This window comes from Stenotrophomonas sp. CCNWLW57, assembly GCF_037203925.1.
GTDB lineage: Bacteria > Pseudomonadota > Gammaproteobacteria > Xanthomonadales > Xanthomonadaceae > Stenotrophomonas > Stenotrophomonas rhizophila_A.
The window spans coordinates 120,881-164,527 of sequence record NZ_JBBCBJ010000004.1 but is presented as its reverse complement, the minus strand read 5'-3'; the positions used below and the strand labels follow the sequence as shown (position 1 = coordinate 164,527).

Below are 43,647 nucleotides of genomic sequence, written 5' to 3'. Positions count from 1 at the left end.
CCAATGGCCCCGTAAAAATTCGTAGCCCCGGCCGTTGGCCGGAAACCGCGCGCAGCGCGGCCCAAGCATCCGAAGCCGGAAACACACCGCCCCCGTATTCCGTCCAACGTTCACACGATCCGAAGCCCACGGTCGATTGATCCCAATCCCAATGGCCCCGTAAAAATTCGTAGCCCCGGCCGTTGGCCGGAAACCGCGCGCAGCGCGGCCCAAGCATCCGAAGCCCGAAACACACCGCCCCCGTATTCCGTCCGACGTTCAGACGATCCGAAGCCGCCGCCCCTCACCCCAACAACGTCTCCAGCACCGCCATGCGCACCGCCACGCCGTTGGCGACCTGGCGCAGCACCCACGACTGCGGGCCGTCGGCCACGTCGTCGGTGACTTCCACGCCACGGTTGATCGGGCCCGGGTGCAGCACGGCCGCGTCCTGGCCGGCGCGCTTCAGGCGCGCGGCGTTCAACCCGTATTCGGCGTGGTACTGCTCGATCGAAGGGACCAGGCCTTCTTCCATGCGCTCGCGCTGCAGGCGCAGCATCATCAGCGCATCCACGCCTTCCAGCATCTGGTCGAAATCCTGGCCGACGATGCAGCCCTTCAGCGTGTCATCGTCCGGCAGCAGCGACTGCGGGCCACACACGCGGATCTCGCCCACGCCCAGCGTGCGCAGGGCATGCAGGTCGGTGCGAGCCACGCGTGAGTGCTTCACGTCGCCGACGATCACCACCTTCATCTTCGAGAAATCACCGCCCTTGGCCTGGCGCAGGGTCAGCATGTCCAGCAGGCCCTGGGTCGGGTGCGCGCTGCGGCCGTCGCCGGCATTGATCAGCGCGGTGCCCTCGCCCGCCGCGGCGGCCAGCTCGGCCACGGCGCCGTCATCCGGGTGGCGCACCACGAAGCCGCGCACGCCCATTGCTTCCAGGTTCTTCAGCGTATCGCAGGCGGTTTCGCCCTTGCGCGTGGACGAGGTGGAGGCGTCGAAGTTCAGCACGTCCGCGCCCAGCCGCTGCGCGGCCAGCTGGAACGAGCTGCGGGTGCGGGTGGAGGGTTCGAAGAACAGCGTGCACACCGCCGAACCGCCCAGCACGTGGCGCTTGTTGCCGACCCGGCCGACCGCCGCATCGCGGATCTGGCCGGCGCGGTCGAGCAGCTGCAGCAGGGTTTCGCGGGGCAGACCTTCCAGGGTCAGCAGGTGGCGCAGGCGTCCGTCGGAATCGAGTTGCGAGGCGGTCATGGGCAGGGTCTGGGGGTCAGGAAACGGGGGTGGCATCGTCCGGCGAGGACAGCCAGCGTTCGATGATCACCGCGGCGGCCACCGCATCCAGCGTGGCCGCATCGCGGCGCCGCTTGCGGCCTTCGGCACGCTCGACGGCGAACCGGCGGGCCGCTTCGACCGAGCTGGAGCGCTCGTCGATCAGCACCACCGGCAGCTTGAAACGTTCCCGCAGCTGGCGGGCAAAGCCCTGCGCGCGCTTGCGGTTGGGCTGGTCCTGGCCATCCAGGGTGAGCGGATCGCCCACCACCAGGCCATCGGGCCGCCATTCCTTGATCAGGCGTTCGACCGCGGTCCAGTCCGGACCGTTGCCGTGCACGTCCACCACGGCGATGGCGCGGGCATGGGTGCCGAAGGAACTGCCGATCGCCACCCCGATCCGGCGCGAGCCGACATCGAAGCCGAGCACGGTGCCGTCGCGGCGGATGGTGGCCGGCTCAGACATTGCCGCTGTAGTCCGTCAACCGGAACAGGTCCACCCCGATCCGTGCGGCGGCGCCCTGCCAGCGCTGCTCCAGCGGCGTGGCGAACAGCAGTTCGGCATCGGCGGGGACGGTCAGCCAGCTGTTGTCGGCGATCTCGCCTTCCAGCTGGCCCTCGGTCCAGCCGGCACAGCCCAGCGTGACCAGCACATTGCGCGGGCCTTCGCCGCGGGCCATGGCTTCGAGGATGTCGCGCGAGGTGGTCAGGTACACGCCCTCGCCCACCTGCAGGCTCGATTCCCACGCACGTGCATCGTCATGGATGACGAAGCCACGCTCGGGATGCACCGGGCCGCCATTGAGCACCACCTGGTCGCGCAGGACGAGGTCGTCGGTCTGGATCTCCATCTGCGCCAGCACATCGCCCAGCGTGTACTCGGACGGCTGGTTGACCAGCACGCCCATGGCACCGTTCTCGTCGTGCTGGCAGATCAGGCTTACGGTGCGCGCGAAGGTCGGATCGGTCAGCGACGGCAGCGCAACCAGCAGGTGATCGGCAAGGGAGGTAGGCAACGTGGACATGGGGCCATTCTACCCGCTGCATCCTCACACGGGCGTGAGCCTCGGCTACGATGCGTGCAGTCATGGACGTGTGTACGCAACGGAGAGCACGATGAACCCGCAGCCACCCCTTTCCCCTGCCTCGCGCGCCGCCATCGTGCTGATCGCGCTGTTGCAGGGCCTGATGCTGTACGCGGTGCAGGAAGCGGCCGACCACGGGCCGTTCCAGGCATTCGCCACGCGCCTGTGCTGGTACACCTGGGTGCTGAGCGTCCCCACCGCCGTTGCGCTGACCCTGGTGGACCTGCGCGACCGCCGCCTGTGGCTGCACGCGGCGCTGGCCTCGGCCCTGGTGCTGGCTATGGCCGGATGGATCGGCTGGAACCTGGGCGGAACGCCCGACGACCTGCGCCAGGCACCGCTGCTGCTGCCGTTCTCCGTGTGCGTGGCCGTCGCGGTGTTCGTCGCGCTGCCGTGGTGGCAGTTCCGGCTGCAGCACGGACACTGGCGCGCCACCTACGCAGCCCTGTTCGAGCGCGCCTGGCAGAACGGGCTGACCCTTGCGCTGGCACTGGGCTTCACCGGGCTGACCTGGATGCTGCTGTGGCTGTGGGCGGCGCTGTTCGACCTGGTGGACATCCACCTCTTCCGCGACCTGTTCCGCGAAAAAGCCTTCATCGCGCTGGCCACTGGCATGCTGTTCGGGTTCGGCGTGCTGATCGGGCGCACCCAGGACCGGGCCATCCAGGTCATCCGCCAGGTGCTGTTTGCCGTGGCGCGCGGCCTGCTGCCGCTGCTGGCGTTCATCGCGGTGATCTTCGTGGTCTGCCTGCCCTTCACCGGGCTGGAGCCGCTGTGGCGCACGCGCTCGGCAGCCACGGTACTGCTGACCCTGGTGCTGCTGCTGATCGTCTTCAGCAACGCGGTGTACCAGCATGAAAGCGAGCTGGCGCCCTACCCGGCGTGGCTGCGCCGATTGGTCGAGGCCAGCCTGGTCACGCTGCCGGTGTATGCGGCGCTGGCGCTGTATGCAATGGGCCTGCGCATCAGCCAGTACGGGGTCACCCTGGAGCGCTTCTGGGCGCTGCTCGCGGCGCTGCTGGTGTGCGGTTACGCGGTGGGTTACGCGCTGGCCGCAGTACGTAGGCGCGGGCGCTGGCTGCAGCGGATCGAACCGGTCAACCGCTGGATGTGCTGGGTGGTGCTGGGTGCGGCGGTGCTGGCCAATACGCCGGTGCTGGACCCGATCCGGATCAGCCTGGCCAGCCAGATGGCCCGGCTGCAGGCAACCGCGCCGGCAATCAAGGGCGAAGACGCCACCGATCTGCGCTTCGGCTATGGCCGGCGCGGCGCCGAGGTGCTGAAGGAGCTGCAGCAGGACCCGCGCTTCCGCGACGATCCGCGTGCAAGCACCCTGATCGCCAATGTCCTGAGCGTGGACGCGCGGCAAGTCCGTTATGGGAACTACAGCGACGCCATCAAAGACCTCAAGGTGCTGCAGCAGCAGCTGAAGCTGGCCAAGAGCAGCCCGGCGCCAGACCCGGACTGGTGGCAGGCGTTGCTGGCCAGGACCGTGAACGTCAGCAGCTGCCTGGAAATGGACGAGGTCTGCGTGGCACTGCGCCGCGACCTGGATGGCGATGGCGTGGACGAGATGCTGTTGTGCCACGAGCCCTCGTGGGGTGGCGTGGTATGCCGCCTGCACGCGCGCGATGGCAAGGACTGGACCGATGCCGGCAAGATCGAGTTCCCGATGCCCTCCGAATACCGCGGCGACCCGGCGTACGACCCCCTGCTGCGGGGTAACCTGACGATCCATCCAGCACGCTGGCCGCAACTGTCGCTCGGCGATGGGCCTAGACTGGGCATCGAACAACCTCCCGTTGAAGACGAGACCCCATGAGCGGCTACTGCCTCATCGCACCGGACCATCCGGTGCACGGTCATTACCATGACCACGAATATGGCTTCCCGCAGCGCGACGAACGCGAGCTGTTCGAGCGCCTGCTGCTGGAAATCAACCAGGCCGGGCTGAGCTGGGAGACGATCCTGAAGAAGCGCGAAGGGTTCCGCGCGGCGTACAGCCAGTTCGATGTGGATACCGTGGCCGGCTATGGCGAGCGCGACGTGGAACGCCTGCTCAACGATGCGGGCATCATCCGCAACCGGCTCAAGGTGCATGCGGCCATCCACAACGCCCAGGTGATCCAGCAGCTGCGGGCCAGCCACGGCAGCTTCGCGGCATGGCTGGATGCGCACCACCCGCGCGACAAGGCCGAGTGGGTGAAGCTGTTCAAGAAGACGTTCCGCTTCACCGGCGGCGAGATCACCGGTGAATTCCTGATGAGCCTGGGCTACCTGCCCGGCGCGCACAGCCCGGATTGCCCGGTGTACAAACGCCTGCAGAAACTCAAGAAAACCGGGTAAACCCTCAGACGCCCATGTACCGGCCGGGCCGATGGTTGAACATCAGCACCAGGCTCAGCACCACCGCGCCGATCGCCGAATACATCACCTTGTCCGGCGAGAGCACGAAGAACGCCACGCCCATCAGCAGCGTGTCGAACGACATCTGCACCTTGCCCGCGCTCCAGCCACGGGTGCGCTGCAGGTATACCGCCAGGATGCCGATGCCGCCCAGGCTGGCGCGGTGGCGGATGTAGAACAGGATGCCCAGCCCGGCCAGCGCGCCGCCCACCAGCGCCGAATAGAGCGAGCTCATGTGGGCGAAATCGGCCCAGCGCGGCAGCAGGTCGGTCAGCACGCCGCAGGCGGTGACCGCCGCGAAGGTCTTCAGGGTGAATTCCCAGCCCATGCGCCGCACCGCGACCCAGTAGAACGGCAGGTTGACCAGCACGAACACCAGGCCGAAATTCCAGCCGAACGCGTAGTGGGCCAGAAACGCCAGGCCGGCCATGCCGCCGATCATCAGCCCGCCCTTGGCGAAGATCGCCAGGCCCAGCGAGGCCACCAGGGTGGCCAGGATCATGCCCTGCACGTCCTCGGCCACCGAATGGCGCAGGGCGTTGGCATCGGCCACGGTGCCGGCGCTGTCCGGCGGCGGGGTCAGCGGGCCGGCGGTGACAAGATGGCCGTCAGCGTCGTCGCACGGCGCGGGGCCATGGGATTCAAGGGACATGGGGGTGGGGCCAGACACGTGGGGAGCGGTATTAGACACGATCCGCGTGACAGTTGCAGGTGAAATCGATTCATCCCGCAACGAATGGCCGCTTCACCCGGTCCGGTCCTTCAAATGGTGGGCCACCAAGGCGTTGGCGTGGCCATGGCCCAGGCCATGCTGGCTCTTCAGGAAGGTGACCAGGGCCATGTGCCTGAGCCCGCCCTGCGTGGCCAGAAGGGCAAGCCAGTGTCCCACTGGCTGCCCGTAGGTCTTTTCGATGGACGGGAAGTACGACGCGGGACCTTTGACCGGGGCGGTGTCGCTCATGACCTGTTCCTTGCAGAGGGGTTCATCCACTACGACGCTGGCCAGGGCATGAAATCGACATCCGTCAGCGGGTGACCTGCTTCTGCCGTTCCGCGTTGTAGCGGTCGCCCACGATGGCGATGCCGTCCAGCGCCGCCGCGATCTGCTGCAGGTCGGCCTCGTGCAGAACCAGCTCGACAGCGGCCAGGTTCTCCTCCAGCCGGTGCAGCTTGGTGGTGCCGGGAATCGGCACGATCCACGGCTTGCGCGCCAGCAGCCAGGCCAGCGCTACCTGCGCCGGGGTGGCCTGGCGGGCGGCGGCAATGGCGCCGATGGCCTCGACCAGCGCCTGGTTGGCGCGGCGCGCCTCCACCGCAAAGCGCGGCAGCGAGCTGCGGAAATCGGTGGGCGCAAACTCGGTATCGGCGGTGATCGCCCCGGTCAGGAAGCCGCGCCCCAGCGGGCTGAACGGCACGAAGCCGATGCCCAGCTCTTCAAGCACCGGCAGCACGCTCTGCTCCGGCTCGCGCCACCACAGGGAGTACTCGCTCTGCAGCGCCGCCACCGGCTGCACCGCATGCGCGCGGCGGATGCTGGTTTCGCCGGCTTCGGACAGCCCGAAGTGCTTCACCTTGCCCTCCGCGATCAGGTCCTTGACCGTGCCGGCGACATCTTCGATGGGCACGTTCGGGTCCACCCGGTGCTGGTAGAACAGGTCGATGCGGTCGGTCCTGAGCCGCTGCAGGCTGGCCTCGCAGACGGCGCGGATGTTCTCCGGGCGGCTGTCCAGCCCCAGGTCGGCATTGGCCTCCTTGAACCCGAACTTGGTCGCAATGACCACCTGGTCGCGGTACGGCGCCAGCGCCTGGCCCAGCAGTTCCTCGTTGCGGAACGGCCCGTAGACCTCGGCGGTGTCGAAGAAGGTCACCCCGCGCTCCACCGCTGCGTGCAGCAGCGCAACGCCATCGCTCACCTGCGGCGCGGTGCCATAGGCATGGCTCAGGCCCATGCAGCCCAGCCCGAGCGCGGAAACGCGCAGGCCGCTGTTGCCAAGGATTCGTGTCTGCATGGGGTGCTCCTTCGAGTGGGGACCCCAACGATACGCCCGCTCACGCCGGCGATTGCACTGCCGGAACCACTGGTGGTCATGAGCGAAGCTCATCAATGGCGCCTGCGGGTGCAGGCGCCATCTACCTGCCTCAGCGTTCGGCCACGGTCCCGATCACCGCCAGTAGGAGCAGCAGGCCACCGGCGATGATCACCAGGATGTGCCAGACGTTGAGCCGGTCCATGCGCTCCATGTCGACCCGTTCATCCTGATGGTAACGGCGCAGCAGGCTGTTGACCGGCAGCAGCGGTACGAACGTGAACAGCGCCAGCAGCCAACCGGCGTTGGGCAGCCGGCTGGCGAAGTTGAGCAGGAAGTAGGTCACCGCCAACAGTCCTGGCGCGAAGGCCAGTTCGCGACGCCGGCTGCTGGCCGCGTCACTCAGCTCGCGGAAGCAGAAGAACGACCAGATCGGTGAGAACAGCGCGCGCGCCCAGGGCCACTGGTCGCCGCCGGTCTCGCGCTTGATCGCCTGCCAGTTACGCCAGAACCAGTACATCGGGTACAGCCCGAGCGTAGTGGGTGAAAGCAGCACCATTTTCAGCGTGGAAGGCGAGTAGTACTCGGCCGCATCGGAAATCGCCCGTGCCTGGGACTGGGATTCCGGCAGCGTGCCGGGCAAAGCAGGTGGCATCGGAATGGTCGCCGGTGCGCGGTATGGATCATGCAATTCCATGTGCATTCTCATCATTGGCAGTGTCACCGGCGCGGTGCCGGCCCCTTGAAACACCACTTGCAACAAAGGCGCGCCGGCATTGCACCGTACGCGCCCGGTTTCCCCGCCCGCAGCTTCAGCGGACTTCGGAAATCTCCACGCCGTCCAGGCCCTGCGACAGCGTGCGTGCGTCACCGCCCTGCGAGAGCTTGATGCGCAGGCGCACCTCGTTCTGCGAATCGGCGTAGCGCAGCGCGTCTTCGTAGCTGATCTCGCCGGCCTGGTAGAGCTCGAACAGGCTCTGGTCGAAGGTGCGCATGCCCAGCTGCACCGATTCCTTCATCACTTCCTTGAGCTTGTGGATCTCGCCGTCGCGGATGTAATCCTGCACCAGCGGCGTGCCCAGCATGATTTCCATCGCCACCTTGCGCGACTTGCCATCCGGCGAGGGCACCAGCTGCTGGGCAACCACGCCCTTGAGGTTCAGCGACAGATCCATCAGCAGCTGGCTGCGGCGGTCTTCCGGGAAGAAGTTGATGATGCGGTCCATCGCCTGGTTGGCGTTGTTGGCATGCAGGGTACACAGCACCAGGTGGCCGGTTTCGGCGAACGCGATGGCATGGTCCATGCCTTCGCGGGTACGCACTTCGCCGATCATGATCACGTCCGGCGCCTGGCGCAGGGTGTTCTTCAGCGCCGCTTCCCAGCTGTCGGTATCGATGCCCACTTCGCGCTGGGTGATGATGCAGCCTTCGTGCTTGTGCACGAATTCGATCGGGTCTTCGATGGTGATGATGTGCCCGGTGGAATTCAGGTTGCGGTAACCGATCATCGCAGCCAGCGAGGTGGACTTGCCGGTACCGGTCGCACCCACGAACAGGATGATGCCGCGCTTGGTCATCGCCAGCGTCTTGATGATCGGCGGCAGGCTCAGCTCTTCCACGGTGGGAATTCGGGTTTCAATGCGGCGCAGGACCATGCCGACCTGGTTGCGCTGGTAGAAGCAGCTCACGCGGAACCGGCCCACGCCGGACAGGCCGATGGCGAAGTTGCACTCGTGGGTTTTTTCGAACTCTTCGCGCTGCGCCGGCGTCATCACGTTCAGCACCAGGTCGCGGCTCTGCTGCGGCGTGAGCGGGGTCTGGGTGATGGGCGAGATCTTGCCGTTGACCTTGATCGCAGGCGGCATGCCCGCGGTGATGAAAAGGTCCGACGCCTTCTGGTGCGCCATCAGCTTGAGGAACGAGGTGAAGTCGATGGTGGTGCTGGTGGTATTCATGGCGATGTGCTCCGGAAACCTTGCCGAACGCCGGGCATGGCCCGGCGCTGCCGAATCTGTCGCGCCGGGAAGGCCCGGCGCCACCATCATTCGAAGATGCGCTTGTCCTTGGCGTATTCCTTGGCCTGGTTGCGCGTGATCAGGCTGCGCTTGACCAGGTCCTGCAGGTGCTGGTCGAGCGTCATCATGCCCATTTGCTGGCCGGTCTGGATCGCCGAGTACATCTGCGCCACCTTGTCTTCGCGGATCAGGTTGCGGATGGCAGGGGTGCCCACCATGATTTCCCACGCGGCGGTGCGCCCGCCGCCCACCTTCTTGAGCAGTGCCTGCGAAATCACCGCGCGCAGCGATTCGGACAGCATCGAGCGCACCATCGGCTTTTCGCCGGCGGGGAACACGTCGATGATGCGGTCGATGGTCTTGGCCGCCGAGCTGGTGTGCAGCGTGCCGAACACCAGGTGGCCGGTTTCGGCGGCGGTCAGCGCCAGCCGGATGGTTTCCAGGTCGCGGAGTTCGCCGACCAGGATGATGTCCGGGTCTTCACGCAGTGCCGAACGCAGTGCTTCGTTGAAGCCGTGCGTATCGCGGTGCACTTCGCGCTGGTTGATCAGGCACTTCTGCGAGGTGTGCACGAATTCGATCGGATCCTCGACGGTGAGGATGTGGCCGTATTCGTTCTTGTTGATGTAGTCGATCATCGCCGCCAGCGTGGTCGACTTGCCCGAACCGGTCGGGCCGGTCACCAGGATCAGGCCCTGCGGCTGGTCGATCAGCTCGCGGAAGATCGGCGGCGTGTTCAGGTCTTCCAGGGTCAGCACTTCGGACGGAATGGTACGGAAGACCGCACCGGCGCCACGGTTCTGGTTGAACGCGTTGACGCGGAAGCGCGCCAGGCTGGGAATCTCGAACGAGAAGTCGACTTCGAGGAATTCCTCGTAATCGCGGCGCTGCTTGTCCGACATGATGTCGTAAACGAGCGCGTGGACCTGCTTGTGGTCCAAGGCCGGAATGTTGATGCGACGGACATCGCCGTCCACGCGGATCATCGGCGGCAGGCCTGCCGACAGATGAAGGTCCGACGCTTTGTTCTTAACGGAAAACGCCAACAGCTCGGCGATATCCATACGCTGCTACTCCCCATAGACTGCTGCGACTGGAAGGATCTTTCCCCGGTCGGCAGTATAGCCTCCCTGATCCACCGCGAAATCTCTTTGTGTCCTGCCCCGTGAGCGCCCACCCGTGACCGCCCTGCCCCTGCCCACCCTGCTGCTGAACCTGCACAACGCGGCCACGGCCGCCGGGCGGCCACCGCCGCGCCTGCTGGCGGTGTCCAAGACCCAGCCGGCCGAGGCCGTGGCGGCGCTGGCGGCGCAGGGCCAGCGCGCGTTCGGCGAGAACTACGTGCAGGAAGCAGTGGCAAAGATCGATGCGCTGGCGGCCCTGGGGCTGGAGTGGCACCTGATCGGCCACCTGCAGTCCAACAAGGCCGACCTGGCCGCGCAGCGCTTCGACTGGGTGCAGAGCGTGGACCGGGCCAAGCTGGTCACCGCCCTGGCCGCGCACCGCCCGGCCGCGTTGCCGCCGTTGAACGTGCTGGTGCAGGTCAATATCGACGATGAAGGCAGCAAGCACGGCTGCACGCCCGACGCCGTGCCGGCGCTGGCCGCCGCCATCGCCGCCGAACCACGCCTTTGCCTGCGCGGGCTGATGGCCATCCCTGCGCCGTGGCCGGACCCACACCGCCGCGCCCAGGCCTTTGAACGCATGCACGCGCTGTTTGCCGATCTGGCCACCCGCTACCCGCAGGCCGATACCCTCTCGATGGGCATGAGCGGCGACTACCCCGACGCCATTGCCCACGGCGCGACCATGGTCCGCGTCGGCACCGCCTTGTTCGGCGCACGGCATTGAGGGGCCCACCCACCCGTAGCGCGGGCCCCTGCCCCGCGGCCCAGATCACCTACAAGGATGCCCAATGAGCACTTCGATCACCTTCATCGGCGGCGGCAACATGGCGCGCAGCCTGATCGCCGGCCTGGTCCGCCAGGGCACTGCCCCGGGCAACATCCACGTGGCCGAACCGGTGGCCGGGCTGCGCAGCCAGCTCACCACCGACTTCGGCGTGAAGACCTACGCCAGCGCCAGCGAAGCGGCCGCGCAGGGCGCGGTATGGGTGCTGGCGGTGAAGCCGCAGGTGCTGCGCGATGTCTGTGCGTCACTGGCGGAGATCGCCCAGGCCCAGGCCCCGCTGGTGGTGTCCATCGCCGCCGGCATCACCAGTGCGCAGCTGCTGCGCTGGCTGGGCGGTACCGGCGCGGTGGTACGCGCCATGCCCAATACCCCGGCGCTGCTGGGTGCAGGCGTGACCGGTCTGTTTGCCACCGCAGAGGTCAGCGCCGAACAGCGTGGCCAGGCCGACACCGTGCTGGCCAGCGCCGGGCGCACGGTGTGGATCGAGGATGAAGCACGCATGGATGCGGTCACCGCCGTCTCCGGCAGTGGCCCGGCCTATGTGTTCCTGTTGGCCGAGGCGATGGAAGCGGCCGGCATCGCGCAGGGCCTGCCGGCCGACGCCGCGCGCACGCTGGTGGTGCAGACCCTGCTGGGCGCCAGCCGCATGCTGGACGAATCCGGCGAAGCCCCGGCCGAGCTGCGTCGGCGCGTCACCTCGCCGAACGGCACCACGCAGGCCGCGATCGAGAGCTTCCAGGGCGCCGACTTCGAGGCCATCGTGGCGCGCGCGATCGACGCGGCGACGCGACGGGGACAGGCGTTGTCGGCGGCCAACGACTGATCCGGGTCAGCCCCAGCGCTGCGCGCCATCCCCCTGCTCGCCCAACGCGTCCCCGGGATTGGCCAACCGGCAGCGCTTCAGTGAAAGACACCCACAGCCGATGCAGTCGGTGAGCTGGTCGCGCAGCAGCAGCAGTTCCTCGATGCGTTGATCCAGCTCGCCGCGCCACAGCGCTGACATCTTCGCCCACTCGGCGCGGGTCGGCGTCTTGTTTTCCGGCAGCGCCGCAAACGCATTGGCCACCGCTTCCAACGGCATGCCCACCCGCTGTGCGACGCGGATCACCGCCAGCCGACGCAGTACGTCGCGGCTGAAGCGACGCTGGTTGCCGGCCGTGCGCAGGCTGCGGATCAGCCCCTTGCGCTCATAGAAGTGCAGCGCCGATACCGCCACGCCGCTGCGACGTGCCACGTCGCCTACACTCAGCTCCTGCGCGATCACTGCTTGACCTCAACCATGGTTAAGGTGTCATCGTGCGGCACCTCGCGGTGTGCCGCAAGCACCGCGCTTCTTCGTTGTCTGGAATCCGCATGTCTTCCGATGTCGCTGCACTGCCCGCCGACGGCTCCACGTCGATCCTCTCGCCGCGCTACCGCGCCACCACCATCGGCATGGTCGCGCTGGTGTCGCTGCACGCGTTCGAAGCGCTGGCCGTGGCTGCGGCCATGCCTACCGTGGCGCATGAGCTGGATGGCCTGCGCCTGTACGCGCTGGCGTTCGGCGGCACGCTGGCCACCAGCGTGATCGGCATGACACTGGCGGGCCGCTGGAGCGACCGGCTTGGCCCGGCCCGGCCGTTGTGGCTGGGCCTGTGCTGCTTCATCGCCGGCCTGCTGGTGGCCGGGCTGGCCCAGCACATGCCGGTGCTTGTGATCGGCCGGCTGCTGCAGGGGCTGGGCGCCGGTGCCATTTCCGTTTCGCTGTACGTGCTGGTCGGGCGCACGTTTCCCGAATCGCTGCGGCCACGCGTCTTTGCCGCGTTTTCGGCAGGTTGGGTGGTGCCCTCGCTGATCGGGCCGGCCATCAGCGGCCTGATCGTGCAGCACGCCGGCTGGCGCTGGGTGTTCCTGGGTGTGCCGTTGCTGGCCATCCCGGCCGCGCTGCTGCTGCGGCCCGCCCTGCGCGCGGTGCCGCCGCTGGCTGCCGCGCCGCGTTCGGAGGGCAGCGTGGTGCGCTGGGCGATCGGTGCGTCGGTCGGCGCGCTGCTGCTGTACGTGGGCGGCCAGCAGGTAGGCTGGCCGGCCCTGGCCGTGCTGCTGCCGGCGGTGGCGCTGTTGGCGCTGTGCAGCTGGAAGCTGCTGCCGCGCGGCACCCTGCGCCTGCGCCGTGGCCTGCCCAGCGTGATCGCCCTGCGCGGTATTGCGGCGTCGGCGTTCTTTGGCTGCGAAGCGTTCCTGCCGCTGCTGCTGCAGCGTGAGCGTGGCCTGAGCCCCCTGCTGGCCGGGGTGGCGTTGAGCCTGGGCGCGTTGGGCTGGTTCAGCGGGTCGTGGTTCCAGGGCCATGGCGGCCAGGGGCTGTCGCGTCGCCAGCTGCTCACCGCCGGCGCGCTGCTGATGTGTACCGGCATCATCGGCACCGCGCTGGCGATCCAGCCCGGGGTACCGTTGGCCCTGGCGCTGGCCGGGTGGACCTTGACCGGACTCGGCATGGGGCTGATCTACCCGAGCCTGTCGGTGCTGACGTTGTCGTTGTCGCCGCCGGCGCAGCAGGGCGCGAACACCTCTGCGCTGCAGTTGAGCGAGGCGCTGGGCGTGGCCACCACGCTGGCCGTTTCCGGCTCGCTGTTCGCGCTGATGCTCTCGGTGGATGTCACCCTGGGCTATCTGCAGACGTTCGCGATCATGTTGCTGCTGGCCGCTGCGAGCGTGCTGGTGGCGCGGCGGGTTTGACCGCTACGGCGCCACCTCTTCCAGGTCTTCGCGCAGGATCCGCCGGATCTCCAGCACCGCCTGGGGGGTTTCCTGCACGCTGTGGCCGGAGATGATCACCTTCTCCGACACCGCGCCCGGCAGGTGCGCGCTCCAGTAGGGCACCAGGCCGTCGTCGGACTGCTCCAGCGGCACCTCGGCTTTGCGCTGGGCGATGATCGAGTGGTACTTCAGGCCCGGCATGATCGGCAGTGCGGCGGCCGCCTTCACGAACGGATCGGTGGCCTTGAGGTTGTCGATGCTGTTGGGAATCTGCAGTTTGGTGGCCTGGGCCGACTGCACTTCGGATTGCTGCAGGGCCTGGAACACATCCTCGAACTTGCCGAGGATGGTGATCGGCAGTCGCACCAGGCGCCCGATGAAGCGTCCGACCCGGTTGCCCGCGATATCGGTGCCCTGGTGGGGTGCGGCGATGAAGATGGCGCGCTCCACGTTCGGTTCGGCATCAAAGTGCAGCAGCGGGCCCAGTTTGGCCTGGACGCGCTTGAGCCGTTCACCCTTCAGGTCGTAGTTGGCCAGCAGCTGGTTCCACAACGTGTCGCCGGAACTGGTGACCAGCAAACGGGCCAGCACGCCACCCATGCTGTGGCCGATGAACACCATGTCCTTCGACGCACGCGAGGTGCCCTTCGGGTCGAAATGCCGGAGCGTGTTGTCGAACGCCTGGTCGATCTCGAATCGGTTCAGTGCAATCGGCGCATTGGTCGGGTAGTACACCTGCCACACCTGGAAGTGTCTGCGCAGCTCGGGATCGCCCAGGATTTCGTTGGCCACGTTCACCCAGGCCTCCGGGCTGCTGCCCAGCCCATGCAGCATGAAGATGATGCGGCGGTTCGGATCCCACGGCTGCATCAGGTACATGTGCGGTTCGGCAATGCCTTCGCTCAAGCCGAACAGCGTGCGCAGCGACTGGGTGGCAAAGCCGGACTGGGCCAGCCACATGCCGTAGGCGGCGGTGAAGTTGCCGGCCAGCGGCACCTTCTCGCCATGCAGGTCCACGCTTTCGGTGGATTCAGGCGAATACACATCGAACAGCACCTGGGTGGTGTCCAGCACCTGCTGCAGCGTGTCGCCCTTGAAGCGCAGCAACGCAGTGGCATTGATCGCCGACATTTCGCTGTACTGCGGAATCTCGGCCTTCTCACCGTCCGCCGGCGCGATCAGCTTGGGCGGGTCCATCACCACCACCAGCTCGGCACCAAAGCCGTCGCGGCGATAGGTACTGCGCAGGCCGGCGAAACTCACCGAGGATGCCGACACCATCGTGGTGGGAATGCTGGCCAGGCGCAGCTCGTCGAAGTCCGAGGTCAGCGTCCAGCGCTCGCCCGCCACCGCGGCGTTGTAGTCCTCCCCTTCCAGCGCGCTTTCGCGGCTGCGCTTGAACACCACCGTGGCGGTCTGTTCGGCGGCGTAGTTGTAGTAGTCGCGCACCTGGGTCTGGCGGTCTTCGAACGCGCGGTCCGACGGCGTGCGCCCGCTGAAGAACAGGTAGGCATACGCGTACCGCGCTGCTTCCAGCCACGCATCCAGCGCCGCATCGGACATCGGGGTCTTGTCGCGATCCTTTGGCTTGGGCGTGAGTGCCAGCGCGTTCTTCACCCACAGCTCGGACAGCGTTGACAGCCGCTGTTCCTCGGGCAGGTCGCGGGTGTCCTTCAGGGTCTTTTCGCAGGCGGCAACATCCTTCTCGCACAGCGCCACGTCCAGACCGATCACGCTCAGCGTTTCCTGCGAGGCCATGCTGAACTTGCCTGAGGTGAGCACATCGCCGCGCTTGTTGGCCAGGTAATCGGTGGGCGAGACCTGCTTCATGGTGACCATGGCGCAGCCGCTGGACAGCAGCAGCGACAGCAGCACCGCCAGCAGGGGCGCACCACGGCGAAGGAGCCGGCTCATGGCTTCACCTCCGGGTCGATGCCCGGCACGCCGACGCGGATCAGCTGCGAGAAGCGCGGATCATCGCCAGCGGCACGCGCGCGATCGGTGATACGCCCGCGCGCCTTCAGCGTGGCGAAGTCCACGCCGGGCGTGAGCACGCCCAGGTCACGCGCGTATTCGGCGAAATAGCCGGAGGCGAGCAGCCGGTAATCCAGCGGCAACCCCGGCGCGATCTGCTTGGCCAGTTCGTACACGATGGTGGTGCAGTTGCTGGTCAGCGTGTTGTAGAACGCCGGTGCGGCATCCAGTTTGCGCGCTTCGCCCAGGTAGGACACGAACAGGCCCTTGAGCTGGTCGCGGGTCATGCCCTTCAGGCGATACAGGTACACATCCTCGCCGCGCACGTTGCTGCGCACCCGCACGATGTCGGTTTCCTCGGCCGCCACCAGGGTCATCTCGAATTTGCGGAAGAACCCGCCCAGCGCCGAGAACGATTCGCCGCGCTCTTTACGGATCTCCAGCGAGAACACCAGCTGGCGGCCATCGGCGAAGCCGAACGACACCAGCGTGTGCGCGATCATCGGCCCCATCCAGTACGACAGCACCAGGTCGGCCGAACGCAGCTGGTCCAGGTCGTACTCGCGGCGCTCCCAGCGCACGTCGTGGTCGTCATCGGTGCGCCAGGTGAAGTTGCGCACGTTGTCGAGCACCACCCGGGAGCCGTCGAACTCCACCACCTTCAGCCGCTGCGCGACGTCATCGGCCCAGACCCGGTCCTGGCGCGGGCTGAGCAGCAGCCACCACACGCCGCAGAGCACCAGCGCGGCCACGAACAGCGGGCCCGGCCAGCGCCCGGCACGGGCCCGGCCAACGGCCACGGCGGTGGCAAGCGCAAAGGCGCCCCACCCCGCCAACAGCACACCCTTCAGCCAACCCGGCCCGGAAAGCTGGTACGCCAGCAGCCCGGCCACCCACAGCGCTGCGACCAGCATCAATACGGCCAGCCCCCATCGTCCTGCTGTCTTCACACATCGTTCCGTCGCTTGGTCGGGGCGCTAGTTAGCCATAACCGCGGTGTGGGGGACATGTTCCCCCTGTTCAGGTTCGCTCAGCGACGCGGGGCGCCCACCTTCTGCCACGGCGCCATGCCCTTGCGGGCGCGCGGCAGCGCACGGCGCAGCGGCAGCCGGCGTGGCATCGGAATACCCACCCCCGGCGCGGTGGTATCGTCACGGCGCAGGTCCTCGGCGCGCTCGCCCACCAACAGGGCCGCCATCTCCTCCAGGCCGTTGCGCATCGCCCGGGCGGCCGTCTGCAGGGTATTCATGGCGTGTCTCCAATGACGAAATGGGGACGGACTACGTTAAGACCGGCACCGCGTAGGGCTCGTGCAGGGGATGTGGCAAACGGATGAAAACCGCGCCCCATAGGCTTGTATCTGAGATTCATTTGCGTTCGCATCCTCACCTCCCGATAATCCGGGCCCTTGGTACCCGGGATCCCTGTCATGCCTGCCCTGTCGCGCCGTTCACCCTTGCTGATGCTGGTTCCCACCCTGCTGGCGTCGGCCATGGCCCATGCCCAGGACGGCAGCGCCGCCCGTACCCTGGACGCGGTCAGCGTGGTCGCCGACCGCGCGAGTACCGCCACCAAGACCGATACCCCGCTCACCCAGACCCCGCAGGCGATCAGCGTGGTGACCCGCGAGCTGTTCACCGACCGTGGCGCCCGCAACCTGCAGGAAACCCTGCGTTACAGCGCCGGCGTGACCGCCGATGCCTACGGCCTGGATACCCGCAGCGACGGCAGTACCGTGCGCGGCCTGGACCCGGTGCAATACCTGGATGGCCTGCGCCGCAGCTACGGCTTCAATCCGCTGGCACGCACCGAGGTGTACGGCCTGGAGCGGGTGGAAGTGCTGCGCGGCCCCTCGTCGGTGCTGTACGGCGCCGGCGCCACCGGCGGCATCATCAATGCCATCACCAAGCGCCCGACCTTCGGCGACCTCGGCGGCGAAGTGGCCCTGCAGCTGGGCAACTTCGACCGCAGACAGTTCCAGGGCGACGTGGCCGGCACCCTGAACGACGCCGGCACCCTGGCCGGTCGCTTCGTCGGCCTGGTGCGCGAATCCGGCATGCAGACCGACACCATCGACGACGACCGCGTGTACCTGGCGCCGTCGATCAGCTGGCAGGGCGAGCGCAGCACCCTGACCGTGCTGGCCAGCTACCAGCACGACAAGACCGCCTCGAGCCAGCAGTTCCTGCCCGTGGTGGCGACCCTCAACGCACCGGCCGGTTCGCCGCGTCTGGATCCGTCGACGTTCCTGGGCGACCGCGATTTCGACAAACTCGATTCGCGCGTGTACAGCGTCACCGCCCTGTTCGACCACAGCTTCAGCGACAGCATCAGCCTGCGCTCGGCCGTGCGCTACCTGGACGGCAAGACCGAATTCCGCGAACTGTACCCGGACACCTACTCCAATCCGCTGGACCCGTTCATCGATGCCGACAAGCGCGTGCTCAACCGCAACGCCTACGGCGTGCGCCCGGACGTACGTTCGCTGACCAGCGACAACGCGGTGCAGTTCGACTTCGCCACCGGCGCCTTCCAGCACCTGCTGCTGGCTGGCGTGGACTACAGCGATTACCGCGAGAAGTCCTGGAACCTGGATGCCACCCCGACCCCGATCGACATCTACAACCCGATCTCCACCGGCGTGACCATCAACGGCTGGGACCGCCTGCCCGACCAGCAGACCACCCAGCTGGGCGTGTACCTGCAGGACCAGATCCGCTGGGCCAACCGCGTCTCGCTGGTGCTGGGCGCACGCCGCGACCACGCGCGCAGCAAGACCGAAGGCCTGCCCAGCCAGACCGACAACGCCACCACCTACCGCGCCGGCCTGATCGGCGAGATCGGCGCGGGCGTGTCGCCATACATCAGCTACAGCGAGTCGTTCCTGCCGGTGACCGGCCAGGATCTTTACGGCCGTGCGTTCAAGCCGATGCAGGGCGACCAGTGGGAAGGCGGCATCAAGTGGCAGCCGGCGTCGAACATGCTGGTCACCCTGGCGGCCTATCGCATCACCGAGACCAACCGCCAGACCAACGATCCGGACAACGTGTTGAACGTGATCCAGACCGGCGAGATCGAATCGAAGGGCGTGGAAGTCGAGGGCCAGTTCCAGTTCGCGCACGACATCACCCTCACCGCGGCGTACTCGCGCAACAAGGCCGAAGTGACCAAGAGCAACTTCGCCATGGAAGTGAACCAGCGCCTCAACGACACCCCGCAGGAGCTGGCTTCGGTATGGCTGGGCAAGGCCTTCACCCTGGTCGACGACGCGCGCCTGCGCCTGGGCATCGGTGGCCGCTACGTGGGCAACACCCAGTCGCTGGGCTACGGTGGTTTCATCCGCACGCCCAGCTACACGCTGGTGGACGCGCTGGCCGAAGTGCAGGTGACCGACTGGACGATGGCGCTGAACATCACCAACCTGGGCGACAAGAAGTACTTCGCCCCGTGCCGTAATTTCGGTGACTGCTTCACCGGCAACCCGCGCACGGTGACCGGAACGATTTCGTACCGGTTCTGACGGTGTGCCGGGCGTGGCCCGGCACTACCGTGTCCGTACCCTCTCCAGCCGCCGCCAGAGAATTCAATGCAACGTTCCGCCATCAAAGCCTGGTTCCTGGTCCACAAGTGGACCAGCCTGGTCTGCACCTTGTTCCTGCTGCTGTTGTGCGTGACCGGCCTGCCGCTGGTGTTCGGCGAGGAAATCGCCCACCTCAGCGAACCGCACGTGGACAACCCGCAGCCGCAGGCCGCGCATCGCAACCTGGATGAACAGGTGCGCACCGCCGTGGCGCAGTACCCGGGCAACGTGCCGCTGTTCGTGGGTTGGGACTGGGACGGCCACACGGTGTACGTCAACACCGGCACCGAGCCGGCCACGCCGCCGCCGCAGATGAAGACCGCACTGCTCGATGCCAGCAGCGGTGAGGTGCTGCCCGCGCCGCAGTTCAACGAAGGGGTGATGTACTTCCTGTACCGGCTGCACACCGACCTGTTCCTCGGCCTGCCCGGCATGCTGTTCATGGGCGCGATGGGCCTGCTGTTCGCCGTGGCGATCATCTCCGGCCTGGTGCTGTACGGCCCCTTCATGCGCCGCCAGCGTTTCGGCACCCTGCGCACCGGGCGCAGCCGCCGGCTGGCCTGGCTGGACCTGCACAACGTGATCGGCGTGGTCACCCTGGGCTGGGCGCTGGTGGTGGGCATCACCGGCGCCATCAACACGATTGCGAAGCCACTGGAAACCGCCTGGCAGAGCCAGCAGCTGGGGGAGTTCGCCGCGCGTTACGCCGGCCAGCCGCGCCCGACCACGCTGGCCTCGCTGCAGGCCGCGGTGGACACCGCACGCGCTGCCGAGCCCGGCATGCGCCCGGCGTTCGTCAGCTTCCCCGGCACCGGCTACAGCGGCGACCACCACTATGGCGTGTTCATGCAGGGCAACACCCCGCTCACCGAACGCCTGTACCGCCCGGTGCTGATCGATGCGGGCACCGGCGAACTCACGGCCCAGCCGCAGCTGCCCACCTACATGAGCGTGCTGCTGCTCAGCCAGCCGCTGCACTTCGGCGACTACGGCAAGCTGCCGTTGAAGATCCTGTGGGCGCTGCTGGACCTGCTCACCATCGCGGTACTGGTCAGCGGCCTGTACCTGTGGTTCAAGCGCGGCAGCACCGAAGCGCGGGTAACCGAGATCGAGCGCGCTGAAAAAACCGGGGGTGCGGCATGAGCCGGACGCCTGCGCCCAATGGCAGCCCGTTCACGGCGCCAGCGTGGATTGCCGCGGCAAGCCTGCTGGGGCTGGTCAGCGCGCTGGTTGGCGATGGCGTGTTCGACGTCGTGTCGTGGGTGGTCTTCGCCGCATTGATCGGCCTGGTAGTGCGCGCCTGGGTGAAACGCACCCGGTGACGGGGTGATCCGGGCTCGCGGTGCCGACCAACGGTCGGCACTACCGGTCGGCATTGCCCGGTCGGCCCCCGGCCCCGTGGCGGGCGAAGTTGAGTGCCGCCGGCGATGCTTCATCTGCGCGCAGGCACAGCTGCAGCTCGAACGTGGCCTCGCCCCCCGCCAACGGGTGATAGGCGACTTCCGCACTGCGGAACCCGGCCATGCTGGCGGGTACCACCGAGATGCCCGCCTCCACCGCGACCAGTGACAGCACCGCGTGCATGCCGTGCGCTTCCTGCACCACCCGCGGTGTGAATCCTGCGGCCGCGCACAGGCGCACGACCTGCGAATGGAAGCCCCTGCCCTCGCGCGCCGGCCACAGCACGAACGGTTCGTCGGCCAACATCCCGACAGTGAGATGCGCCCGCTCTGCTAGCGGGTGCGCGCGCGGCAGCGCGATGGCCAGGCGGTCGCTGTCGAATGCCTGCAGCCGCATGTCGTCGGCCTCGAACACCGGTGGAATCACCACGCCCACGTCGATCCGCTGTTCGCGCAGCATCTGGATCTGGCGTGCGGAGGTGGCTTCGATCAACTCCAGCCGAACGTCCGGGCTGCTCTGGCGGAAGCTGCGGATCACCCCGGGCAGGCGCCCGTACAGCGCGCTGCCCACATAGCCCAGCCGCACGGTACCGGTGCGCCCTTCAGCTGCATCGCGAGTGGCGACCAGCGCATGGTCGGCCTGCTGCAGCAGCAGGCGTGCCTCGGCCAGCAGCACTGCCCCGGCGGCGGTGAGCCCAAGCGTACGGTTGCCGCGCTGGATCAGCTCGCTGCCGATCTCGTCTTCCAGCTTGCGGATGGCCGCTGTCAGCGGTGGCTGCGACATGTGCAGGCGCGCGGCCGCGCGGTGGAAGTGCAGTTCTTCAGCAACAGCAACGAACTGGCGAAGCAGGCGGAGATCAACCATGGGCATGCATGCGCTGGACGGAAACCCCGCCAGTATGCCGTGCCGCTGACTACCTGCGTGGTTCCACCGTGGGCTGCGCAATGCGCGACCATTGCGCGGCGATGTCTTCGATGCTGTCGGCGGACGTGGCGCGCAGGTCGCGCGGGTAGGCCACATCGTCGGCCTCCACGCTGCGGGTTGCGTGGAACTGACCGTTGCTGGCACGCAGGATCCAGCCGCCATCGCGGCAGGCCGTTGATGCCAGGAAGGCAACGCCCGGCGCCACGGCATCCGGGTGCAGCTCATCGGGCTCGCCCTCCACGCCCCACATGCGGGTCTTGGCCACCGGCGAGATGGCATTGACCACGATGTTGTGCGGTGCGCCTTCAGCGGCCAGCACGTTGACGATACCCACCGCTGCCATCTTCGCGGCCGCATACGCGGCCAAGCCCTTCTGCACGTACTGCGGATACAGCGCGCGGTCGGAGGTGGTCAGCACGATGCGGCCATGGTGGCGTGCCTGCATCGACGGCCACGCCGCCTCGGCCAGCCACAGCGGCGCCTTGGCCGCAATGGTCATCATGTGGTCGAAGCGGTCTTCCTCCAGCGCATCGATCTGCTGGTACTCCACCCACCCCGCATTGTGGATGATGAAGTCGATCCGGCCATGGCGGGCGACGATGTCGGCGATCAGCGCGCGGCAGCCGTCGCGCTGGTCGATCGCCGCGTGCGCGGCATGCACTTGCAGCCCTGTACCGCGCAGCAGCGCCACCGTCGCATCGATCCGCGCCGGGTCCTGCCCGCTTCCATCCAGCCCGGCGCCCACGTCATGCATGACAACCCGCGCACCGCGCGAGGCCAGCAGCCTGCTGTAGGCCAGGCCCAGTCCACTGGCTGCACCGGTAACCAGCCCAACCTGCCCTTCAAATGTAACTTCGTCGTGCGTCTGCATCCGCACAGGATCGTGCTGACAGCACACCCAGCGCCAATACCACCTGCAGCAGTCCACGATACAAACTGCGTATCGCCCTTTAGCGAATCACCGCAACGGCTCCACCACGACGGCAGTGCCATAGCACAGCACCTCGGTCAGCCCGGTCATGATGTCGGTCGCGTCGTAGCGCATGCCGATGATCGCGTTGGCCCCCAGCATCCGTGCATGCTTGGCCATATCGCGATAGGTCTCCTCGCGCGCCTGCTCGCACAGCTCGGTATAGATGGTGATGTTGCCGCCGAACAAGGTCTGGATACCGCCCAGGAAGTTGCCGACGATGGAGCGCGAGCGCACCGTAATGCCCCGTACCACCCCCAGGTTGCGCGCGACCCGGAAGCCGGGCAGCTCGAATGCGGTGGTCACCATCGAATCATCAAGACGCGGCCCGGTCGACGGGCGTGCGGCGCTGTTGTAAGGATCTGCCATGGTTGCCTCGTTGCCCGGGGATCTGCCCGGATGGTGGGAAGGTCAATGCGCCTGTGGTCGTCGCGGCCTGAGTATCCAGAGTAAGCATGTCTGAACCAATACCGCCAACCAAAGTGCGCAATACACCGCCACTGTAAGAAGCCGCCGCGATCAAGCACCTCGCAACTGTATGGCGCTGTGTTCTCACGCCCGCACCCTTTAACGACCCGTGGTCGCCGGCTTCTCCACCCGCGCGTCGGTGTCGAGTTTCTGGAAACCGGCTGCCAGCAGCCCGGGCATCATTTCCGCCAGCCAGTCGATGAACACCCGCAGGCGGTGGGTCACGTGCCGGTTATGCGGATACACCACGTGGAACGGATACAGCGCCGGCCGCCAGGCCCGCAGCACTTCCACCAGCGCACCGCTGGCCAGTGCAGGCGCGGCGGCATAGCTGAAGGTCTGGACCAGCCCCAAGCCCGCAATCGCCGCGGCCAGGTGGGCGTTGCTTTCATTGATGCCAAGACGGTGCCCGCCCTTGATCTCCACACTTCCCGCATCACCCCGGAAGCGGAACGGCACGGCGCGCCCGGTGGAGCTGAGCACGTAGCTCACCAGCCGGTGCCCGTTGCGAAGTTCTTCGGGGTAGGCGGGCACGCCATGCGCTTTCAGGTAGCCCGGGCTGGCGCAGGTGATCAAGGTGGCATCGCCAACATGGCGCGCAACCAGCGATGAATCGTCCAATGGCCCGCCGCGGATCACGCAGTCGGCGTTCTCACCAATCAGGTTCACCGGCCGGTCGGAGACGCCCAGCTCGATGCGGATATCCGGGTACCGCGCCATGAACGCCGGCAGCGCGGGCACCAGCACGTCGCGTGCGGTCGACCCGCCAACGTCCACGCGCAACAGTCCCCGCGGCGTGCCTCGCGCGGCACTGAACGACGCATCGATATCCTCCAGGTCACGCAGCAGACGACCTGCCTTCTCGTAGTAGTCCTGGCCCTCGGCCGTGACCGATACCCGCCGCGTGGTCCGCTGCAGCAGGCGTACGCCCAGATGCGCTTCCAGCTCGCGCACCAGCTTGCTGAGCGTAGCGGTGGGCATGTCCAGGGACTCGGCGGCGCGGATGAAGCTGCCCGCTTCGACGACCCGGGCAAAGGCACGGATGGCGGAAAGTTGGTTCATGCGCCCATTATGCACCCACATGCATAGTGATTATCATTAATCCATCTTTATCCACCAATCGGCCAAGCCTATCGTTCTCCCAACAGCGGCGGGAATCCTCCCGCTCGTCCAACGGAGAACATCATGAGCACCCCCCTCCTTACCGGTAAGATCGCCCTCGTCACCGGCGGCACCTCGGGCATCGGCCTGGCCAGCGCCCGCCACCTCGCGTCGCTGGGCGCCACTGTCTTCATCACCGGCCGGCGCCAGGCCGAACTGGACGCGGCCGTCGCCGCGATCGGTCCGGCCGCCACCGGGATTCGCGCTGATGCGGCGCTTCCCACCGACCTGGACACGGTCTACGCCCGGATCGCCACGCAGGCTGGCAGACTGGATATCCTGCACGCCAACGCCGGTGGCGGCGACATGCTGCCGCTGGGCGCGATTACCGAAGAGCACTTCGACCGCATCTTCGCCACCAATGTCCGTGGCGTCCTGTTCACCGTGCAGAAGGCGCTGCCACTGCTGGTCGATGGGGCATCGATCATCCTCACCGGCTCTACCGTGTCCATCCAGGGCACGGCCAACTTCAGCGTGTACAGCGCCAGCAAGGCAGCAGTGCGCAACTTCGCCCGTTCCTGGGCGCTGGACCTGAAGGAGCGCGGCATCCGGGTCAACGTAGTCAGCCCGGGGCCGATCCGCACCCCCGGCCTCGGCGATCTGGTGCCCGACGACGCCCGTCAGGGTCTGTTCGACCACCTGGCAGCGCAGGTGCCCCTGGGACGACTGGGCGAACCGCAGGAAGTGGCCAACGCCGTGGCATTCCTGGCCTCTGACCAGGCGAGCTTCGTCAACGGCATCGAGCTGTTCGTGGACGGCGGCATGGCGCAGGTCTGATCCTGTGCGGCTGCAAGCTCGGCATCGCGCGCGGTCGGGTCAGCGCTCGCGCAGCGATTCAGTGGTGTGTTGCTGCAACGGGCTGAGCAGGTAATCCCGGCACCCCGGGCACGGATTCGAAACGAAGCGGTTGGCCGCTGCCTATCGCCTCGGCCAGTGCGCGTTGGCCAGCGCCTCGGTGGCTCTACTCCGGTGTCCCACGTTCGACCACTTCCATTGCATCGGCGAATTTCGCCATCAGCCGCACCAGGTCCGATACCTCCTGCGGCTCCCATGATTCGAAGATGACCCTGCCCATCCGCTCGCGCGCGGCGTCCAAGCGGTCAGTCATCTCCTTGCCTTTGGGCGCAATGGTGGCCTCGCGGATCCGGCGGTCCTGCGGATTGCCCTGGCGGGTGATCAGTTCCATGGTTGCCAGCTTGGCCACCTGCCGGCTGATGGTCGTGTAGTCGCGACCCAACCGGTCAGCCAATTCGACCACCCCGATCGGCCCGACCCGCTCGATCACCACCAGCAGCCGGAACAGAGCCTGGTCCAGCTTCACCCCCGCTTCCTGCAGGAGTCGCTCGTCGTTGCGCGGGCGGTTCATCACGCTGACAAGGCTGACCATGGACAGGTGCAGCGACTTCAGCTCGGTCGAAATATGTGTATCTTGCACTCTCTTTTTCGCAGGCATAGCATCCCCTCCAGATACGTGCATATTACACATACTTGGAGAGAACGATGGGTAACGCCCCTGATGTTGTGATCTGTGGCGCCGGTGCCGCTGGTTTGACCCTGGCCATTGAACTGGCCCGGCGTGGCGTGTCCTTCAGGCTGCTGGAGCAGCGCGACCAGCCGTTCCATGGCTCGCGCGGCAAGGGCATCCAGCCCCGCAGCCAGGAGGTGTTCGAGGACATGGGGATCCTCAACCGGTTGTTCGCTACCGGCGGGCCGTACCCCCTTTCGCGTACCCACAATGCCGATGGCAGCAGCACCGACGGCGCGGTGCTGGAAGCTGCGCTGGCTACCCCCGCCGAGCCTTATCGCCAGCCGCTCATGGTGCCGCAGTTCCTTACCGAAGCCGTGATGCGTGAGCGCTTGGCCGAACTGGGCCATGCCGTGCAATTCAGCCACACGTTGCTCGGCGTCGATCAGGATGGCGAAGGTGTCCACGTCCGCATCGCCACGCCCAGCGGCGAGCAGACGATCAGAACCCGTTACCTGATCGGCGCCGACGGCGGCCGCAGCTTCGTGCGCCAGTCATTGGCGATTCCTTTCCCGGGCCAGACCCTGGGCGTTCGCGCCGTCGTCGCCGATATCGTGCTGCAGGGTCTGTCCCGCGATGCGTGGCACAACTTCAACGAGCACGACATGGCACGCCGCATCTCGCTGTGCCCGCTCATGGGCACGGACATGTTCCAGTTGCAGGCACCGGTGCCGCTGGAGGTCGAGGTGGACCTGTCCGTTGAGGGCTTGGCCGCGATGGTGCACGCGCGGACAGGGCGCGATGACATCACGGTCGAAGGCGTCTCGTGGGCTTCCGCGTACCAGATGAACGCACGCCTGGCAGATCGGTATCGCGTGGGCCGGGTGTACCTGGTGGGCGATGCGGCGCATACCCATCCCCCTACCGGCGGCCAGGGACTGAACACCAGCGCGCAGGATGCATACAACCTGGGCTGGAAGCTGGCGTCCGTATTGGAAGGCGCGCCGGAGGTACTGCTCGATACTTACGAAGAAGAACGCAGGCCCGTTGCGGCGGCAATGCTCGGTCTTGCTACCAGGCTTCTCGAGCACGCCCAGCGCGGCGACAACCGGCGTGGTCGTGAGGTGCAGCAGCTCGACCTGGGGTATCGGGCGTCTTCGATTACGCTGCCGGCCGAATCGCGCGAGGGGCGCATCGAGCCCGGCGACCGCGCGCCTGATGCACCGCTGCAGGGCGCGGGCGGGCAACCCATCCGATTGTTCGAGGTACTCCGCGGTATCCATTGGACGCTGCTGGGCCATGCGGCCGACCGAATCGCTGCGCCGCCGCGCGCCGGCCTGCACGTACACCTCATTGGGCCGAAGGGCGACCTGCGCGACGGCGATGGGCATTTCCAGCGCGCGTACGGACTTGGGCCGGACGAGTGGGTGCTGGTGCGCCCCGACGGCTATGTTGCCGCTGTTGCGGACGGCGGGCGACTTGCCGATCTGGTGTCACATCACGCGGCCTGTTCGCCCTGATTACTTCGCCGCCGGTGCCGTGGAGGCCGCTCTGGGCTTGGAGTACCAGAGCGCATTGACGATGATCCAGCGCTCTCCGAAACGGCCCATGTGGAAGTAGTCCACGAACCAGGGCGTCTCCAGCCGCACCGAGGCCGCGTTGCCGGTAACGTCCAGCACGCGGCAGGTACGGTCCCACTCCGCCTTGGGCGTCTTCAGCGCGCCCTGGCGGGTCAGGCCCACCAGCTCTTCCTTGCTCATGCGGCGCAGGCCAAGCCGCTCGTCCGGGGTTTCGCCGAGCACCATCCGCTTGGCCAGGTCTGGATGCAATGACCGCGCTACCCGCTGGGGATCGGCTTCCAGCTGGCCATCCACATAGTCAAAGCAGGTCGCCTCGATAGCGGCTACGGTGGCGGCATCAGGTGCCGCCGGGGTATTTGCGGTGGCGGCAGCGGCAAACAGCAGGGCAAGTGCGGACATGGAATCCCCAAGAGAGTGACAAGGTAGTCAACAGGTGACGCATCCAACGATTGGATCGATGCCGCTACGGCGCGCCAGGTCGGACCACCTTGCAGTGATAACACCCGCAGGTTGTGCCGTCGACGTTGTACCAGGAATGCGCGCCACCATGTGCCTCGCAATCCCTGCCTTTACCCGCGAAACCCAGGTTGATCTAGAACCAGGGCAGGTGCTGCCTGATGGCAGTCCTCCAACGGTAGGGCGAAGGCCTAGCAGCCAGGACCAGTCGCCGGAATACTTCCAACATGACGAGGGGCAACAGCCAGCTTGCCCACAGCAGGCACGAGATGAGCGTTCCGCTTGGCGCCAGGCCTGAAGCAATGGCTACCGGCAACATCAAACGGAACAGGACGGGCGCCAGGGTCACCGCATAGTTGCGGATCATCCACGTCCTGTGCCGCTCCACTCGGCCACGGTGGATCGCGATCATGGCCAACAGCGCCGTGGTCAACCACGCCAGGGCGGTACCGGCAAAACCAATCTTGATGGAAAGCGGTGCCGGGGTGGTGGCGATCAATCCGGCCGCCGCTGCGCTGGCCGTGAGGACTCCACCGAAGTAGAGATACCCAACCCGCCGATGCAGTGCGGGACGCTCCCACCACCAGCGTGCCAACAGCTGGATCGGCCCGGTCACGATGGCCACCACGCCGCCAGCCAGGTGCAGCCACAGCCAGCCATGGCGATCCACGAAGCGGCCGTACGCGGGGCTGTCCAGAAGCCCGTACTTTGCATACGCCGCCATCAGGAATTCGGCCGATACCACCACGATGATCAGCCAGGTGACGACCACGAATGCGGCTTTCAACACTGTGTCCCGGCGCGATGGCATCAGCGTCTCTTCCGGTTGAGCTACTGTCGAGCCGCCAATCTAGCCAACTCCGACAACCCGTTCAATCCATGCAAGGCGATGGGCATCGGCGGTGTCCCTTCGCACCGCTGCCAGCCCGTCGGCCCGGCCAAAGGCATGCAGCAGCAGCGGTCCAAGGTCGACCAGGGGCGATTTCGCCAGCCCCATCTCGTGCAGCAGGGCGAACGAACGCCCCTCGAACTCGCCGAGCAGCTCGGAGCCGTAGCGCGCCGCGTGGCTGATACCGGACAGATACAGGGCCTTGAACACTTCCTGCTCCGGCCACTGCAGTGCCATCCGCAGCGGCCATTCGATCAGGTTGCGCTCGCCCCACAGATCCTGCTTCCGCGTGACCTCGTTGGCGACCAGGGACAGCGTCAGTGACTGCGCCAGCGCGCCCAGATACGGCTGCATCTGTTCCGCCGTGGGCCGCGTGTAGATCGCATCGTGCGGCGCGCTCTGTACGCCGCCCAGGCGTGCAAGCACCCTGCCTTCCAGCTCCAGTATCGCGGCCTCCAACCCTGCCCTGTCCGACGACACCGCTTCGCGCCCGATCAATGCCACGCGGGCGGTATCCCAGATGCCTAGATCGACCGTCCAGCAGTTCCCTGCCTCACCAATGGAACCGAGTACCAGCAGATCCGTACTGGACGCGAACCCCGCCGCGGTTTCGCGTTCGCCGGCCTCGTCCTGCGCACCGAACAGCACCGGCCCGCCACCCCTGACCACTGCGGCCAGGCAGTGGGCGTGCAGGGATGTCCACTCGTAGGCGCTTTCCGCCAGGTACAGCGGAATGGCGCGACTCAGGCGCCCCAGTTCATCTTCCCGTTGTTGTTCCGCGCGCTCTTCGCCGCTCATGACCTTGCCCAGCATCAGGAACGTCACCTTGCGCGCACTGTCGGGCTTGTTCGCAAACAGCCACTGCGGCTCGCGCAGGCCGTAACGCCAGATCGGAAGTTCGAACGGCATGTTCGCGATCTGCAGTTCTTCCGTGTCGATCGGCCGCGATGATGCACCCGCTTCCCGGCGCGCCTCGTACTGGCTGGCCATTGCATCCAGATGCTGCTTGAACGGCGGAATGTTGAGCGCGTACAGGCGATGCAGCAGCGCCTCGCCCTCGTCCAGGCGATCAAGATGGAGATAGGCCTGGACCAGGTTCATCCCGACCTGCGGCCCATGCGTTTCCGGGTCGTAGGACGGACCGATGAGGTCCACCAGTTCGACGATCCTGCCGGCATTGCCGAGGTCACCTGAAATGACCAGCAACACATCGGTGCTGTGCGCTGCCTGGGCGAGAACGCTGCGGAACTGGTCCAGCGCTGCCGGGACATCCTGCTTCGCAAGGCTTTCCCGCCCCAGATAGAGGCTGGCGCGCCAGCTGCCCGGCAGGGCCGCTGCCTGTTCCAGTGCTGCCCGGTAGGCGGGCTCACCACCGCGCTCGCGCTGCCGTGCAAGCCACCAGCCCAGGCCGTTGTCCTGGTTCGGGTCCAGTTGCAGCGCCTTCCACAACGTTGCATCGGCCTGATGCTCGTCGCCACGGCCTGCCTGCACCTTCGCGAGGTTGGCAAGGAGCGTTGCGGTCTCACCGATCCTGCCGATTGCATCGCGCAGCACCTGCCCGGCCTGCTCGAAGCGTTCCTGCTGCATCAGCACGATCGCGCGGATGACGTGCGCCCGTTCCACGATGGGGTCGATCTCCAGCATCCGCTGGGACGCAGGATCAACCTCGGCGGCGAACCAGTCGTCCAGCGCATTGAGGATGAGTTGGTAAAGCTCGTTGGGCTGGTCCCACATCGCCTTGATCTGGGGCAACAGCATGTTGTCGCGCCAGTCGGCCCGGGTGACCTGCAGTTCCCGGCCGTGGGCGTCGTACACGGTGATGAGCTGGGCTTGCGCTGCCTCCGCCGGAGGCGCTGCAGGCTGGGACACGGCTAGCGGTGGTTTGGCGCTGGCGGGCTTGCCGGTCAGGCTCTGCATCAAACGCTTGAACATCGTTCCTCCATGGGCTGGGCGCAGGCCATTCTGCACCAATCCTGCGGCGGCTGAACCGTTAAGCATCTCCCCTGGTCGCGCGGTGTGCGGCTCTGGATGGATCCCAACACGGCACGATTCGTGTGACCATTACTGGCCTGAAGACCTGCTTGAACCCCATGCGCCAACTGTCCGATCCCGCCCTGCTCCGCGATATCGCCGAGATCGGCCGCATCGCGGCCGTGCCACGCATCCTGGAAACGGTGGCCCACATCACCGGCTGCCGGTTCACGGCCATTGCCCGGGTGACCGATACCACCTGGACGGCGTGCGCCACCCACGACACCCTGGGCTTCGGCCTGGTGGCGGGCGGCCAGCTGGTGCTGGAGACCACCATCTGCGATGAGATCCGGCAGTCGCCCAAGCCGGTGGTGTTCGCCCATGCGAGCCTGCACCCGGTCTACTCCACCCACCACACCCCGCGCATCTATGGGCTGGAGAGCTACGCCTCGGTACCGATCCATCGTCCGGATGGCAGCTTCTTCGGCACCCTGTGTGCGATCGATTCGGCGCCGGCCACGTTCGATGAGCTGCATATCCAGCGCTCGATGGAACTGTTGGCCGAGCTGGTCGGCAACTACCTCGATACCGAAGAACGCCTTGAACAGGCGGCAGTGGCGCTTTCCGATGCGCAGCAGGTGGCTGAGCTGCGCGACCAGTTCATCGCAGTACTGGGCCACGACCTTCGCAATCCGCTGCAGTCGATCAGCATCGTGACCGAAACACTCGAAGCTGCGCCGCATACGGATTACCAGCAGCGCATGTTCGACCACATCACGGCCAGCGTGAATCGCATGGAGGGGTTGGTAAGCGATGTGCTCGACTTCGCGCGTGGCCGCCTGGGTGGCGGCATTCCCGTGGCATTGCGCAGCGCCGACGGCTTGGCGGCCGACCTGCAGCACGTGGTGGACGAGGTGGCGAACGCTACCGGGCGTTCGGATATCGCGGTGCGGATGGAGATCAATGGAGCGGTGGTGTGCGATTCCAACCGCCTGGGCCAATTGCTGGCCAACCTGCTGACCAATGCCGTGCAGCATGGCGATGCCGCTGCGCCGATCGCGCTGGAGGTACAGGCCGTTTCAAGCGGACTGGTATTGACCGTGCGCAACGGCGGGCATATTCCCGCCGAGCGACTGGCGACCATTTTCAGGCCGTTCTCGCGCGAGAAGGCGGAGCTGCCGCGGCCCGGCCTGGGGCTGGGGCTCTACATCGCCGCGGAGATTGCGCGGTCGCATGGGGGCACCCTGGTGGTGGCCTCGGATGAGGCCACCGGTACAGCGTTTACGTTCCGGATGCCGGGTGGCAGCGCCTGATCAGGATTTGATGAAGGCCAGCAGGTCCGGATTGATCACGTCGGCGTGCGTGGTCAGCATGCCGTGCGGGTAGCCCTTGTAGACCTTCAGGGTGCCGTTCTTCACCAGCTTCACCGACAGCAGCGCTGCGTCCGCGATCGGCACCACCTGGTCGTCATCGCCGTGCATGACCAGCGTGGGCACGGTGATCGCCTTCAGGTCTTCGGTCTGGTCGGTTTCGGAGAAGGCCTTGATGCCTTCGTAGTGGGCCTTGGCGCTGCCCATCATGCCCTGGCGCCACCAGTTCTGGATCACGCCCTGCGAGATGGTCGCGCCGGGGCGGTTGAAGCCATAGAACGGGCCGGTCGGGAAGTCCACGAACAGCTGCGCACGGTTGGCCGCAACACCGGCACGGATGCCGTCGAACACTTCGATCGGCAGGCCACCGGGGTTGGCCGCCGTCTTCAGCATCAGCGGCGGCACTGCGCTGACCAGCACCGCCTTGGCAACGCGCCCCTGCGGCTGGCCATGCCTGGCCACGTAGCGCGCCACTTCGCCACCCCCGGTGGAATGGCCGATATGCACGGCATTGCGCAGGTCCAGGTGCTCGAATACGGCGGAGGCATCGGCTGCGTAGTGGTCCATGTCATGACCGTCGCTGACCTGTGCCGAGCGGCCGTGGCCACGGCGGTCATGGGCGATCACGCGGTAGCCCTTCTGCAGGAAGTACAGCATCTGGGTGTCCCAGTCGTCCGACGACAGCGGCCAACCGTGGTGGAAGACGATGGGCTGCGCATCGCGCGGGCCCCAGTCCTTGTAGAAGATGCGGACGCCGTCTTTGGTGGTGACGAAATTCTCGGACATGAAAGTGTTCTCCGGAGCGGGGGAAGGGGTGCGCGCCATCGCAAAACCCGGCAGCGCCATGACGGCCAGCGCCGAGGCACCGGCCTGGAGCGCCTGGCGGCGGGTGAGCATCAGCGTTTCCAACACGTTGGGGGGCATCGGTGAATCCTGCGCAGGGGCGGCACCTCACATGGAGCCAGATACCGGCAGGTTCACGCTTGTACGCCGTTGCTCTTCATGCCGATGCCGGGACTACCGGCGCCGGGGCTCCCACGCGAAGGACGCCGGTACCTGCAGGTCGATCTCCGTTCCGCGCCCGGAGCGTCCGCTCAGGATCGTCAAGGTGCCACCGGCGCGCGCAGCGCGCTCGCGCATGCCTTCCAGGCCCCAGTGCCCTGTCATGGCCTCTGCCCCCTGGGGTAACCCGATCCCGTCGTCGCTGATGCGCAGGTGGAAACCCTGACGCCCATAGCTGACCAGGATCTGCACCTGCGCGGCGCGCGAATGACGGAATGCATTGAGCAGGGCTTCGCGGCCGATCATGTACGCCTCTTCGGCCGCGCAGGTCTGCATGGCGCGCGGCGTGCCTTCCACCACCAGGCGGACGGCCGGGGTCTCAAGGCCATGCGCCTCCTCCGCCACGCCCATCAGCGCAGCGCCAAGATCGCGCGCGCGTTCCACATCGCCACGCAGGCCGCGCACGCGCTCACGGCCGTCGGCCGCCACCTGCTCGGCCATGGTCATCGCCGCTTCCAGCTCCGCGCGGACCGGATCGGTGGGCGGCAGCTTGCGGCTGGACGCATGCAACCGCAGGATCAGTCCCTGCGTGCTCTGCAGCAGGGTGTCGTGCAGCTCGCGTGCGATCCGCTCGCGCTCGCGGTGACGCTCATCCAGGCGTGTACGGATGCGTGCCGCCAGCTGCCGCAGCCGGCCCAGGTACAGCAGCCACAGCAGGGCCGCACCCGCGATCACGCACAGCACGCGGAACCAGGCGGTTTCCCAGTAATGCGGTGCGACGTTGACCACCAGGCGGGCGCCCTGCTCGTTCCAGACCCCATCGTTGTTGCTGGCCGCTACCCGGAACACATACTGCCCCGAGGCAGGCGCGTTGTAGAACGCCGAGCGCGCGGTCGAGGCCTCGAACCATTGCGGATCGAAGCCCTCCAGCTGATAACGGAAACTGACCCGCTCGGGAATTGAAAGACTAAGCGCTGTGAAGCGGATGCGCAGGTTCTTCGTTCCTGCCGGCAGCTCGACGGCGCCTGCATTGATCGGTACGTCGGCCCCATCCACCGCCACCGACAGGATCTCCACCGGCGGTGCTACTGGGTTGCGCACGATCTGCGCCGGATCCATCGACACCAGGCCGCTGGTCGTGGAAAACCACAGCCGCCCATCCTGGGTCCGCGCAGCGGTGGGCAGTGGCCGGAACTGGGCGGCGATGCCGGGCAACGCATCCAGCGCGTCGAAGCGCTCGTAACGCGGGGTGCCCTGCGCGTTGAACAGGCCGGCGATGTCGCCGTCGCGCACGTGCACCACGCCACGTGCACCGTTGAACCACAGGCCGCCTGCAGCATCGGCCACGATGCCGCTGATGCCACGCAGGTCTTCGCGCACCGCCGGCAGCACGTTGTGCAACCGGCCTTCGGCCACCCGCGCCAAGCCGCGCTCGCCGCCCATCCACATGCCCTGCGCGTCCTCGAACAACGCCGTGACGTTGCCCACGTCCAGCGGTTCGCCCGTCCATGGCGTGGAGAACACCCCGTGGTCGAGCACTGCCACCGCGTTACGGGCAAAGCCCAGCCACAGCCGCCCGCTGGCATCGGTCTGCATCACCAGCGGCGAACCACCCGTGGGCAATCCAGGCCTGTCCTGGAAGTGTGCCCACTGCCCGTCTTTGAACCGGTACACACCCGGCGTGTTCAAGGACACCCACAGCGCGCCGTCCGGGGTGGTCGCGATGGCCTGCACACCCGAGCGCGCCGCCACCGGCAGCCCGGATACCTTCGAGAAGCGCTCGCCGTCACGGCGCCACACCCCGTCCGGCCCGGCCAACCACGTGGTGCCGGCGGCATCGCGGTGCATGGCGGTGATTCCCGCCGGCAGCGCCAGCGTCTGGCGTGTGGCCATGTCCACGCGCTGCAACGGGTGGTTGCGGGTGCCCACCAGCAGCGCGTTGCCGTCCGCGACCATGGCAAACTCCTGCGCACCTTCGGGCATCGGCACCTGCACCAGGTTGGCATGGCGGAAGCGATCCAGCCCGCGACTGCCGCCCACCCACACATTGCCCTCGCGATCCTCCAGCAACGGCTGCGCGTAATCGGAGCTGAGCCCGTCCACCCGGCGGAAGCGTTCCACCTCCGCCCGGTTGCGTTGCGGTGAGCGGCGAACCAGCCCGGTCCCCAGCGTGGTCGCCCAGAGCACACCGTCGCGGTCGAACAGCAGCCCGGCCGATTCCACGGCATCGCCCTGGCCGGACAGCGGGCGCACACCGCCGTCCGCTTCGGCCACCCAGATGGCTCCGTCCGGCGCCTGGGCAATCTGGCTTACCCGGCCCACGCGCGCCGGCACCCGTTCGAATGCGCTTGCCCCGCGCCTCAACACCACCATGCCGGCCTCGGTGGCGATCCACAGCGTGCCCTCGCGATCGGTGAACAACGTCCGCGCCTGTCGTCCCGGGTAGCCCATCGCCTGCGTGGGCCGCACCCAGCGCTGGCCCTGCAGGAAGAGCGGGCCGGTAAAGGTGGCGGCCCACAAGCGGCCCCCGCCGTCTTCGGCGAAACGGAATACGGTGCTGGTCGGCAGTCCCGCCGCCGAACCGTAGTGGCGCACGCCCGTGCGCTCGACCCGGCTCACCCCGCCATAGCGGAAGCCCACCCACAACCCGCCATCGTGGGCGGCGTACAGGGTCGACACACTGGTCGCGGGAAACGCGTCATCGCCGGGCGGCACGAAGCGCGTGAAGCGCACGCCATCGAAACGGTATAGGCCGATTTCGGTGCCCAGCCAGAGATAGCCATCCGCCGTCTGCGCCAGCGCGGTCACCTGCCCCGGTGCGCCCTGGTTGACCGTCCACGCGGTGTGGTGGAACTGCCCCACTGCCCGCGCCGGGTCCAACGCCGCGGCATGGCCGCCCAGCAGCAGCAGGCACGCGCAGGCGATGGCACGGAATGTGATCGTCATGGTCAGCCCCTGCGCGTCGGGACCATCATACAAAAACGACTACCCGCAAGGCGTTCCGTCGCACGGCTGGCACCCCGACGGGACGACAGCGCGCACGTAGGCGGTAGGCGTGCACCCCAGGCTGCGGCGGAACCAGCGTACGAAGTGGCTCTGGTCGTAGAAACCCAGCGCACTGGCAACCTGGCAGACGCGCTGCCCCTCGGTACGCAGCAGGTGCCGGGCGCGCTCGATGCGCCGCATGCGCAGGTATTCCATCGGGCTCAGCCCGGTCTGCTCGCGGAACGTACGGGCAAAGTGGAAACGGCTCATGCACGCCGCCCCGGCAATGGCGCTGAGCTGCAGGGGTTCGGACAGGTTGGCCTCGATGTAGTCGACCGCCCGCCCCACCGCGCGCGAAGGTGCGCCCGGCACGGGTTCCACGGCGATTGCCGGAAGGTTGGCATGCATTGGCTCGGACCTCGCGAAATCCACCCGTGCATGCTGTGCCTGCAGCGCGCCCCGCCCAAGCCCCGATTGGCTGGGCGCACGACTACTCTTTCGGGTGAGTGCCCGCGTGGTCGTCGCTGCCGCGCCGCGACGCCGGCCGCTCCAGCACCCGTCGACCGAACAGCACCGCATCCACCGAATACGCGCCCGGACCCAGCAACAGCAGCGCCAGCAGCAGAGCCGCCAACGGCCAGCCGTCCAGCGCGGCATCCACCCCGGCCAGGACCAGCGCCACTCCTATCCCCAACGGAAGTAGTCCGCCGAACGCGATCAGGGCGGCGGCGAGCCACGCCCACGCGATCAGGTCGGGCGGGGGCAGCGCCCCGCGCAGGCCCCACGGGCCTACCAGCATCAACGACAGCACCAGGCGAAACAACAGCAGGCCCACGCCGGGCGTGCGGTCGGGAAAGGTTGCGTACAACAGCTGCACCGGGGCGCCTCCAGCGTCGATCTGGCTGACCCCATTGGGGACCCATCGGCGCCGGCGCGCATGCCTCGAAAGAGTAATACGCCCCTCCCCCGCGGGTTGTCTGACGCAGATTCCGGGGAATGATCACACGGTCATTTGTTATCGTGACCGCCTTCAGCCCATCTTTCCTGGACTCTCATGCCCCGCAAGCCGTCTGCCTCCCTCTCCCCGCACGCAGTGCTGCGGGCAGCTACCAAGGAGGCGTATGAGCGCGTCACCCTGCTGCTGACCACCAGCTTCGACGATTTCAGCCCGGAACAGCAGCGCCGGCTGCGCGCCCTGCTGGGCAGCGAGGGTGCGGCCAGCCCGGCCAAGCGGGCCAAACCCGCCAAGGCAGAACGCAAGGAACTGCCGCCGCGTTACTGGCTGCCGCATACCCAGGAAACCTGGTCCGGTCGCGGGCGCGTGCCGAACACCTTCCTCGCCTGGGAGGGCACCGTGGCCCATACCGAGTGGAAGAAGCACCACCCCGATGAGCGCTTCCCGGCCTATCCGGGCTGAACGCGAAGATGAGCGGTGACATGAAGATGCGCAGGGCCGTGGGAACGCACGGCACCCTGCATCGCATCGAGGGCCTGCAGAAGCGACACGATACGCAGCAGTCCCTGCCCACCCTGCTTTGCGACAGCGAAGGGTGCGGCGCCCCGGTCAGGTTTGTAGCGGCGGACCCTTCCTATTTCGCTCTCGCCAAAGGTGCCGAGCACCAGCCGGGCTGCCGGTACAACGCCCCCGGCCGCTTGCAGGCCATTCTGGCCGCCGGTTCGGATCCTGATTTCCTGCCTGCGCTGGACGACGGCCGGCACGAGCTGCGCCTGCTGTTGCTGCAGCACGCCCTGAAACGTGGCGGGATCGAGCAGCAGACCCTCGACGGCTATCTGGGCACCCTTGCCGACCTGCTGGTGCTGCGCGTGATGTGTGAAAGCGACGACCTCGTGGCCTCGGAGGTCACCCTGCGCCTGGGCAAGAAACGCGTGGACTGGGAGAATTTCTTCTACGACCAGGAACGCTACGACCAGGCCTGGGAGCGGATTGGCACCGGGACTACCGACCTGCCCATGGCGCTGGTCGGCACGGTAAGGTCGCACCGCTCGCCGCAGCCGGGTTCGCTGTTCCTCAACTGCGCGCCGAAGTACCAGCACACCGGCGTGGCCGATCGCCGTGATTTCTACGAAGTCAGCGTCGGGCATGCCGACGCCGCCTGGCTGAAATCCTTCCCGGTGGGCGCGGAGATCGTGATGTTCGGGCTGTGGCGCCAGGGCCGAAGCAGCACGTCGTCCAGGCCACACCCCACCGACCCGCGCCGGACCATCACCAACGTCACCCACAAGCTTGCACTATGGCCAGGCTTCAAGCGGCAACTGGCCCTGGTTGAATGAACTGGAGAACGAACAGCATGCGCCGACCCACCCCGTCATTCCTGCTGTTCACGGCCTTGTCCTGCGCCTCGATCACCGCCTGTGCGGCGCCACCGCCGCCGGCCACCACGCTGTTCACCGACGTCACCGCTACCCACGTTCCTGCGGATGCCGAGCTGCACGCCTTGGATGCGGCGCTGCTGGATGCCGACGGTGACGGCGACCTGGATGTCGCGGTGGCGGTGGAGAACGGCGCCAACCGGCTGTACCTCAACGATGGCACCGGCAAGCTCAGCCATACGCCCGGTGCGTTCGGTTCCATCGCGGGCGACAACGAGCATGTACGCGTGGCCGACTTCAATGGCGACGGCCACCTGGATGTGGTGTTCGTGGCCGAAGATACCGAGCAGCACAACCTGTTCCTGGGCGACGGCAAGGGTGGGTTCACCCGGGTAAGCGAGCGCCTGCCCGCCACCAGCCAGGCCAACGCGGTGGCGGTCGGCGATGTGAACGGCGACGGCCTGCCCGACATCGTGGTGGGCAACACCACCGAAGGAAAGGAGGGCGTGGCGCAGCCCTTCCTGTGGCTCAATGACCGTGCACGCCCCGGGTGGTTCATCGATGCCAGCATCTCCCACCTGCCCGCCATCGACGTGCAGGCACAGGGCATCGTGCTGGCCGATCTGGATGGCGATGGCGACCTGGACATGGCCATTGCCAGCCAGGATCCGATCAACCGGCTGCTGTTGAACGATGGCGGCGGACGCTTCACCGATGCCACCGACCGGCTGGGCAAACAGGTACCTACGGAGACCCGCGAAGTACATGCCCTGGATGCCAACGGCGATGGCCGGCTGGACCTGGTGTTCTTCAACCTCACCAGCAACAACCGGGACTGGGACAAGGACCCGCAGACGCGGTTGCTGATCAACCAGGGCAACGCGCGCTTCAAGGATGAGACCCGTACCCGCCTGCCCACCCACCGCTTCTCAAGCTGGGGCGGCACCGTGGTGGACTTCAACCACGATGGTCATCCCGACCTGGTGGTCAGCGCCATCGACGTGCCCGGTTTCGTGCCGCTACAAGTACGTGCGTGGCAGAACGATGGGAAGGGCAATTTCAGCGACGTCACCGCGAAGGTGATTCCCGCTGCCACCGTGGGCCGCAGCTGGAGCATGGCGCGTGGAGACCTGGATGGCGATGGCAAGCAGGACCTGTTCATCGGTGGCTGGCAGTCGCAGGCGCGGCTGCTGCTCAGCCGCCCATAAGCCCTCCACATTCCCACGGCTTTCTTCACAGAGCCTGCTCTATATTCCGGACCACGCCGCCGCTCGCTGCGGCTGGAATGGGAGCTTGATATGAAAGCCGCACGTCTGATTGGCATTGCCGCACTTACCGTTGCCGCCTTGGCCGCAGCGCCTGCCTGGGCCGATCCGCCCCACCATGCACGCGGCAACGGCCCGCCCCCGCATGCCGGCGGCCCGGACAAGCGCCACGCACCGCCGCCGGGATGGCAGAAGAAGGCCTGGCACCGCGGCGACCGGCTCAGCTGGTCGGAGGTGGACCGTCGTTACTGGGTTGACGACTACTCGCGTTACGATCTGCGCGAACCGGGCCGCGGCCATCGCTGGGTGCGGCAGTCCGACACCGAGTACCTGCTCGTTGAGATCGCCACCGGCGTGATCATCGACGCCCTGCGCCGCTGACGCGGCGCCCTCTAGAGAAGGTCTGCGGTCGGCGCACTTCCGGCCGCGTGCCATCACCGCAAGCGCGGCAGGAATCACTGCCGCGCTGCTGCTCCGCATTGCGCGCGATGCGCCGCAGTGCCGGCGTGCTGCTGAAGGGCAATGGGCTTCCCACCGACCTGCTGCTGTCCAGTGGTAAGGACCGTTAGCGTTACGAGTCACCTTCCTGCGCCGTCAACCACTCAAGCACCTCTTGGTGCAGTGCCTCGCTCGCCTGCGGGGTCGCCGCTCCCCACAGGCTGTGCCGCATGCCCGGAATTTCCCGGTAACGGAACACCACGCCCGAGCCCTGCATGAGTTCGGCCAGCTTCCGTGCGGACGCCACCGGCACCGACCCGTCGCGTTCGCCGTGCACGACCAATAGCGGCGCCTTGAGGTCCCGCAACACATTGGCCTCCACCGCATCCAGGCGGCTGGCCCATGTCGCGTAGGTGTTGGATTCCCCCATCCAGTCGCGCGTGGGCACCGGCGCGGCGCGGATCTCGTCCATTTCCTTGCGCAGCGATTCGCGGCAAGCAGCAGTATCCGCAGGCGCGGAGCACACCATGGCCTCCATGGAATCCGCCATCCGCATTCCGCCGCCAACGCCCACCAGCGCCACGGCTTTGGTCTGCGGGTAGTACGCCGCCAGCTGCGCTCCAATGCGCGCCCCATCGGAGAAGCCCCACACCAGCAGCTCCCCGTTCCACCAGCTCGCATGCCGGTTCAGGTGCTGCAACGCGCGCAGATGGTCAATCACGCGTTGGTCGATGGAGTAGCGCTGCCGAAACTCCGCGCTGCATTGGAAATCTGGTCCGATCTCGATATTTCCCTCGGCGTTGAGCGCCGGGATGGTTGGGCCCGGCTTCTCGATCACGGCCAGCGCGAAGGGATGGGCACCGTCACTCTTCTCCAGCAGCCAGGCAACGCTTTCGTTGTAGGTGGAGGGGATGCACAGCGAGCCGTCGATATAGACCAGCAGCGGCACCTTGCCCGTCGTAGAGGGGCGCTGCACGTGCACGGCCAATAGGCTGCCGTCCACGCGCGGCACCGTCAGGAGATCTTGAAACACTGCATTCGCGGCTGCAGCCGGCAGGCCAACAAATAGCGAAAGAAGCAATGCACCCATTCGACCCAGGAAGGCCGGCATTCCAGTATTCGGTTTCACGCTGCGGCTCACTCCGTGGGTCGATCAATGCGGAATATCAATCAGATCTCTTGGCGGGGACCTACCCAACAGAATCTTGATCTCAATGCCGGCCACCGCTTCAAGTTCAGCTTTCGCGGTCAGGTAGCGCTGCTCGTCTGTTCCACTCACCATGACTTCGATCAAGCCAAGTTCCGGACGACCACTCAGGCCGGTCACATCCGGAAAAAACTCCAGAGCCCTGGCGCTTGCCTTGCTCATGATGTCGCTGAATTCCTGCGCCGTGTAGGGGTAGCCTTGCTCGAACTCAACCCTCACATCGGTCCCGCGTACTCTGATGAGCTGGAAAGGCTCCGTTGCAGGCCCCTTCAAACCTACCACCAGGTGCTGGTAAGGCATTGACTCGATCGAGATGAAGGCCATCCTCTCTCGATATCGCTCCCGTAGGTCCTGGACATGTGGCATAAGCTCTGACTCGATCAGCAGCCGCTCCCGGGCAACTTCAAGGGAAACGCCGTTGGCCTCCATGTAAGCGCTTGCCTCAACGTCGGGCACATCGTTACCCAGCACCGGAGCACTGCGCGGCATCCCACCCGGCGCTCTGGAGGGTTCAGCGCTGCTTCGTGCATTGGCCGCTGGGGCCGGATTGCCCTCTTCAACCCGATGGTCTTGCTTTCCACCACAGGCCGAACCCAGCGCAATCGCCGCGAGAACGAATGCCCGCCGCACGTTCGGTCCGATGCCGTGCCACGCCATCATTCCCCTCCGTCAAGCGCATCCAGTGGGCGCTTGTGCGGCTCTTCGATGATCCGCTTGTTGAGAATGCGCACCGTGCCGACCATCAGCAGCCGCATGTCGCGAACGATGTAATCAGCAAGCGCGTCATCACTGATGTCGTCGCCTTCGATATCCAGCCGGAACTCCTGGCCCTGGATACCACCACCATTGCTGAACTCGATTTCGAAATCAAAGCAGACACGCTTTTCCATTCAAGCCTTCCGATCCATGCGGCCGAGGTCTGCCGGATTCTCGCACGACACCCCGGCCAAGGCGACCATCGAATTGCCCACCGCTACGTACTTCTACTGGTCCCGCCCGCACTCGCACGCAGGTCACTTCGACTTCACCACTGCGCAACGATCCCGGCGGTACGTTTCCTGCGCCTGCACCGCCTCTGGCAGGGCGCAAAACACTTCAGGAATCAACCATGCGTACATGCATCGTTCTGGGTCTGTCGCTGTTGGTCGCTGCCCCTGCATGGGCCGCCGACGTCACCTGTGAATCCAAGGGTCGTGGTCGAACCGAGTGCCCCATGGACACCCAGGGGGATGTGCAGGTCAAGCGGCAGTTGAGCAAATCGCCCTGCACCGAAGGGGTGAGCTGGGGCTTGAGCAAGCATGCCGTGTGGGTCGAACAGGGCTGCCGTGCCGTCTTCTCGAATGCATCGGATAGCGCGGCAGCAGCACCCACCGCCAGCGGGGGGTTGCCGTTGTTCAACGCCACCTGCCCCGGCGGCCTGGATGTCCATGGCGACCAGGGTGGCCCGGTGTACGTCAACGGCAAGGAGGCCACGTTGAACAAGTCCAACGACAACTACTACGAAGCCAAGGACGCCGCCACGGGTACGGTCATCTCGCTGAGCAAAAACCCGGACGGATCGCTGTCGGTGTCCTACACCGGCCGCAAGGGTGCCAACGGCATCTGCCAGCTGCGGTGACCCGCGAACCTCACGCTTTGCGGGCGAACAGCAGGATGACCACGAACACCGGCAGTGGCGAGAGCATCATGATGATGCCCAGCCCGATGTTGGCGCCGCCGCCGGTGTTCATCCATCCATCGGCGTAGTACCAGCCCCACAGCGCAAGCGAAACCAGCAGCCCGGCGATGAAGCCTCGGCGCACGCGAGGTGGGCGGCGGATACCTACCCACAGCGAGAACAGAGCGAACGGTGCCAGGGCCAGTGCCGTGCGCACCCAGCGTGGCTGCAGCTCTGGCCCCATGCCAAACGTGCGTGAGCGCAGTGAATCGAGCACCCACTCAACGCCCCACACAATGGTGAGCGCGTAGACCACGGAAACCAGCAGCAGCGCTGCGCCGGAAATCCTTCTGGTATCAGACGGCATGGATGTCTCTCTGGATACATGCGGCAACATGCGATTCCAATGAAAGCACAGGCCGAAGTCTGCTCGCCACCCGCGATGCAACTGCCCCTCGTTCAGCCATCGGTGGAGCGGGTAACGCTCTCCCAGCGCACGAGGTCATCCAAGGCAGTCATGTGCTTCTCGCGAACCAGGGCCAGGGCATCGCTGCCAAGCAGCAGGTGCGCGGGGGGCGCTTCGCTGTCCATCAGGGCCAACATGGCCTGCGCGGCCTTCCGTGGGTCGCCGAGCTGCTTTCCACTGACCTCCTGCCGACGCTGGCGGATCGGGTCGAACACCGCGTCATAGTCGCTCAGGGTGCGCGGTGAACGCACCATCGAGCGGCCTGCCCAGTCGGTCCGGAAGGAGCCCGGCGCCACCGCCGTCACATGGATTCCCAGGTCACGGACTTCCTTGCCCACCGCTTCGCTGATGCCCTCCAGCGCGAACTTGCTTCCACAGTAATAGGCAATGCCCGGCATGGTGATGATGCCGCCCATCGAGGTGATGTTGAGGATCCGCCCCGCGCGGCGGGAGCGCATTCCGGGCAGTACGGCCCGCATCATCGCCACGGCGCCGAACACGTTGACGTCGAACTGCCGGCGCATCTCCGCCAGTGGCGATTCCTCCATTACGCCTTCATGGCCATAGCCGGCATTGTTGACCAGCACATCGATCGGCCCCAGTTCCGCCTCCACCGCGCCGACGACCGCGCCGATGGCCTGATCGTCGGTAACGTCCA

The 43,647-nt window shown here is 66.7% G+C and carries 46 protein-coding genes (1 of these 46 running past the window's edge); 16 read left to right on the top strand and 30 right to left on the bottom strand.

Features of this window, described 5'->3' with window-relative positions:
* Positions 1-283 precede the first annotated feature (283 nt).
* From V9K91_RS11170 to V9K91_RS11160, 3 genes are read right to left on the bottom strand one after another with little or no spacing between them, the layout of a single operon-like run.
* Positions 284-1,234: an aspartate carbamoyltransferase catalytic subunit gene (locus V9K91_RS11170; RefSeq protein ID WP_068849774.1), complete on the bottom strand. Its 951-nt coding sequence runs from the start codon at positions 1,232-1,234 to the stop codon at positions 284-286.
* A gap of 16 nt (positions 1,235-1,250) precedes the next feature.
* On the bottom strand, positions 1,251-1,718 hold the full coding sequence (gene ruvX, locus V9K91_RS11165; RefSeq protein WP_068849771.1) for a Holliday junction resolvase RuvX: 468 nt from the start codon (positions 1,716-1,718) through the stop codon (positions 1,251-1,253).
* Entirely contained in the window at positions 1,711-2,277 is a 567-nt protein-coding gene (locus tag V9K91_RS11160) for a YqgE/AlgH family protein (RefSeq protein ID WP_068849768.1), read from the bottom strand. Before V9K91_RS11160 ends, ruvX begins: the two co-directional genes overlap by 8 nt.
* Positions 2,278-2,368: 91 nt before the next feature.
* On the opposite strand from V9K91_RS11160, the gene V9K91_RS11155 reads away from it, so the two are divergent.
* Together V9K91_RS11155 and V9K91_RS11150 are read left to right on the top strand one after the other, a co-directional pair.
* Positions 2,369-4,159 (top strand): DUF4153 domain-containing protein, encoded by a 1,791-nt coding sequence (locus V9K91_RS11155; RefSeq protein WP_336442881.1) that lies wholly within the window; start codon positions 2,369-2,371, stop codon positions 4,157-4,159.
* Positions 4,156-4,683, top strand: coding sequence for a DNA-3-methyladenine glycosylase I (locus V9K91_RS11150; RefSeq protein ID WP_336442882.1), 528 nt, complete (start codon positions 4,156-4,158; stop codon positions 4,681-4,683). The genes V9K91_RS11155 and V9K91_RS11150 overlap by 4 nt, the downstream gene beginning before the upstream one ends.
* A 4-nt stretch (positions 4,684-4,687) precedes the next feature.
* Here the strand turns inward: V9K91_RS11150 and V9K91_RS11145 are convergent, their stop codons facing one another.
* From V9K91_RS11145 to V9K91_RS11120, 6 genes are all read right to left on the bottom strand, one after another.
* Positions 4,688-5,395: a YitT family protein gene (locus tag V9K91_RS11145; protein WP_068849751.1), complete on the bottom strand. Its 708-nt coding sequence runs from the start codon at positions 5,393-5,395 to the stop codon at positions 4,688-4,690.
* Positions 5,396-5,488: 93 nt separating this feature from the next.
* Positions 5,489-5,704 carry a DUF4287 domain-containing protein gene (locus tag V9K91_RS11140; RefSeq protein WP_068854565.1) on the bottom strand — a complete coding sequence of 72 codons (216 nt, stop codon included), beginning with the start codon at positions 5,702-5,704 and terminating at the stop codon, positions 5,489-5,491.
* 64 nt (positions 5,705-5,768) lie between these two features.
* Positions 5,769-6,752 (bottom strand): aldo/keto reductase, encoded by a 984-nt coding sequence (locus V9K91_RS11135; protein WP_307107351.1) that lies wholly within the window; start codon positions 6,750-6,752, stop codon positions 5,769-5,771.
* A gap of 130 nt (positions 6,753-6,882) precedes the next feature.
* Positions 6,883-7,467 (bottom strand): hypothetical protein, encoded by a 585-nt coding sequence (locus tag V9K91_RS11130; RefSeq protein WP_095363721.1) that lies wholly within the window; start codon positions 7,465-7,467, stop codon positions 6,883-6,885.
* Positions 7,468-7,582: 115 nt separating this feature from the next.
* Positions 7,583-8,725 (bottom strand): PilT/PilU family type 4a pilus ATPase, encoded by a 1,143-nt coding sequence (locus V9K91_RS11125; RefSeq protein ID WP_068849744.1) that lies wholly within the window; start codon positions 8,723-8,725, stop codon positions 7,583-7,585.
* An 86-nt stretch (positions 8,726-8,811) separates the two neighbouring features.
* Positions 8,812-9,849: a type IV pilus twitching motility protein PilT gene (locus V9K91_RS11120; RefSeq protein WP_068849741.1), complete on the bottom strand. Its 1,038-nt coding sequence runs from the start codon at positions 9,847-9,849 to the stop codon at positions 8,812-8,814.
* A gap of 115 nt (positions 9,850-9,964) precedes the next feature.
* Here V9K91_RS11120 and V9K91_RS11115 point away from each other — a divergent pair, with 115 nt between their 5' ends.
* Together V9K91_RS11115 and proC are read left to right on the top strand one after the other, a co-directional pair.
* The gene (locus V9K91_RS11115; RefSeq protein ID WP_306989613.1) at positions 9,965-10,636 is read left to right on the top strand and encodes a YggS family pyridoxal phosphate-dependent enzyme; all 672 of its coding nucleotides are present in this window, start codon (positions 9,965-9,967) and stop codon (positions 10,634-10,636) included.
* A 64-nt stretch (positions 10,637-10,700) separates the two neighbouring features.
* Positions 10,701-11,519 carry a pyrroline-5-carboxylate reductase gene (gene proC, locus V9K91_RS11110; RefSeq protein WP_336442883.1) on the top strand — a complete coding sequence of 273 codons (819 nt, stop codon included), beginning with the start codon at positions 10,701-10,703 and terminating at the stop codon, positions 11,517-11,519.
* A gap of 6 nt (positions 11,520-11,525) precedes the next feature.
* Here the strand turns inward: proC and soxR are convergent, their stop codons facing one another.
* The gene (gene soxR / locus V9K91_RS11105; protein ID WP_176472643.1) at positions 11,526-11,960 is read right to left on the bottom strand and encodes a redox-sensitive transcriptional activator SoxR; all 435 of its coding nucleotides are present in this window, start codon (positions 11,958-11,960) and stop codon (positions 11,526-11,528) included.
* An 89-nt stretch (positions 11,961-12,049) separates the two neighbouring features.
* Between soxR and V9K91_RS11100 the strand changes: the two genes are divergently transcribed.
* The gene (locus V9K91_RS11100; protein WP_249833853.1) at positions 12,050-13,408 is read left to right on the top strand and encodes an MFS transporter; all 1,359 of its coding nucleotides are present in this window, start codon (positions 12,050-12,052) and stop codon (positions 13,406-13,408) included.
* 3 nt (positions 13,409-13,411) lie between these two features.
* On the opposite strand, the gene V9K91_RS11095 is transcribed toward V9K91_RS11100, so the two are convergent.
* The 3 genes from V9K91_RS11095 to V9K91_RS11085 all read right to left on the bottom strand — a co-directional run bounded on the left by V9K91_RS11095 (position 13,412) and on the right by V9K91_RS11085 (position 16,652).
* Positions 13,412-15,343, bottom strand: coding sequence for an alpha/beta fold hydrolase (locus tag V9K91_RS11095; protein WP_336442884.1), 1,932 nt, complete (start codon positions 15,341-15,343; stop codon positions 13,412-13,414).
* The gene (locus V9K91_RS11090) at positions 15,340-16,317 is read right to left on the bottom strand and encodes a DUF4105 domain-containing protein (RefSeq protein WP_336442941.1); all 978 of its coding nucleotides are present in this window, start codon (positions 16,315-16,317) and stop codon (positions 15,340-15,342) included. Before V9K91_RS11090 ends, V9K91_RS11095 begins: the two co-directional genes overlap by 4 nt.
* A gap of 116 nt (positions 16,318-16,433) precedes the next feature.
* Positions 16,434-16,652 carry a hypothetical protein gene (locus tag V9K91_RS11085; protein ID WP_336442885.1) on the bottom strand — a complete coding sequence of 73 codons (219 nt, stop codon included), beginning with the start codon at positions 16,650-16,652 and terminating at the stop codon, positions 16,434-16,436.
* A gap of 180 nt (positions 16,653-16,832) precedes the next feature.
* Here V9K91_RS11085 and V9K91_RS11080 point away from each other — a divergent pair, with 180 nt between their 5' ends.
* The 3 genes from V9K91_RS11080 (at position 16,833) to V9K91_RS11070 (ending at position 20,305) form a co-directional block, all read left to right on the top strand.
* Positions 16,833-18,923 carry a TonB-dependent siderophore receptor gene (locus tag V9K91_RS11080; protein ID WP_336442886.1) on the top strand — a complete coding sequence of 697 codons (2,091 nt, stop codon included), beginning with the start codon at positions 16,833-16,835 and terminating at the stop codon, positions 18,921-18,923.
* Positions 18,924-18,989: 66 nt separating this feature from the next.
* Positions 18,990-20,126, top strand: a complete 1,137-nt coding sequence (locus tag V9K91_RS11075) for a PepSY-associated TM helix domain-containing protein (protein WP_095363715.1) — start codon at positions 18,990-18,992, stop codon at positions 20,124-20,126.
* Positions 20,123-20,305 carry a hypothetical protein gene (locus V9K91_RS11070; RefSeq protein ID WP_068849717.1) on the top strand — a complete coding sequence of 61 codons (183 nt, stop codon included), beginning with the start codon at positions 20,123-20,125 and terminating at the stop codon, positions 20,303-20,305. The genes V9K91_RS11075 and V9K91_RS11070 overlap by 4 nt, the downstream gene beginning before the upstream one ends.
* Positions 20,306-20,345: 40 nt before the next feature.
* Here V9K91_RS11070 and V9K91_RS11065 read toward each other — a convergent pair whose 3' ends face one another.
* The 4 genes from V9K91_RS11065 to V9K91_RS11050 form a co-directional block, all read right to left on the bottom strand.
* The gene (locus V9K91_RS11065) at positions 20,346-21,248 is read right to left on the bottom strand and encodes a LysR family transcriptional regulator (protein ID WP_068849714.1); all 903 of its coding nucleotides are present in this window, start codon (positions 21,246-21,248) and stop codon (positions 20,346-20,348) included.
* Between the two features lie 49 nt (positions 21,249-21,297).
* The gene (locus V9K91_RS11060) at positions 21,298-22,179 is read right to left on the bottom strand and encodes an SDR family NAD(P)-dependent oxidoreductase (RefSeq protein ID WP_068849709.1); all 882 of its coding nucleotides are present in this window, start codon (positions 22,177-22,179) and stop codon (positions 21,298-21,300) included.
* 87 nt (positions 22,180-22,266) lie between these two features.
* The gene (locus V9K91_RS11055) at positions 22,267-22,647 is read right to left on the bottom strand and encodes a YbjQ family protein (protein ID WP_336442887.1); all 381 of its coding nucleotides are present in this window, start codon (positions 22,645-22,647) and stop codon (positions 22,267-22,269) included.
* A gap of 198 nt (positions 22,648-22,845) precedes the next feature.
* Positions 22,846-23,808, bottom strand: a complete 963-nt coding sequence (locus tag V9K91_RS11050) for a LysR family transcriptional regulator (protein WP_336442888.1) — start codon at positions 23,806-23,808, stop codon at positions 22,846-22,848.
* 123 nt (positions 23,809-23,931) lie between these two features.
* On the opposite strand from V9K91_RS11050, the gene V9K91_RS11045 reads away from it, so the two are divergent.
* Complete coding sequence (locus V9K91_RS11045; protein WP_095363711.1) at positions 23,932-24,684, top strand: SDR family oxidoreductase; 753 nt, start codon at positions 23,932-23,934, stop codon at positions 24,682-24,684.
* A gap of 184 nt (positions 24,685-24,868) precedes the next feature.
* On the opposite strand, the gene V9K91_RS11040 is transcribed toward V9K91_RS11045, so the two are convergent.
* A complete protein-coding gene (locus tag V9K91_RS11040) occupies positions 24,869-25,360 on the bottom strand; it encodes a MarR family winged helix-turn-helix transcriptional regulator (protein WP_245357171.1) in 492 nt (163 codons plus the stop codon).
* Between the two features lie 47 nt (positions 25,361-25,407).
* On the opposite strand from V9K91_RS11040, the gene V9K91_RS11035 reads away from it, so the two are divergent.
* Positions 25,408-26,892, top strand: a complete 1,485-nt coding sequence (locus tag V9K91_RS11035) for an FAD-dependent oxidoreductase (RefSeq protein WP_336442889.1) — start codon at positions 25,408-25,410, stop codon at positions 26,890-26,892.
* Here V9K91_RS11035 and V9K91_RS11030 read toward each other — a convergent pair whose 3' ends face one another.
* From V9K91_RS11030 to V9K91_RS11020, 3 genes are all read right to left on the bottom strand, one after another.
* On the bottom strand, positions 26,893-27,351 hold the full coding sequence (locus V9K91_RS11030) for a nuclear transport factor 2 family protein (protein WP_095363708.1): 459 nt from the start codon (positions 27,349-27,351) through the stop codon (positions 26,893-26,895). It lies immediately after the preceding gene.
* A 193-nt stretch (positions 27,352-27,544) separates the two neighbouring features.
* On the bottom strand, positions 27,545-28,195 hold the full coding sequence (locus V9K91_RS11025; protein ID WP_249833849.1) for a DUF2306 domain-containing protein: 651 nt from the start codon (positions 28,193-28,195) through the stop codon (positions 27,545-27,547).
* A gap of 63 nt (positions 28,196-28,258) precedes the next feature.
* A complete protein-coding gene (locus tag V9K91_RS11020; RefSeq protein WP_336442890.1) occupies positions 28,259-30,229 on the bottom strand; it encodes a hypothetical protein in 1,971 nt (656 codons plus the stop codon).
* A gap of 158 nt (positions 30,230-30,387) precedes the next feature.
* Here V9K91_RS11020 and V9K91_RS11015 point away from each other — a divergent pair, with 158 nt between their 5' ends.
* Positions 30,388-31,581: a GAF domain-containing sensor histidine kinase gene (locus V9K91_RS11015; RefSeq protein WP_095363706.1), complete on the top strand. Its 1,194-nt coding sequence runs from the start codon at positions 30,388-30,390 to the stop codon at positions 31,579-31,581.
* Here the strand turns inward: V9K91_RS11015 and V9K91_RS11010 are convergent, their stop codons facing one another.
* The 4 genes from V9K91_RS11010 to V9K91_RS10995 form a co-directional block, all read right to left on the bottom strand.
* Positions 31,582-32,424, bottom strand: a complete 843-nt coding sequence (locus tag V9K91_RS11010; RefSeq protein WP_237334343.1) for an alpha/beta hydrolase — start codon at positions 32,422-32,424, stop codon at positions 31,582-31,584.
* Positions 32,425-32,655: 231 nt separating this feature from the next.
* The gene (locus V9K91_RS11005) at positions 32,656-35,586 is read right to left on the bottom strand and encodes a two-component regulator propeller domain-containing protein (protein WP_336442891.1); all 2,931 of its coding nucleotides are present in this window, start codon (positions 35,584-35,586) and stop codon (positions 32,656-32,658) included.
* Positions 35,587-35,625: 39 nt separating this feature from the next.
* A complete protein-coding gene (locus V9K91_RS11000) occupies positions 35,626-36,033 on the bottom strand; it encodes an AraC family transcriptional regulator (protein ID WP_336442892.1) in 408 nt (135 codons plus the stop codon).
* 82 nt (positions 36,034-36,115) lie between these two features.
* Positions 36,116-36,502: a hypothetical protein gene (locus tag V9K91_RS10995; protein ID WP_184125026.1), complete on the bottom strand. Its 387-nt coding sequence runs from the start codon at positions 36,500-36,502 to the stop codon at positions 36,116-36,118.
* Between the two features lie 177 nt (positions 36,503-36,679).
* On the opposite strand from V9K91_RS10995, the gene V9K91_RS10990 reads away from it, so the two are divergent.
* From V9K91_RS10990 to V9K91_RS10975, 4 genes are all read left to right on the top strand, one after another.
* Positions 36,680-37,042 carry an H-NS family nucleoid-associated regulatory protein gene (locus V9K91_RS10990; protein WP_184125024.1) on the top strand — a complete coding sequence of 121 codons (363 nt, stop codon included), beginning with the start codon at positions 36,680-36,682 and terminating at the stop codon, positions 37,040-37,042.
* A gap of 20 nt (positions 37,043-37,062) precedes the next feature.
* A complete protein-coding gene (locus V9K91_RS10985; protein ID WP_255220494.1) occupies positions 37,063-37,917 on the top strand; it encodes a hypothetical protein in 855 nt (284 codons plus the stop codon).
* Positions 37,918-37,934: 17 nt separating this feature from the next.
* Positions 37,935-39,164 (top strand): VCBS repeat-containing protein, encoded by a 1,230-nt coding sequence (locus V9K91_RS10980; protein ID WP_217977547.1) that lies wholly within the window; start codon positions 37,935-37,937, stop codon positions 39,162-39,164.
* Positions 39,165-39,254: 90 nt separating this feature from the next.
* Positions 39,255-39,602 (top strand): RcnB family protein, encoded by a 348-nt coding sequence (locus V9K91_RS10975; protein ID WP_093533296.1) that lies wholly within the window; start codon positions 39,255-39,257, stop codon positions 39,600-39,602.
* Positions 39,603-39,792: 190 nt separating this feature from the next.
* Here V9K91_RS10975 and V9K91_RS10970 read toward each other — a convergent pair whose 3' ends face one another.
* From V9K91_RS10970 to V9K91_RS10960, 3 genes are read right to left on the bottom strand one after another with little or no spacing between them, the layout of a single operon-like run.
* Complete coding sequence (locus tag V9K91_RS10970) at positions 39,793-40,770, bottom strand: prolyl oligopeptidase family serine peptidase (RefSeq protein WP_336442893.1); 978 nt, start codon at positions 40,768-40,770, stop codon at positions 39,793-39,795.
* 42 nt (positions 40,771-40,812) lie between these two features.
* The gene (locus V9K91_RS10965) at positions 40,813-41,523 is read right to left on the bottom strand and encodes a hypothetical protein (protein WP_336442894.1); all 711 of its coding nucleotides are present in this window, start codon (positions 41,521-41,523) and stop codon (positions 40,813-40,815) included.
* A complete protein-coding gene (locus tag V9K91_RS10960; protein WP_095363699.1) occupies positions 41,523-41,756 on the bottom strand; it encodes a cyclase in 234 nt (77 codons plus the stop codon). Before V9K91_RS10960 ends, V9K91_RS10965 begins: the two co-directional genes overlap by 1 nt.
* A 218-nt stretch (positions 41,757-41,974) precedes the next feature.
* Here V9K91_RS10960 and V9K91_RS10955 point away from each other — a divergent pair, with 218 nt between their 5' ends.
* The gene (locus V9K91_RS10955; protein ID WP_095363698.1) at positions 41,975-42,484 is read left to right on the top strand and encodes a DUF3011 domain-containing protein; all 510 of its coding nucleotides are present in this window, start codon (positions 41,975-41,977) and stop codon (positions 42,482-42,484) included.
* A gap of 10 nt (positions 42,485-42,494) precedes the next feature.
* On the opposite strand, the gene V9K91_RS10950 is transcribed toward V9K91_RS10955, so the two are convergent.
* Positions 42,495-42,890: a hypothetical protein gene (locus V9K91_RS10950; protein ID WP_336442895.1), complete on the bottom strand. Its 396-nt coding sequence runs from the start codon at positions 42,888-42,890 to the stop codon at positions 42,495-42,497.
* Positions 42,891-42,982: 92 nt separating this feature from the next.
* On the bottom strand, positions 42,983-43,647 hold the 3' portion of the coding sequence (locus V9K91_RS10945) for an oxidoreductase (RefSeq protein WP_095363696.1). Its footprint extends 169 nt past the window's final position; the window shows 665 of its 834 coding nt (coding positions 170-834); its start codon lies off the right edge, out of view — the gene reads right to left on this strand; it ends in the stop codon at positions 42,983-42,985.

Coding starts and splice junctions, on each gene's coding strand:
- V9K91_RS11085 (WP_336442885.1), bottom strand. CDS start 16,652: ATGAATACCCTGCAGACGGCCGCCCGGGCGATGCGCAACGGCCTGGAG.
- proC (WP_336442883.1), top strand. CDS start 10,701: ATGAGCACTTCGATCACCTTCATCGGCGGCGGCAACATGGCGCGCAGC.
- V9K91_RS10970 (WP_336442893.1), bottom strand. CDS start 40,770: ATGCCGGCCTTCCTGGGTCGAATGGGTGCATTGCTTCTTTCGCTATTT.
- V9K91_RS11080 (WP_336442886.1), top strand. CDS start 16,833: ATGCCTGCCCTGTCGCGCCGTTCACCCTTGCTGATGCTGGTTCCCACC.
- V9K91_RS10955 (WP_095363698.1), top strand. CDS start 41,975: ATGCGTACATGCATCGTTCTGGGTCTGTCGCTGTTGGTCGCTGCCCCT.
- V9K91_RS11170 (WP_068849774.1), bottom strand. CDS start 1,234: ATGACCGCCTCGCAACTCGATTCCGACGGACGCCTGCGCCACCTGCTG.
- V9K91_RS11070 (WP_068849717.1), top strand. CDS start 20,123: ATGAGCCGGACGCCTGCGCCCAATGGCAGCCCGTTCACGGCGCCAGCG.
- V9K91_RS11045 (WP_095363711.1), top strand. CDS start 23,932: ATGAGCACCCCCCTCCTTACCGGTAAGATCGCCCTCGTCACCGGCGGC.
- V9K91_RS11030 (WP_095363708.1), bottom strand. CDS start 27,351: ATGTCCGCACTTGCCCTGCTGTTTGCCGCTGCCGCCACCGCAAATACC.
- V9K91_RS11020 (WP_336442890.1), bottom strand. CDS start 30,229: ATGTTCAAGCGTTTGATGCAGAGCCTGACCGGCAAGCCCGCCAGCGCC.
- V9K91_RS10950 (WP_336442895.1), bottom strand. CDS start 42,890: ATGCCGTCTGATACCAGAAGGATTTCCGGCGCAGCGCTGCTGCTGGTT.
- V9K91_RS10980 (WP_217977547.1), top strand. CDS start 37,935: ATGCGCCGACCCACCCCGTCATTCCTGCTGTTCACGGCCTTGTCCTGC.
- V9K91_RS10990 (WP_184125024.1), top strand. CDS start 36,680: ATGCCCCGCAAGCCGTCTGCCTCCCTCTCCCCGCACGCAGTGCTGCGG.
- V9K91_RS11075 (WP_095363715.1), top strand. CDS start 18,990: ATGCAACGTTCCGCCATCAAAGCCTGGTTCCTGGTCCACAAGTGGACC.
- V9K91_RS11035 (WP_336442889.1), top strand. CDS start 25,408: ATGGGTAACGCCCCTGATGTTGTGATCTGTGGCGCCGGTGCCGCTGGT.
- V9K91_RS11160 (WP_068849768.1), bottom strand. CDS start 2,277: ATGTCCACGTTGCCTACCTCCCTTGCCGATCACCTGCTGGTTGCGCTG.
- V9K91_RS10985 (WP_255220494.1), top strand. CDS start 37,063: ATGAAGATGCGCAGGGCCGTGGGAACGCACGGCACCCTGCATCGCATC.
- V9K91_RS11135 (WP_307107351.1), bottom strand. CDS start 6,752: ATGCAGACACGAATCCTTGGCAACAGCGGCCTGCGCGTTTCCGCGCTC.
- V9K91_RS10975 (WP_093533296.1), top strand. CDS start 39,255: ATGAAAGCCGCACGTCTGATTGGCATTGCCGCACTTACCGTTGCCGCC.
- V9K91_RS11150 (WP_336442882.1), top strand. CDS start 4,156: ATGAGCGGCTACTGCCTCATCGCACCGGACCATCCGGTGCACGGTCAT.
- V9K91_RS11120 (WP_068849741.1), bottom strand. CDS start 9,849: ATGGATATCGCCGAGCTGTTGGCGTTTTCCGTTAAGAACAAAGCGTCG.
- V9K91_RS11145 (WP_068849751.1), bottom strand. CDS start 5,395: ATGTCCCTTGAATCCCATGGCCCCGCGCCGTGCGACGACGCTGACGGC.
- V9K91_RS10965 (WP_336442894.1), bottom strand. CDS start 41,523: ATGGCGTGGCACGGCATCGGACCGAACGTGCGGCGGGCATTCGTTCTC.
- V9K91_RS11090 (WP_336442941.1), bottom strand. CDS start 16,317: ATGCTGGTCGCAGCGCTGTGGGTGGCCGGGCTGCTGGCGTACCAGCTT.
- V9K91_RS11065 (WP_068849714.1), bottom strand. CDS start 21,248: ATGGTTGATCTCCGCCTGCTTCGCCAGTTCGTTGCTGTTGCTGAAGAA.
- V9K91_RS11100 (WP_249833853.1), top strand. CDS start 12,050: ATGTCTTCCGATGTCGCTGCACTGCCCGCCGACGGCTCCACGTCGATC.
- ruvX (WP_068849771.1), bottom strand. CDS start 1,718: ATGTCTGAGCCGGCCACCATCCGCCGCGACGGCACCGTGCTCGGCTTC.
- V9K91_RS11005 (WP_336442891.1), bottom strand. CDS start 35,586: ATGACGATCACATTCCGTGCCATCGCCTGCGCGTGCCTGCTGCTGCTG.
- V9K91_RS11060 (WP_068849709.1), bottom strand. CDS start 22,179: ATGCAGACGCACGACGAAGTTACATTTGAAGGGCAGGTTGGGCTGGTT.
- V9K91_RS11140 (WP_068854565.1), bottom strand. CDS start 5,704: ATGAGCGACACCGCCCCGGTCAAAGGTCCCGCGTCGTACTTCCCGTCC.
- V9K91_RS10960 (WP_095363699.1), bottom strand. CDS start 41,756: ATGGAAAAGCGTGTCTGCTTTGATTTCGAAATCGAGTTCAGCAATGGT.
- V9K91_RS11010 (WP_237334343.1), bottom strand. CDS start 32,424: ATGTCCGAGAATTTCGTCACCACCAAAGACGGCGTCCGCATCTTCTAC.
- V9K91_RS11015 (WP_095363706.1), top strand. CDS start 30,388: ATGCGCCAACTGTCCGATCCCGCCCTGCTCCGCGATATCGCCGAGATC.
- V9K91_RS11155 (WP_336442881.1), top strand. CDS start 2,369: ATGAACCCGCAGCCACCCCTTTCCCCTGCCTCGCGCGCCGCCATCGTG.
- V9K91_RS11000 (WP_336442892.1), bottom strand. CDS start 36,033: ATGCATGCCAACCTTCCGGCAATCGCCGTGGAACCCGTGCCGGGCGCA.
- V9K91_RS11095 (WP_336442884.1), bottom strand. CDS start 15,343: ATGAGCCGGCTCCTTCGCCGTGGTGCGCCCCTGCTGGCGGTGCTGCTG.
- V9K91_RS11130 (WP_095363721.1), bottom strand. CDS start 7,467: ATGGAATTGCATGATCCATACCGCGCACCGGCGACCATTCCGATGCCA.
- V9K91_RS11050 (WP_336442888.1), bottom strand. CDS start 23,808: ATGAACCAACTTTCCGCCATCCGTGCCTTTGCCCGGGTCGTCGAAGCG.
- V9K91_RS11125 (WP_068849744.1), bottom strand. CDS start 8,725: ATGAATACCACCAGCACCACCATCGACTTCACCTCGTTCCTCAAGCTG.
- V9K91_RS11055 (WP_336442887.1), bottom strand. CDS start 22,647: ATGGCAGATCCTTACAACAGCGCCGCACGCCCGTCGACCGGGCCGCGT.
- V9K91_RS11040 (WP_245357171.1), bottom strand. CDS start 25,360: ATGCCTGCGAAAAAGAGAGTGCAAGATACACATATTTCGACCGAGCTG.